We start from the raw sequence: 57,399 nt of genomic DNA, 5'->3' as shown, positions 1-57,399 counted from the left end.
AGGTCCTGCTTCAGGTGCTGCACGAACGCTCCGAGCGTCTGCCCGAGGTCGACCTCCACGAGAAGCGGCAGCAGGTTGCCGAACAAGCCCATCACGCCCTCGATCTCGGGAAGCTGCCGACCGCGGACCGGCGTCGCGACGACGAGCGTACGTGCATCTGCCACGCTGCTCAGCAGAAGCGCGTATGCACCGAGTGCGAGCATGTTCAGCGTCACCTGATGGCTGCGTGCGATCAGCCGAAGCCGCTCGGTGAGCGCGCCGTCGACGGCCATCCAGTGTGTGTTTCCCTGACCGGTCAACCCCGCTCTGCGCGGCATGTCGGTGGGCAGCGCCCGCGATGGTGCTGCGCCTGCGAAGCGTTGCTTCCAGAAGCGCAACTGTTCGTCGCACTGGGAAGAGTTCAGCCAGTTCAGGTACCACTCGGCATAGTCGCCGTGCGTGACCGTCACCGGAGCCAAGCCATGCGGCACGCCATCGAGCTGCGCCTGGTAAGCGGCGGACAATTCGCCGACGAGAAGATCCACGCAGCCTCCGTCCCAGATCAGGCGGTGCGCCACGAAGACGAACACGTGGTCGTCTTCAGCGACGCGGATCAGCGCCGCGTTGAAAAGGGGGGCGCGATGAACATCGATCAACTGGTCCGCCACGCGCTGCAGGGTTTCGGCGAGTTCCGCTTCCCGCTGGTCGGAAGGCAATTCGCGAAGGTCGATCAGCGGCATCTCGACCTCGACCTCGTCGGCAACCGATGCGACGAGTTCGCCGTGCTGCGACGTTCTGTCGAACCATGTGCGCAAAGCTGGCTGGCGGCGCACGATCTCGCGCAGCGCATCGTGAAGCGCCGACTGGTCGAGGAAGCCCGTGAGCCGGAAGGCCGAGGGCGTGTTGTAGACCGATCGCCCAGGATGAAGCTCTTCCAGGAACAGGATGCGTTCCTGCATCGGCGTCAGCGGTGCGGCGCGGCGCCCATCACGATGCGGGATTCGCTCCACCGCAGCGACACCCTCTGCCTGCAGCTGGGCCACCGCCGATGCCAGGCGCTCCGCGGTCGGCGCCGCGAAAAGCGTGCGCAGCGGAACGATCACGTCGAATTCCCGGCTCAGCAAGGCCGCGAGCCGCGAAGCCAGCAACGAGTGACCACCCAGGGCGAAAAAATCGTCTCGAATGCCCAGCGCCGGCAGGCTCAGCACCTTCTCCATTGCGCGCAGCACGAAGCGCTCGCGCGGATTTCGCGGCGCGTCGTCGTGTGGCGCCGCCGGTGTCCGCTCGCCTTCGAAGTCGGCCGGTGCGGGCAACGCTTTCCGGTCGGCCTTGCCATTGGGAAGCCGCGGAATGGCGTCGAGAACGACCAGATGCTGCGGCAGCATGTACTCGGGAAGGCGTTCGCGCAGCACCTGCTTCACGGCTGCGACGTCGATCTGCTGACCAGCTGCAGGAACGAGGTACGCGACCAGGCGCACGTCGCCGAGGCTGTCCTCCCGAGCAACGACGAGGCTGGACGCCACCCCGGGACCCGCGTTGCAGGACGCTTCGATTTCCCCCGGCTCGATTCGATAGCCACGCACCTTGACCTGGAAGTCGAGGCGGCCCAGATGCTCCAGGAGGCCGTTGTTGCACCAGCGGCCACGATCCCCGCTTCGGTAGATCTTGCCGCCCGCGTCGATTGCCGGATCGGAAACGAAGGATTTGCGCGTGAGTTCAGGGCGGTTGAAGTACCCGATCGCGACACCTGCGCCGCCGATGCAGATCTCGCCCGGCACGCCGACGGGGCATCGCTTTCCGTGCGCGTCGAGGATCCACACGCTCGTGTTGGCGATGGGGCGGCCGATGAACACGCCGTTGCGACCGACCTGCGAAGAATCCACGCGCCAGAAGGTCGAATAGACCGTCGTTTCGGTGGGACCGTACAGGTTCCAGACCTCGCCACAACGTGCCTCCAAGGCGGCTGCCAGATCGGGCGGCAGGGTTTCTCCGCCGGACAGCGCCTTCAACCCGGCCTTGCCCTTCCACTGCGCATCCAGCAGCAGTTGCCAGGCGCTCGGTGTGCCTTGCAGCACCGTGATGTCCTCGCGCTCGATGAGTCGGCACATCGCCTGTCCGTCTTTCGCCGTCTCGCGATCCACCAGCACGATCTCCGCCCCCACCTCGAGTGGGAGGATCAGTTCCATGACCGCGATGTCGAAGCTCAGGGTGCTGGCTGCCGCCACCCTGTCTTCCGGGCTCATGCGCAGCACATGGCGCATGCTCCCGAGCAAGTTGGCCACTGCACCGTGGGAGATCGCCACGCCTTTCGGCTTGCCAGTCGATCCCGAGGTGTAGATGAGAAACGCCATGTCGTCGGGTCTTGCACTCTGCGGGCCCGGCGTCATCGGGCCTGACGGCGCCTTCAGCCATTGCGCGTCGATGTCCAGCCACAGGAGCTGCCTGTCGAGGTCCTCGCACCAGGCGGTGGGCGCATTGGCAACGCCGGACGACAGAATCAACAGGCCGATGCGTGCGTCTTCTGCCTGAAACTCCAGCCGCGCCATCGGAAAGTCCGGGTCCAGCGGCACGTAGGCGGCGCCGCATTTGAGCACTGCGAGCAGCGCGACCACCATGTCCGCGTCCCGCCGGAGGCACAAGCCGACGCGGTCGCCGCGCCCGATGCCACGCGTCCGCAACGCATGTGCCAGGCGATTGGACCGCTCGTCCAGTTCGCGATAGGTCCAGCGCTTCCCACCGTGCCGAAGCGCCACGCGGTCGGGCTGTGCCGCCGCGCTCATCTCGAAGCCGGCGTGCATGAGGCCGCTGCTTTCGAGTGGCGTCGGTGGTGGCTGGAGGGCAACAAGACGGGCTTCTTCGGTAGCCGTGAGTAGGTCGACCCCCCCCAGGGCGGCGTGCGGGTCGCGCACGGCGGCTTCGAGCAGAAGCTCGTACATGCCCAACCAGCGACGAATCGACGCCTCGTCGAACAGGTCGGCGTTGTACTGCACTTCGCACTGCATGCCGCCGGCGACCGGCGTGAGGTTCATGAACAGTTCGAAGTTCTCGTACGCCCGCGGGATGCTGCGCAGCTTCGTCCTCAAGCCCGGAAACCCGCCGACAGCCGCGTCCGCGTCGGCATCGACGTTGAACAGGACGCTGACCAGCGGCAGGCGACGTGGATCCCGCGGCACCAGCAGCTTCGTGAGAAGCGTCCCGTAGGTGATGTTCTGATGCTCGAAGGCGTCGAGCAACAGGCCGCGGCTCTGCGTCATCAGATCGCGCATCGCGGTCGATCCGTCGACCGACACCCGCAGCGGCAGGAGATTCACGCAATGCCCGACGAGCCGAGGCATCTCGCTTGCGAGCTGCCCTGCGGCCGCGATGCCGATGACCAGATCCTCCTGCTCCGTCAGCCGATGAAGGAGCCCGGCGAATGCGCCGAACAGCGCGGCGTAGAGGCTCGCCGACGATCCGGCAGCGAGCTTGCGGGCCGCATCGATTAGGCCGGCGTCGAGCGTCGCATCGACGCGGTTCGACGTGAACGTTCGCGTCGGCGGGCGTGGCCGATCGATCGGCAACTCGAGCATCGGCAAGCTGCTGCCGCTGAAACGCTCCAGCCAGTAGTCGACATGGGCCCGCATCGCCGGGCTGTCCATGGCGTCGGCTTCCCAACGCGCGTAGTCGGCAAAGCGAGGCGCGGGTTCGAGCGACGGCCTGACGGCCAATTCATGCGCGTAGAGCTCGCCGAGCTCCGTCCATATCACGTTCCACGACCAGCCATCGCAGACCGCGTGGTGGGCGCTGAGCACCAGGGTGTGGTCCTGTGGCCCGCAGCGATAGAGCCTCGCCCGAAAGAGGGGACCTTGTTCCAGGAGGAAACGGTCGCGGACTGCGGTTTGGACGGCGGCCTGCAGCCAGTGGTCCGGTTCAAGCAGCTCGTCCTCGGGCATGTCGATGCGATGCAGCGTGAAAGGCTGGGTCGCGGCGATGACGAGTTGCGTGCCGTCCGCCGAGAACGTCGCGCGAAGACTCTCGTGGCGCGCCAGCAGCTGCCCCAGGGCGCGCTCCAAGGCGACTTCGTCGAGCACGCCCTGGAGCTGAAGTATGCCGGCTTCGTTGTAGGCCAGGCTGGCGTCAGTGCCGAGTTGGTCTGCTAGCCACACTTCGCGTTGCGCCTCGGTCGTTTCGATGACCGCTGCGATGTCGCCGAAAGCAAAAGGATCGAGATTATCGGAGTTCGACCTGTCAGCCATGGGAGCCACGTCTCTCACGAATCAGTCCTCGTCGAAGTGCTGGCCGCGTCCGGTGAGGAAGCGGCCAAATTTGAGTTGTGAAAATTTCACATCGAATTCGCCGTTGTCCTATATTTGCGGGCCCGGTCCTGTCGGACGCTGGCGCTTGTTGCTGTCAACTCGGCCGCGCCAAGTGGTCGTTTTAAGAGCCGGGCGCGCAGACGTCGTTACGCTCTCGAGCTTCCGTTTGTCGCTTTCGAATGACGACGCCGCCGGCGCCAGACCGCTGGCCGCTTCGACGACTCTGGAGAAATACATGCGAACACTCGACCTCCCCACCGGCGGCAAGATCCCCGTGCTCGGCCTGGGCACCTGGTGCATCGGCGAAGACCCGGCGCTTCGCGGCGCCGAGGTGGCCGCCGTGCGCAGTGCCATCGCCATGGGCTACCGCTTGATCGACACCGCCGAGATGTACGGCGAAGGCGGCGCGGAAGAAGTCATCGGCCAGGCCATCGCCGAGGCGCTGCGCGCCGGCGACGTGAAGCGCGAAGAGCTGTTCGTCGTGAGCAAGGTCTATCCGCACAACGCCAGCCGGCGCGGCACGCCCGCGGCTTGCGCGCGCAGCCTGGCGCGGCTCGGGCTCGACCGCATCGACCTGTACCTGCTTCACTGGCGCGGGCAGTACCCGCTGTCCGAGACGGCCGAGGCGATGCGCTCGCTGGTGGACAAGGGCCTCATCGCACGCTGGGGCGTCAGCAACTTCGACACCGACGACATGCAGCAGCTGGCCGCGCCGGACTGCGCGGCCAACCAGGTCTACTACGCGCTCAGCGAGCGCGGCCCGGAGTTCAGCCTGTTGCCGTGGCAGCGCGAGCGCAGCATGCCGTTCATGGCCTACAGCCCCATCGACCGCGGTTCGTTGGCGGACGATGCGGGCCTGCAGCAGATCGCGCAGCGCCTGGGCGTGACGGCCGCCCAGGTGGCCCTGGCCTGGGTGATGGCGCAGCCCGGCGTGGTGGCGATTCCGAAGGCGGTGCGCGACGCCCACCAGCGCGACAACCTGGCCGCCGCCGCGCTGAGCTTGAGCGCGGAAGACCTGGCCGAGATCGACCGCTTGCATCCGCCGCCGAAACGCAAGAAGCCGTTGGCGATGATCTGACGCGCAGCGGCAACGCCGGCGCTCAGCGCTTGCGCACCGGCGCTCGCTGCGGCTGCATCACCGGCGGCTTGGCCGCGGGCTTGCGTGGATAGAGCTGGGCGATGAAGGCCTTGTCCGAATCCGACAGCGTGCTACCCGCGTTGATCGGCTCGCCCGACGCGATCATTTCGCCGGGGAAGTCGTAGGTCATCACCGAATGGCGATCGAACTTGCGGTACGGCGGAATGGTCGGCGGATTGCGATCGAGGATGTTCTGCTCGACCTGTTCGCGCGACCAGTAATTGGGCGGGCCGGTGAAGTTCTTGAACACGGCTTCCCGGTTCCACTCGATGCCCTCGTTCGGGTTCTTGTGCTCCTGCCACAGGCCGAGGGCATGGCCGAATTCCTTGAGTACGACGCGCCGAAGCTCCCAGTCCGGCGTCAGTTCGAGGAGCCAACCGAAGTTCATGGTCGGCTCGTCGGGTGGCACGTTGCGCGCATCGGTGCCCTGGTAGGACCAGCTGCCGTCGTTGCTCTTGAAGCCGATGCGGATGTCGGCGGGCGTCTTACTACGGTCGCCGAGCACCTGGTAGTGCAGGTTCGCATGCTTCAGCCACAGCGAAGCGGCCGCCATCACGCGCTTGCGGAGCGTCGGGCTGCCACCGATGAAGCGGATGCGCAACGTGCTGCCGTTGGGCCAGAGCCTGAGCTTCACGGGTTCGGTGCCGGCCGCTGGCGCCGGGGCTGGGGGCGGCGCATGGCCGGCCTCCGGATGTCCTGGCTTCTGGGTCATCGCCTCCACGTGTTCCCAGAGCGGCTCGTCGTCGGGTCGGCTCACCAGCGCCAACGCGATGATCTCGCGCAGCCGTCCGTTCGAGGCGATGCTGCGAAGCGCACCGATCAGTTCTCGATGGTCATCGGTGTGCGACGAGATGCGCATGTCGAGCAGCTCGACCAAGGCCTGGCCCGGGAACGCAGCAGAGAGCACCTCGGCCAGATGCTCGATGCCCCATCCGTCCACGCCCAGGTCCGTCGGCAACCCTTCCCGGACCCGCGCCGTGGTCGCCCCGATCAGCAATCGAACCATCGCGTCCACGTCATCCGCCTCCAGCAGCGACTGCTGCAACGCGACCTGTGCGTCGATCAGTTCGGACAAGCGGTAGCAGTCGGAAGAGGTAGATGCGACCGCGGCCAGTTCGGCCAGTCGGCCCCCTCCGCCGCCGGTGCGGGCGAGCGCTCGCAGTGCGCGGACGAGCTCGGCGCGCGACGGTGGCTCAGACAGGTGCCGCGCCTCGATCGGCTGGATGCGCGCGAGCATGGTCGTGTCTTCGCCCGCTATCTGCGTCGGCGTACCAACCGCACGGCTGAAGCCCGTGAGCGTCACGTCGACGCCGTCGCCGCGGCTTGCGTGATCCGTCACGTGCGCCATCGTTCCGATCCGCCGCAGCCGGCGTGGATCGAATCCGTCTCCCTGGCTTTCGTCGAGCACGACGAACACGGTCGCGTCTCCGCCGTTCTGCACCTTGAAGAGACCACGCATCGATTCGGGCCGCGTCAGTAGCAGCTGGCGCTCGCGTCCGGGGAACAGGACCACGTCGCGCACGGGAAGCAAGGGCAGGTAGGTCTGCGAGTCGGCTCGACGCTCCGACAACACGTCGCGGATGCTGCGCAGCACGTCGGCGCGATCGGTGTGCGCGTCGGTGGGCGACATGTCGAATTGCGCGCGGTTCGCCGCCGTCTCCACTTCGCGCAAGGCCTCGGATGGCAATTGCCGCGCGGCCGACAGCAACGCGAGAAGGGCGTGATAGGCGACGAAAGGCTTCTCCTGGCGAATGCGCGTGCCGAGCCATGCACACCATTCGGCCTGCGGTTGCAGCTGCAGCGCGACGGCCATGGCCAGGCGAAGCCCTGGGCTGTCGCCGCTCGCCCAGGCTTGAAGAGGCCAGTCCGCACGCTGCTTCAAGACTTCGCGCATGCGGATCGTGATCTCCGTCATGACGCGGGTCCTGGGGCCGCCGGAGGGCATGCTCGCGCGCTCCCGCTCGTACTCGCGGGCCAAGGGGGCGATCGCATCGCTTTCGGGCGGCGGCATCAGCGCGTAGGGCGCTTCTGCGGCGGCCAGCACCGCCGGCCAGGTCACTCCGCAGCGCATGCACAAATGCTCAAGCATGCGCTCGGGTACACCATCCGTCGCTTGCATGATGTACGTCGCCAATGCGTCGGTGTCTCGCATCTGCTCCAGCGAAAGGCCGTCGAGCCGCAATTCGCCGCCGTGGCGGTCGATCCATTCGCGCAGAGCTTCGTCGGTGATGCGTGAGAGCGATGGAAGCAGGGTCACCCGCAGCGCGGACAGCAACCCGCTGGGCAGGCTTTGGTCCGCCGTGGCGGTCGGCTGCCCGCGGTCCAGCAGGTACACCGCCACCGGAAAGTCGAGTGTTGCGAGTTCGCGGAGCTCGGCTTGCTGCGAAGCAGTCAGACGCTCGACGCCATCAATGGCGATGGCCAGGGTACGGCCCGTGGCGAGGCGGGTCAGGTACTCGCGGAGCAAGGCCCGCGTCGGCTCCAGTCCCGCTGCGCGGGCCAGCAGCGCCCGCAGCGAAGACGATCGATCCGTCGGCACGACCCACAGCAAGGCTGGGGCCTTGTCGTACTGAGACAGCAGGCGCAGCAGCACCCAGCGGTGTGCGTGATCGCTGCGACCGCGGAGGATGAAGACCCGCGCTCGCGACCCCACGAGCTTCGCACGATGTACCGCGCGTTGCTCAGAAAAATCCAGGCTTTGCAGCGCGCGAACGACCGCTTTCGGATCGCCGCTCTGCGGCGCGGCCGGCGTCGCTGGCAATGCCGGCATCGCGTCCCGCATCGCGACGAACCATTCCTTCGAAAGGTTCCCCGTGCCCCCGCCCGTCTCTGCCGCGTTCAGCCACGCCAGCGCGCGCTCTGGCGCGAGGAAGTTCAGCGCGGTGAGCTGCTGTGCATGGCGCAGCTCGGTGCGGTCGAACCAGCTGCTGCGGCGCTCGGCGTGCTGCCACAGCAGGGCGGCGACGGCGCGCAGGCGCTCCTGCCCGTGCCGGGCCATGAGCCGCGCCAGCAGCAACTCGCGCACGGCGGCATCCATCACGCACAGGCCTTGCGCTTCGGCCTCGCTGCACAGCGGCGACAGCAGGAGCAGAGACTCGACCCAGTGGGGCAGGCGTTCGCCGTCGAAGAAGAAGTTGATGCGGATCAGGTGCAGCAGGCCGGGGTCGAGCGCCACGGCCAGCGCCGCGTGGGCGGCGAGGTCGAGCGCCGTGGTGGCCAGTGCCTCGGGGGCCGGCTCGCCCATGGTGGCGGCGGCCGCCTGCAGGGAGCGCTCGAACTGCGTGAGACGCCGCCGTGCCAGCTGGCGCCGCGCCTCGTCGCTCACAGCGGGCGCTCCAGGTTGACCGGATGTCCGCGCAAGGCATTGACCGCGAGCTGGATGCCGGTGCGGTCGAGCGCGAACATGGGCACGTGGCGTGCCAGTTGCGCGGCCGAGGTGTGCGCCCAAAGGGGCCGCGGCACGGGGTTGAGCCAGACCACCGAGGGCGCGCGGCGGCGCAAGGCCTTGACGAAGGCCAGCGAGTCCTGCACGCGGCCCGCCTCGGCACGGCCGCGTGCGGCGCCGGCATCGCTCACCACCAGCGCGGTGGTGCCCGGCGCCATGGTGGCGAGCAGGTCGCGCAGCGGCTGGCCTTGCTCGAGTTGCGGGTCGGCGTACACGCGGCCTGCGTCGAGCGGCTCGATGCGCGACAGCACCGGGTCGAGGGCCGGAAAGAAGTCGCCGCCTTCGAGCTCCGACAGCAGCGAGCGGTCGGTGCCCTCGGTCGGTACGTCGTGGAAGTAGTGCAACGAGGTCTGCTGCAGCATTCCGGCCTCGCGCACCGCCGTGCAGAAGGCGTCGACGAAAGGCCCATGGGGCGCCATCGATCCTTCCGAGTCGACGAAGAGGGCGAGCCGCGTGGCGTTGCGCCGGCGCGGCACCAGCACCGGCGGCACCGCGACGCCGCTGCGCAGGCGGCCGAGCAGCGTCTGGTCGAGGTCCAGGTCGGTGGCCGGCCCGAAGCGCATGGGCCGGCGCAGGCGGCGAAAGGCCTGCGCGATCTCGCGGTGCGTGAGCGGGTATTGCTCGACCAGCATCAGCCGCGCGTCGGCGATCTGCACACCGGCAAGCGTGAGTTCGGGCATGCCGACGGTCTGGCGGGCGACGCTGAGCTGGATGTCTTCGTCGCGTACCGGCTTTGGGGGCGCAACCTCGGGCCCGGGCGTTGCGGCGCCGCGGGTGCCGCGCGGCCGCGCGCGGACGGTCGTCGCGGGCGACGCATCGGCGTCCGGCTCGGGCGACCAGTCGGCCGGCCAGGCGAGGCGGGCGAAGAGGGCGCGCACGATCGCGGCCTCGCGCGGCGACTTGGCCCACAGGGCGACGATCAGCTCGCGCAACGCGTCCTGTGATGACCAGCCGAAGCCGGCCGTCAGGGCCGCGCGCAGCGCATCGAGGTCGGGCGGCCCGATGGGCAGGCGCCGCCGGCGGAGCTGCTCGAACAGCTCGCGCACCAGTGCGAAGGCATCGGTGTCAGCCACGGCGCGCCGGTGGCGTGGCCGACGCGAAGGCCTCCTGTGCCGGCTTGAGGTCCGCGACGTTCTTGATCAGGGCCTGCACGGCCGGCAGGCGGTCGAGCGCCGCCGGTGGGGTCTTGTTGGCCTGCAGGTAGCCCACCCAGTCGAGCAGCTCGGACAGCCCGGGCTTCTTGAGCAGGTCGCGCTGCCGCAGCCTGGTCACCACCTCGATCGCCTTGCTGCGCAGGGCGGCATCGGTGATGCTGTGCTGCGCGAGGATGGCGTCGAGCTCGTCCTTCGGAAACTCGACGTAGTGGAAGATGCAGCGGCGCAGGAAGGCCGTGGGCAGCGCCTTCTCCTCGTTGTGCGTGACGATGATGATGGGCCGCAGCGCCGGTTGGTCCGGCGGCACCTTGAAGGCGATGTCGGGCGACTCGGCCACCTCGAACTCCAGCCGGTCGAGCTCGCGCAGCAGGTCGTTGGGAAAGTCGAGGTCGGCCTTGTCCACCTCGTCGATCAGCACCACCGAGCGCCGCCCGTGGCTCGCGCGGACGATGGCGCGGCCGAGCGGGCCGAAGCGGATGTAGTCGGCCACCGTGTTGGCGCGCGGCGTCCCGCCCTTGCCGGTCGGCAACTGCACGTCGTGCAGGCGGCGCACCGCGTCGTAGGTGTAGAGCAGGTCCTGTGCCTTGCTGGTGCTCTTGATGTAGCTCTCTTCGATCGGCAGGCCGAGCGCATACGCCACCGCGTGGGCGAGCCGCGTCTTGCCGCAGCCCGGGTCGCCCTGCAGCAGCAACGGCCGCCCGAGCGCTATGGCGAGGTTGACCACTTCTTCCAGCGCGGGGCTGGCCAGGTAGGCTTCGCGCTGAACCTCGGCCTTGGGCGGCCGCGAGGCGGGCACGGAGTCGCTGCCGGTGGCCTCGATCCTGCGCGTGGCGGGCAGCCGGGCCCGGCGGTTGAAGCGTTGCGACAGGTCGATCTGGTGGCGGGAACTCATGGTCGTCCTCCTTCGGTTCTTCGGTGCATCAGGGCGGCTGTCTGAAGCGCTCGCGCAAGGCCGCCTGCGGCAGGTTCTGGCTCAGCAGCCTGATCGCGTTCTCGAGCGCGAAATAGGCGACGTCGGTCGGCGGGAACACCGCCTCGTCGACGGCCTTGTGCAGCCAGAGCTTGAAGTCGTCGCGCAAGTCCGGGGGCCAGCCCTTGTCGCGGGTCACGTCCTCGACCCATTCGTAGAGGTCCGTGTCCTGGAAGCGCGGCGCCGGCAGCAGGATGCAGCGCTCGGGCGCGGTGCAGTCGGCGCGCGTGTTGAGCAGCAGCACCAGGTGGTGCGCCAGTGCGTCTGCATAGGCCGCGAAGAGCCCGGGCAGCAGGCGTGCAACGGCATCGTCGGGCGCGCTGTCGGCATCGACCATGCACACCACGTGCTCCTGGGCCAGCCGGGGCTTGAGCCGGACGATGAGGTCCAGGGTCTTATCGACGGGGGTGAAGCGCTCGTCGAGGCGAAGGCGCGAGTTGCTGGTGGATGCCGGCACGCCCAGGTGGAGGCGCAGGCGCTCGATCACGTTGCCGATCACCGTCTGCTCGGCGCCGCACAGCATCAGCACCACCAGGCGCTTGCGCGGGATGGCGAGCGCCTTGCGCCAGACCTCTTCCAGCGGCCGCAGGTCCAGCGCGCGGATGTGGAGCAGGTCGGCGGCGCTGGCCGGCCGGTCGGCACCCAGCTTGCGGGCCAGCGCGAGCAGGCTGTCGTTGCCGGGGCGCCGCACGAGCGCGGTGTCCATCACGGTGGCGAGTCCGGCCTCGCCGTTCCGGGCCTTCACCACTTCGAGGAAATCGTAGGCCATGTCTTCGAGCGGGCCGTCGCCCACGCTCGCTGCGAGGCTCTTGACCTGCCCGGTGGCCTTGGCGAACTGGGCCAGCGCCTGGCGCGAGCTGAAGGCGTCGACGATGGCGTCGCGGAAGGCTTCGATGTGATCGCCGTACCGCAACGGGGCTTCTCCGGCTTGCCTCAGTCGCGAGCCGGCAGGAGCCCGAGCTTGCCCTCGGCCTCCATGCGCTCGACGATCGCGCGGGTCGCGATGGCCCGGTTGCTGGCCTGGGTCTTCGGGTCGACCCGGTGGTGGATGCCCAGCAGGGTCCAGCCCGACGCGAAGCAGGGCGAGCCCGAGGAGCCTGGTTCGGTCTCGGCCGTGTGCTCGTACACGGCCTGCTCGCGGTCGGGCAGCCAGCCGGTGACGGCGCCCGCCGCGACTTCGAGGGTCCGGCCCGCGGGATGCTGCAGCACGATGCAGCTTTCCTTCGGCAGCTCGAATGCGCGCGTGCCGAGCGCCAGCCAGCCTCGCTTCTGCCCATCGGCCAGCGCTTCGTCGCCGATGGCGCGTGCGAGAGGGAGCAGCACGTAGTCGAGCTCGCCCTTGTGGCTGGCGTCGAGGTACGTCGACGCCGGGTCGAAGCCAACATCGACGCCGGGATCGGCAGGGGCCTGGCCCTCGGCCGCGCGGAAATCGAAGCAGGCGCTGTAGTCCTTCGGCTCGCCCAACTGACCCGAGCCGGGCGCAGACTCGAACACATGCCAGTTGCTCATCACCAGCCGCGGGCCGACCAGGAAGCCTGTGCCGATCGCCTGCCCGCCGCAGCGGATCTGGCAGACGCGGCGTTCGCAGCGCACCATTTCCTGCCGCCAGCGCCCGGTGGATTCGAGGCCGGAGGCCTGGATGATCCGCGCCTGGAAGCCATCGTCGAGCCCTTGCGATGCACGCCCGGTGAAGGGCGCCGGCGCGAGGCCGTGGGCGCGGGCGACGTCGCGCAGCATCTCGTTGCCGGGGCTGCGCGCCACTGCATCGCGAAGCAGCACCTCGGTCCAGCCCTTGGACTCGGTGAGTTCGAGCAGGTCGAAGGCCACGTCGTCCAACGGCCCCTTGCCGACCTTGGCCTCGAGGTTGATTTCCAGCGCGAAGGCGGCCAGCTGCTTTAGCGATGCCCAGTTGCGATAGCCGTCCACCAGCGCATCGCGCGCGGCCTCGAGCTGGTCCGGGGTGAGCCGTGTCATGTGGCGTTGGTTCTCACTCAAAAACCAGCATATCAGGCAAAGGAAAGGCGTCCAACCGGAAGATCACCTTCCAGGTGGACGCCTGTTCGATGCTTCGCCCCTTCGGGCGACGCGAAGTCAGTGTGCTTCTGCTTGCTTGGCTGCGGCGATGATCGCCGCGTCGTCCTGCTTGGCACCGTTGAGGAACAGGTTCAAGCCCACCGCCGCGATCGACGCCAGCAGGATGCCCGACTCGACCAGCGAGTGGATGCCGTGCGGCATCCATTGCTTGAAGTTGGGCGCGATCAGCGGAATCATGCCGACGCCGATCGACACCGCGACGATCATCGCGTTGTGGCGGTTGCCCTTGAAGTCCACCCCGCCGAGGATGCGGATGCCGGTGGCCGCGACCATGCCGAACATCACGAGGCCGGCGCCGCCGAGCACCACGGTGGGCAGCGACTCCACCAGCGCCGCCATCTTGGGCAGCAGGCCCAGCACGATGAGGATGACGCCGCCGGCCACGCAGACGTAGCGGCTTTTGATGCCGGTGACGGCGACCAGGCCCACGTTCTGCGAGAAGCTGGTGTACGGGAAGGTGTTGAAGATGCCGCCGATCAGCGTGCCCAGGCCGTCGGTGCGCAGGCCGCGCGCCAGGTCTTTCTGGGTGATGTTGCGGTCGGTCATTTCGCCGAGCGCGAGGAACATGCCGGTGGATTCGATCATCACCACGATCATGATCAGCGTCATGGTGAGGATGAGGATCGGGTCGAAGATCGGCATGCCGAAGTGGAAGGGCAGCACCACGTCGACCCACGGCGCCTTGCCGACCTTCTCGAAGGTCATGAAGCCGAAGACGGTGGCGACGACGGCGCCGATGACGATGCCCAGCAGCACCGAGATGTTGGCGATGAAGCCCTTGGCGTACTTCACGATCAGCAGGATCGACACCAGCACCAGCGCCGCGATGCCCAGGCCGCCCAGGTCGGCGTACTTCGGATTCGGCACCGAGGGCACGATGGCCAGGCCCTTTGGTACGGGCGGCACCGAGCTTCCGGGCGAGGTGACTTCGGCCAGCCACTTCGCGTACACCGGGTCGACGATGGCGGGCGCCGTCGGGCCCACCGGGTTGCCGAAGATCCAGTTGATGCCCACGCGCATCAGGCTGATGCCGATGACCGCGATGATCGTGCCGGTGACCACCGGCGGGAAGAAGCGCAGCATTCGAGACACGAGCGGCGCGATCAGTATCGATACGACGCCCGCGCCGATGATGGCGCCGAAGAGCAGCTGCGCGCCGTTCTGCCCGGGGTTGGCGTTGGCGATGGCGACCATGGGCGCGACGGAGGCGAAGGTCACGCCCATCATCACCGGCAGCTTGATGCCGAACCATTGCGTGGCGCCCAGCGCCTGGATCAGCGTGGCGATGCCGCAGCAGAAGAGGTCGGCCGAGATCAGCAGAGCGACCTCGTCGGGGCTGAGTTTGAGCGCGCGGCCGACGATGAGCGGCACGGCGACGGCGCCGGCGTACATCACCAGCACGTGCTGCAGGCCAAGGGCCGTGAGCTTGCCGGCGGGGAGGCGTTCGTCGACGGGATGGACGGCGCCCGAGGAAGCGATCGAAGCGGTGGTTGAAGAGGCGGTTGCAGTCATGCAGGGGGCTCCTGGATGCGAGTGTCTGGGGCTGCCGCGCGCGGTTCCGCAAGCGGCTCACAAGTCTGTACGCCGAACTGTATACACTTTAGGCCGGGCGACGTATGGCGGAAAACCCGCATTCGCGCACGCACTTCGGACTCAGGCCGACAACGAGCCCAGCCGGTCCACCACCAAGTCATGCAAGGCCTGTGCCGCGGCCGACAGGCTGCCTTCGCGCCGCTGCACCAGGTAGACGCGCCGCGTGAGATTCGGCAGCGGCAGAGGCCGGATCGCCAGCGCCTCGCGCCGGAACTGGTACAGCGTGAGCGTCGGCACCACGCTGATGCCCAGGCCGGCCTCGACCATGCCCATGACGGTGGCGAGCTGTTCCACCTCGAGCAGCGTGTTCATGGCCAGCGGGTGCAGCGCGGCCTCGAGGGCCTGGCGCACGCTGCTGTTGCGCGCCATGTGGATGAAGGGCCAGGGCGCGAGCTTGCGCAGCGTGAGCCGCGGCTCGGTGGCCAGCGGGTGGTCGGCACGGCACACAAGGTGAAATCGGTCGGTGCACAGCACGCGCATGCGCAACTCAGCCGCGTCGGCGGCGCGCGTGCCGCCCGAGGCCAGCGCGAAGTCGGCCTGGCCGCCACGCACGAGGTCGATGCAGGCATCGGACAGCAGGTCGCTCAGCGTGAGTTCGATGCCGGGCCAGCGCGCGAGGAAATCGGAAAACAGCGCCGGCAGCCAGCCGGCGGCCAGCGAGGGCAGGGCGGCGACGTGCACGCGGCCCTTGCGGCGCTCGACGTGGTCGCTCAGGTCGCTCACCGCGCGCTGCATGTCGGCAAGCAGCCGCCGCGCGGAAGGCTCGAAGAGCAGGCCTTCGGGCGTGAGCTGGACGCTGCGCGTGGTGCGGTCGAACAGGCGGGTGCCGAGCTCTTCCTCGAGCGTGCGGATCAGCGTGCTGAAGGCGGGCTGCGACAGGTGGCAGGCCTGCGCCGCCCGCGTGAAGTTGGGCAGGTCGACCAGCGCAAGGAAGGCGCGGAGTTGCCGGGCAGAGAGTTCTGGAAATGCCATTCGATCCGATCCAGGTTCGATTGATCCGAATTTCGGATAAGCCCATCCGAACTTTCGATTTTACGAATCACTGCCGCCAGCCTACATTGGCAACAACGAGACGAGCGAAGTCGAGACGAGACGAGACATGAACCCATCCCCCGCAACCCATGCGCCGTCGCTGCTGATCGGCTGCGCCGCCGGCTTCTCCGGCGACCGCACCGACGCCGCCGGGCCGGTGGTCGACACCTTGATCACCCGCCTGGCGCAGGGCCCCGACGGGCAGCGCGCCTTCCTGATCTTCGAAACCCTGGCCGAGCGCACGCTGGCGCTGGCGCAGCTGCGCCGCCGCGCCGACCCGGAGTCCGGCTACGAACCGCTGCTGGACGCGATGCTGCGGCCGGTGCTGGCGCGCTGCCTGGCGCACAGGATCCGCATCGTCAGCAACTTCGGCGCGGCCAACCCGAGGGCGGCGGCGCGGCGCATCGCGGCCCTGGCACGCGAACTGGGCGCACCATCGCCGCGCATCGCGGTCGTGGAGGGCGACGACCTTTCGGGGCCGGCACACCGCGCGCTGCTGCGCGAGCAGCTCGGCCCGGCCCTCGACGGCGCGCGGGTGGTCAGCGCCAACGCGTACATCGGCGCCGAGCCGATCGCGGCGGCGCTCGATGCCGGCGCCGACATCGTGGTGTGCGGGCGCGTGGCCGATCCATCGCTCGCGGTCGGGCCGGCCATGTCGCACTTCGGCTGGGCGGCCGACGACTGGACACGGCTGGGCCGCGCCACCATGGCCGGCCATTTGCTCGAATGCGGCGCCCAGGTCTGCGGCGGCTACTTCGCCGACCCGGGCTTCAAGGAAGTGCCGGGCATGGCATCGATCGGCTTCCCCATCGCCGAGATCGACGCCGATGGCCATTGCACCATCGGCAAGGCCGACGCGACCGGCGGCTGCGTGACCGAGGCCACCGTCAAGGAGCAATTGCTCTACGAAGTGCACGACCCGGCTGCCTACCTCACGCCCGACGTGGTGGCGGACATCACCGAAGCCGAGGTGCACGGGCTGGCCGCCGACCGCGTGGCGCTCTCGGGCGTGCGCGGCCATGCACGGCCGGCGCAGTACAAGCTCAACATCTGCCACGAAGGCGGCTGGCTGGCCGAGGGCGAGATCTCGTATGCGGGACCGCGCGCCGAAAGCCGGGCGCGGCTCGCGGCCGAGGTGCTGCGGCAGCGCCTGCCGGGCCTCGACCTGCGCGTGGACCTGATCGGTGCGCTCAGCATCCTGGCCGACGACGACGGCCGCGCCCTGGCCGCAACCGCCGACACGGGGGCGCGCGACGTGCGCTTGCGCGTGGCCGCCACGCACGACGTGCGCGATGAAGCCGAGCGCCTGGGCCGCGAGGTGATGGCGCTCTATACCTGCGGCCCGGCCGGCGGCGGTGGCGTGCGCACGGCGCTCACGCCGCGGCTGGCGACGTTGTCGTGCCTGCTGCCGCGCGACCTGGTGCCGGTGCGATTCGAGATCCTGGAGGACCAGCCATGATTTCCCAGCTTCGCGTGTCCCTGTATCGCGCGGCCCACGGCCGCACCGGCGACAAGGGCGACCGCTCCAACATCAGCGTGATCGCCTGGCATCCGGCGCTCTACCCGCTGCTGGTCGAGCAGGTCACGCCCGAGGCGGTGGCGGCGCAGTTCCGGCATCGCGCGCCCGCCGACGTGCAGCGCTACCTGCTGCCGCGCCTGGCTGCCATGAACATCGTGCTCGATGGCGTGCTCGACGGCGGCGTGAACGACGCGCTGAACCTCGACACGCACGGCAAGTCGCTGTCCTTCCTGCTGCTCGACATGGCCATCGAGGTGCCGGCTTCACTGGCGCATCTGCTGGCCGGGCCGGCGGAATCCTGAAGCATTTTTTTATCGACATCGAAAACCTGGAGACAACCCGAATGATCAAGCTCACCTCTCTCGCCATCGGCCTGGCCACGCTGCTGGCCACCGGCGCCGCCGCGGCCCAGGGCTACCCCGAGAAGCCCATCACCTTCGTCGTGCCCTTCGCCGCCGGCAGCGCCACCGACCAGATCGCCCGTGCGCTCGGCACCGGCATCACGGCCGAGACGAAGCAGCCAGTGGTCATCGACAACAAGGCCGGCGCGAGCGGCTTCATCGCGTCGCAACAGGTGGCCAAGGCTCCGGCGGACGGCTACACGGTGCTGATCACCACCAACACCACGCACGCCGCCAACGAGCACCTGTACAAGAAGCTGCCCTACGACCCTGTGAAGGACTTCGCACCCGTGGCCGCACTGGGCAAGGGCGGGCAGATCATGGTGGTCAACCCCAACTCGCCAGTAAAGACGGTGGCCGAGTTCGTGGCGTTGGCGAAGAAGGAGCCGGGCAAGCTGAGCTTCGGCAGCGGCAGCTCGTCGAGCCGGATGGCGGGCGAACTTCTGCAGCAGATGGCCGGCATCAAGCTGCTGCACGTGCCCTACAAGAGCAACCCGCTGGCGGTGACCGACCTGCTGGGTGGCCAGATCGACATGATGATCACCGACACCGCCACCGGGCTGCCGCAGGTTAAGGCCGGCAAGCTGCGCGCGCTGGGCGTGTCGGGCGCCAAGCGCTCGCCGCTGGCGCCGGACCTGCCGACCATCGCCGAGGCCGGCGTCAAGGGCTACGAGATGGGCTACTGGTTCGCGGCCTACGCGCCGGCGAAGACGCCGCCGGCGGTGGTCAAGCGGCTCAACGACCTGCTGGTGAAGGCGGCGAAGAGCGAAGCGGCGAAGACCGCCTTCTACGACCCGAGCGGCACCGAAGTCTTCACCAGCACGCCGGATGAACTCGCCAAGTTCCAGGCCGGCGAATCGCAGAAGTGGGGCCGCATCGTCAAGGCGGCGGGCATCGAGGCCGAGTGAACTTCGCGAGATTTCGTCGCGCGGGGGCTCGAGTACTGACTTGGTTTGATCCTCGGTTCAAGGGTCGAGCGCTCGATTGGTGCACTGCAGCAGGGGATGCACGTTTGGGAGGCACCCTGTCGGAAGCCCCGCCCCGTCACGCATCGGCGAGTTGCTAACGCTCTTTTCCACAACGTTATTCACCGGCCCGGGGGATAAATTGCCCTCGTAAACCGGGTTGCGCAGGGGCTCGGGCAGCGGGGACTTAACCACAAGCCGCGCTAGCAAATTTTTCACGCTTCGGCTAGGCGTTCGGCCGGATTGGACAGCCGCTTCATGGTGCATGCGGCCAGCCAGGAGGGCCTGCCTGAATCTGGCTAATTCTCGCCAAATCACCAAGAAGCGAAAGATTCTCAATAGGATGCCGCCCTTTGGGCCACGTTGGCCGCTCAAGGCGCCTTGCCGGATAGACCGGCGAGCAGACATCACACAACGAGAGGGAGTCGCGCGTGTCATCCATTCAGCAAACCGCCAGGTGCGCCTGCGGGCAGGCCAGCATCACCGTCGAGGGAGAGCCGAAGATGCAGGGCGTCTGTCACTGCACCGATTGCAAGCGGCGCACGGGCAGCGCCTTCGGCCTGTCGTCGTACTTTCCGAGGACGCGCGTCGTCGCCACCGACGGCCAGACGGGCGTGTACGCCTTCCGCCACGCGCGCTGCGCCCATGACCAGGCGCGGCATTTCTGCGTCCGCTGCGGCACGACGCTGTACTGGACCATCTCCGCCCTGCCGGCGCTGATCGGCATCGCCGGCGGATGCTTCGCCGATGAAGGCTTGCCGGAGCCGGGCTATTCGGCCAACCACGACCAGAAAGAGCGGTGGCTGGCCTTGCCCGAGAGCTGGGCGAAGGACACCGAAGCGGCGGAGCGGCCGTTCCGTGTCGCACCGCAGGCATGCGGCTAACTCGGCTGGCTCGCCTCGAGCGGCTGTAGCGGCTGTAGCGGCCGCAGCGATCCCAGCACCGTCGGCAGCAGTTCCGACACCGTCGGGTGGATGAAGACGGCGCGCTGCACCGTGTCGACAGGCTGCCGTGCGTACATCAGCGTGAGCAGCGCGTGCACGGCCTCGTCGGCTTCCACGCCGAGCAGGGTGGCGCCGACCAAGTGTCGCGTCTGCGTGTCGACCAGCACGCGCAGGAAGCCTTGCTCCTCGCCCTTTTGCACCGCCCGGCCCACGCGTGACATCGGCAGCTCGCCGATCAGGGTGGGGCGCCCGCTGCGCAACGCCTCGTCCACCGTGAGACCGATGCGAGCGAGTGGCGGATCGGTGTAGAGCGCGTAGGCCGACATGCGGTCGCTCACGCGCCGCGCGTCGCTGTCGAGCAGGTTGGCCGCGACGATCTCGAAGTCGTTGTACGCCGTGTGGGTGAACGCGCCGCGGCCGTTGCAATCGCCCATCGCCCAGATGCCCTTCGCCGAACTGCGCAGCTGGTCGTCGACCTCGATGTAGCCGCGTGGGTCGCGCTTCACGCCGGTGTTCTCCAGGCCCAGGTCGTCGGTGTTCGGCCGCCGCCCGGTCGCGTTGAGCACGTGCGTGCACAGGAACTCGTCGTGGTCGTCGCCGCAGCGCCAGCGCACCGCGATGCGCTCGCCTTCCTGGCGCAGCGCGAAGCACTCGGTGCCGGTGCGGATCTCGACGCCATCGTGTTCGAGGATGGCCTGCACGGCGGCCGCGACGTCGGCGTCTTCGCGCGGTACGATCTGCGCGCCGCGCTGCAGCACCGTCACGCGGGCGCCGAAGCGCCTGAACATCTGGGCGAACTCCAGGCCGACGTAGCTGCCGCCGATGACGGCCAGGTGCTCCGGCAGGCTGTCGAGTGCCAGCAGCGAGGAGTTGTTCAGGGTACGGACGCCGTTGGCGATTTCCGGGGCGAGGTCGTTCGCTCGTCCGCCCACGTTCAGGAAGATGCGTTCGCTCTCGAGCAGCCGGTCGCCCACGCGGATCTGGCCCGGCGCCTCGAAGCGTGCGTGGCCCTGGACGACCGTGACGCCGGGCATGCCGCGCAGCCATTTTTCGACGCTTTCGCGGGAACGCCCGGCGATGCGGCTCTTGCGCGCCATCACGGCCGGAAAGTCGACCTGCGCGCCACTGGGAACCGAGATGCCGTACTCCGCGCCGCGTCGCAGCAGCGAGGCCACGTGCGCGCTCGCCACCAACGCCTTGGTCGGGATGCAGCCGGTGTTGACGCAGGTGCCACCGAAGCGGTGGCGCTCGATGACGGCGGTGCGCCAGCCGGCTTTCGAAAAGCGCTCGGCCAGCGCCGGGCCGGCCTGGCCGCTGCCGATCACGATGGCGTCGAAGGTGTCGTCCATGCAAAGCTCCTCTGAGCCGGGCAGTGTGTCAGCGCGGCGCCATTCTTGCCAGTGAGACCATGGCTTTCGGATGCACACTCCGGCCCATGAAGTTCATTCGCTGTACCCACGACGCCCATGCCGGCGCGATCCTGGACATCTTCAACGACGCGATCGTCCACTCGACCGCGCTCTACGACTACCAGCCGCGCACGGCCGAGAACATGGTCGGCTGGTTCAAGGCGAAAGAGGCGGGCGGCTTCCCCGTCATCGGTGCCGTCGACGATCGAGGCGCATTGCTCGGCTTCGCGAGCTACGGCACCTTTCGCGCCTGGCCGGCCTACAAGTACTCGGTCGAGCATTCCGTCTACGTGCACATGGACCATCGTGGCAAGGGCCTGGGGCCGCTGCTCATGCGGGAGCTGATCGCCGCCGCCCGCGCTCAGCAGCTGCACGTGATGGTGGGCGCCATCGACCTGGCCAACAAGGGCAGCATCGCGCTGCACCAGCGGCTGGGCTTCGAGCACGCCGGCACCATCCGCCAGGCCGGCTTCAAGTTCGGGCGTTGGCTCGACGTCGACTTCTGGCAGCTGGTGCTGGAGACGCCGGCGAATCCGGTCGACGGCTGAAGGGCGCGAGGCTCAGGCCAGCAGCGCCTTGACCAGGTCGAGCTGCCGGTCCGGCGCGTCGCTGCCGAGCTGCAGATTGGCCTCGATGCGCGAGAGGTGGTCGGTCATGCAATGCACGGCGGCCTCGACGTCGCCGCTGCGGCACACGCGCAGGAAGTCGGAATGCTCGTCGGACGAGCAATGCGGGTCGTTCGACGAGTGATACAGCATCGCGATCAGCGAGCTGCGCGCCACCAGCTCGCGCACCAGCTCGGCCAGCGTGTGGTTGCCGGCCGCGTCGGCCAGCGCCACGTGGAAGTCGCCGAGCAGCTTTTCGCGCACGGTGCCGGTGGTCGTGGTCGCGCTCAGCGTGGTGCGCTCGAAGTGGATGTGCTGTTCCAATTCGCGGTAGTCCGCTGGGCGGGCCTTGGCCACGAACAGCCGCACCACTTCGCTTTCGAGGATGCGCCGCACGCCGAAGACCTCGCGCGCTTCTTCCACGCTGGGCTTGCTGACGAAGGCGCCCTTGTCGGGAATCATCTCGATCAGCTTGTCCTTCGACAGCGTGAGCAGCGCCGCACGGATCTTCGTGCGGCTCACCGCATAGACGCGGCCCAGCGCCTCTTCGCGCAGCCAGGTGCCGGGTGGCAGGCGCTTCTCGACGATGGCGGTGGCGATGTCCTGGGCGATGCTCTCGATGGTCGCAGCCTTGTCGGGCGGGGCAAGAGGGGAGGGCACGGCCTCGGTGGCGTTTGCGGCAGCTCTGGTAACGCGGGGCATGGGTGCGATTGTGGACCGGCAACGCTTGCGCGTGTGAGACCGGGTGCCGGTTCTCAGACCGCGGACATGTCGCCCAGTTGCTTGTGGTGCTTGATGGCCAGCAATTGCACCATTGTCCGCACGCTCCCGACATCGTCGGCGACGACGTAAAGCACGACATAGTCGTCCATCACGTACTCACGAACCTCGGCATGAACGCCGATACGCGAGACCCGTCCCTGGATTCGTGCGATGGCTGCTTGTGCCTCTGCAGATCGCGCCTCCCTGCGCGCAAAGGGTCTGCCGATCCGAGGGTGTCGCTGGAGTATCGGCAATACCGAATCTTCGAGGCCGTCGAGCAGCCGATCGAAACCCGGCGCGAAGCCGCTCTCGATCCAGAACGATTCGATGCTCTTGAGGTTGGACTCGAAATTGCGCGTGTACCGTATCAGCGCGAGAGCCGGGCTCTCCTTGGCCCCGCTCATTCAACCGCGGGCCTTGCGACTGCTGGACTTGCGCGCGCGCTTCATCGCGGCCAAGCCTTCGGCAGCGTCGACGGTGTGACCCGCCTCCACGTCTGCCAGGCCCTTCTCGACTTCGTCGAGCATCAGCAGATGGATTCGTGCTTGCTCCAGTGCGTGGTAGTGGTCCAGGCGTTTGGCATCGATCACAGCCACGGCAGGTTCGCCGTTCTTGGTGATGATCTTCTCGGCGCCGTTCTGCACTTCGACGATGAGCTCCGAGAGCCGGGTGCGGGCAACCGAGAAGGGAATGATGTCGCGGGCCAGGATGAACACAAGAGCTTCCGATGAGCAGTAGTTTGCTCGGAATTCGGCGCATCTTACAGCCCATGTGAGAGGCGTGGTCCGGTCAAGCGGCGCGTTTGAGCGGCGGCGCTTCCAGCGCGAAGCCCTGCAGCAATCCGGTCATCGGCTTCGCAAGCGGCGACGCCAGCTCGCCGCGTTTGCTGGTGGCCAGGCGCAGATTCACCAGCGACTCGATCAGCTGCGTGCCCGCTGCCACGCCGTCGACCACCGGCACGCCCAGCACCTGGCCGATGTGGGCGCACAGGTCGGCCATCCCGGCGCAGCCGAGCACGATGGTGTCGGAGTCGTCTTCTTCCAGCGCACGGCGGCACTCGTCGACGATGCGCTCGCGCGCCTTGCTGCCCGGCGCCTCCAGCTCGAGCACCGGGATCTCGCAAGCCCGCACGTTGGCGCAGAAGCGGTCCATGCCGTAGGCCTCCGCCAGGTGGCGGGCCTGGCCGATGGTGCGCGACAGCGTGGTCACCACGCTGAAGCGCGTGCCGACCAGGCTGGCCACGTGCATGGCGGCCTGCGCAATGCCCACCACCGGGCCGCGCGCTAGTTCGCGTGCAGCCATCAGGCCGGGGTCGCCGAAGCAGGCGATGACATAGCCGTCGATGCCGTCGCGCTCGCCGGCCGCGATCTCTTGCAGCAACCCCGGCACCGCCAGCGCCTCGTCGTAGTGGCTTTCGATCGAAGCCGGGCCCATCGCCGGGCTGACCGCCACGATCTCGGTGCCGGGCCGCGCGACGGAGCGCGCGCAGTCACCGATCTTCTCGGTCATGCTCCAGGTGGTGTTGGGGTTGATGATCTTGATGCGCATGGCAGGCTCGCTCGTGGCTTTCAGGTCGATTCGGGGAAGGCGGTTCAGGACTTGCGGTTGAGCAGCGCGTAGATCACGAAGCCCAGGCCCATGCCGATGAACCAGGCATAGTTGGCGGCGCCGCGCCAGGCGGGGATCAGCACGCACAGGATCGGGATCAGCGCCGAGGGGATCATGGTCCACACGGCCTTCATGTTGTAGCCGTTGGTGTACCAGTAGCGGCCCTTGGTGCTCAGCGTGTAGAGCTCGTCGACCACCACGTGCTGCTTCTGCACCAGGTAGAAGTCGGCAATCAGGATGCCGAACAGCGGGCCGATGAAGGAGCCCAGCACGTCCAGCGTGTAGTGGATCACCTCGGGGTTGTTGTAGAGGTTCCAGGGCGTCAGGAAGATCGAGCCCACCGCGGCGATCATGCCGCCGGTGCGCCAGCTGATGTGCTGCGGTGCGACGTTCGAGAAGTCGAAGGCCGGCGACACGAAGTTGGCGACGATGTTGATGCCGATGGTGGCGATCATGAAGGTCAGCGCGCCCAGCACGACGGCGGTGGTGCTGTCGATCTTGCCCACGGTGTGCACCGGGTCGGTGATCAGCTCGCCGAACACCGGCAGCGTGGCGGCGGTGGTGACGACGGTCAGCAGCGAGAAGAACACGAAGTTGATCGGCAGGCCCCAGAAGTTGCCCTTCTTCACCGCGTCGAAGCTCTTGCCGTAGCGCGAGAAGTCGCCGAAGTTGAGCATCGGGCCGCTGAAGTAGCTCACCACCAGCGCGATGGCCGACAGCATGACGGGCAGCGCGTCCCAGCCTTCGAACTTGACGCCGCCGAGGTTCAGGTCGATGTTGCTCCAGCCGGCCTTCCACACCAGCCAGCCGCACAGGATGGCCATGACCACGTACACGCCCGGGCCGGCCCAGTCGATGAACTTGCGGATGGCTTCCATGCCGTGCCAGAACACGAAGGCTTGCAGCACCCACATGACCATGAAGGCGACCCAGCCCAGCGTCGACAGGCCGGCGAGGCCATGGAGCTTCACGTCGGCATACGGCGCGAGGTTGGGAAAGAGGTGCAGGGCCAGCACCATGAAGGCGGCCGACGCCAAGTAGGTTTGGATGCCGTACCAGGCCACCGCGATCAGCCCGCGGATGATGGCCGGAATGTTGGCGCCGCGCACGCCGAACGAAGAGCGGCAGATGACGGGGTAGGGCGTGCCCGTCACCTGGCTCGGCTTGGCGACCAGGTTGCAGAAGAACTGCACGATGCAGATGCCCACCAGCAGCGCGACCAGCACCTGCCAGCTCGACAGGCCCAGCGCGAACAGGCTGCCCGCGGTGATGTACCCGCCGACGCTGTGCACGTCGGACATCCAGAAGGCAAAGATGTTGTATTGGCCCCAGGTCTGCTTCTTCAGCGGCGCCAGGTCCTCGTTGGTGAGCGCCGGGTCGTAGCTGGGTTTGATGAGGGCGTTCGACGCATGCGGCGACTCGCCAGTGTTCGGCATCTCGGTGTTGGCTTGGCTGACGGCAGTGTTCACGGGCTTGTCTCCTCGTGGCGGGTGGCGGAAATCCGGACGGCGGTCCGGTTCGGTGATTGCACCCTATATTTGTATACAAAAAATGCGTGCAATCAAGCCGATTCTTGGGGCGTTTGCCTGGGGTTTACCCGGTGCGGGCACCAGCATGGAGCGCCGTCGATTGCGAGCGGCAGTTGCCTTGTCGTCGCGCCGAGGCATTCGCCCGCACCCATCTCACGTGCCTCTTTCAGAGGGCGCCGCGACGCTCAATTCAAGAAGCGCAGTACCCCGTCGTCCAGCGCACCGAAGCGCAGGCTCATGACATCGGCCAAGTAGTTCTGGTGGAGCTTCCACGGCTTTTCGGTGCCTTGCCGCGGCAGCATGTCGCGGGCGCGCTGGAAGTAGCCGGACGAGAAGTCGGTCCAGGGCGCGAGCGGCATCGCCGGGTCGGCGGCCTGCGGCATGCATTGCCGCGCATCGGTACGCCGCATGTGCCGCAGCAGCCGGCAGACGAACACAGCGGCCAGGTCGGCCTTCAAGGTCCACGAGGCATTGGTGTAGCCGAAGACGGACACCAGGTTCGGCACGCCCGCGAACATGAGCCCCTTGTAGCTCAGCAGCTGGCCCGACACGAGCCGGCGGCCGTCGACGCTGACCTCGAGTGCATCGAGCGACTTGAGCTTCAGTCCCGTGGCGGTGACCACCAGGTCCGCGGGCAGCTCGGTGCCGCTCGCCAGCTTCACGCCCGTCTCGGTGAAGCGCTCGACGTGGTCGGTCACGATGCTCGCGCGGCCCGCGCGGATGGCCTTGAACAGGTCGCCGTCGGGCACGAGGCACAGGCGCTGTTCCCACGGGTCGTAGCGCGGCGTGAAGTGCGTCGCGACGTCGTAGTCGGGGCCGAGCTGGCGGCGCACGAGCTTGATCATCATCGCGCGCGCAGCCTGCGGCCGGCCGCGGCATACGCGAAAGAGGACCATCGCCAGCACTGCGTTCTTCCAGCGCGAGATGGCGTGGCCCGCGCGCTCGCCCGCGATGCGCTGCAGCCAGCGCGCCAGCGGGTCGGCGGAAGGGCGCGAGAGCACGTAGCTCGGCGAGCGCTGCAGCATGGTCACGTGTGCGGCGCGCTGTGCCAGCGCCGGCACCAGGGTGACGGCCGTGGCGCCGCTGCCGATGACCACGACGCGGTGGCCCTCGTAGGCGATGTCGTCGCTCCAGTGCTGCGGATGCACGATGCGGCCTTTGAAGTCCGAGCGGCCGGCGAATTCCGGCGTGTAGCCTTCGGCATCGTCGTAGTAGCCGGTGCACATCAGCAGGAAGCCGCAGCGCATGCGCATTGGTTCTTGCCCCGCGCGCTCGATCTCGACCGTCCACGCGGCGTCGTCGGACGACCAAGCCGCGCTGCGCAGTCGGTGGCCGTAGCGAATGCGTTGCTCGATGCCGTGTTCTCGTGCCGTGTCGCGCAGGTATTGCAGGATGGCCGCGCCGTCGGCGATGGATTTGGCGCCGGTCCACGGCCGGAAGGAATAGCCCAGCGTGTACATGTCGGAGTCGGAGCGCACGCCGGGGTAGCGGAACAGATCCCAGGTGCCGCCCAGCGATTCGCGCGCTTCGACGATCGCCACACTGCGGTCCGGGCACAGCCGCTGCAAGTGGCAGGCGGCGCCGATGCCGGAGAGGCCGGCGCCCACGATCAGCACATCGACGGACGCATCGGACATGCTGCGACTCCGGTGGCGCGGCAGCTCAGGCGTAGCGTTCGCGCGCCAGCCGTGCGCCTTCGGCCAGCGCCTGCAGCTTCTTGAGCGCGACCTCGCGCGCCATCGGCGCCAGGCCACAGTTGGTGCACGGGATCAGGCGGTTCTTGGGTACGAAGCGCAAGGCCTCGCCGATGGTGTCGGCCACCTGTTCGGCAGTCTCGACCACGTCGCTGGCGACGTCGATCACGCCGACCATCACGTCCTTGCCCTCCAGCAGCGCCATCAGCTGCGCCGGCACGTGCGAGTGGAAGCACTCGAGGCTCACCTGGTCGATGCGGCTCTTCGCGAGCGCCGGAAACACCTGCTCGTACTGCCGCCATTCCTCGCCCAGCGTGGCTTTCCAGTCGATGTTGGCCTGGATGCCGTAGCCATAGCAGATGTGGACCGCGGTGGTGCAGCGCAGGCCCTGCGCGGCGCGTTCCAGCGCGGCGACGCCCCAATCGGCGGCGTCCTTCATGTAGACGTTGAAGGCCGGCTCATCGAACTGGATCACGTCGATGCCGTCGGCTTCGAGCGCCAGCGCCTCCTGGTTCAACAGTTCGGCGAAGGCCATGGCGAGCGCGACGCGATCGCCGTAGTGCCGGTCGGCCACGGTGTCGACGATGGTCATCGGCCCAGGCAGCGTGAACTTGGTGCGGCGCTGCGTGTGGGCGCGCAAGAGGCGTGCCTCGGCCTCGTGCACGCGGCCCTTGAGCCGCAGCGGCGCCACCACCTGCGGCACCATCGCGTCGTAGCGGTTGTTGCGGATGCCCATCTTCACGCGGTGCTCGAAGTCGATGCCTTCGACCTGCTCGAGAAAGCCGTGCACGAAATGCTGCCGCGACTGCTCGCCGTCGCCGATGACGTCGAGGCCGGCGTCCTCCTGGGCCTTGATCCACAGCAGCGTGGCGTCGGCCTTGGCCTGCGCGAGTTCGGCGCCTTCGGCCTTCCAGGCCGGCCAGAGCTTTTGGGTTTCGGCCAGCCAGGCGGGCTTGGGCAGGCTGCCGGCAATGGTGGAACTGAAAAGGGGGCGCGACATCGGGGTTCCTCGTGAACGGGCAGATGCCAGAGGTTAACCCCGCGTGCGCTCGATGTGCACCCCCGCGGTGCGGGTGCCTGTTGAACGGGCAACGCGGCGGAAAGCCTTGCAGGACAAGGCTCGCGCGAGTTGTTCCGGATGTTTTCCAAGCTTGTCCCCGCCGGCCGGGGACAGTTTGCGGAAGAAAAAACTCAGGCAAGCAGGTCGTGCAGCGTGCGGGCCACCACCTTGGTGGCGCGGCGCAGGTCTTCGAGCACCACGCGCTCGTCGCTGCGCTTGGCATGCGACTCGAGCACGGTGCGCGGGCCGGCGCCGTAGATCACACCGGGAATGCCCGCTTCGACGTACAGGCGAACGTCGGTGTAGAGCGGCGTGCCCATGGCCTTGATCGGCTCGCCGAAGACCTGGTGGCCGTGCTTCTGGATCGCATCGACCAGCGGCTTGTTGCCCGGCAGCGGCTTCATCGAATTGGCCAGCAGGATGCGGCGGATGTCGACCGAGATGCCGGGGCACTGCTCGGCTGCATCGGCGATCACCTTGCGGATGGTGGCTTCGACCTCGACCGGGTTCTCTTCAGGGATCATGCGGCGGTCGAGCTTGAAGCTCACCTTGCCGGGCACGACGTTGGTGTTGGTGCCGCCTTCGATGCGGCCGACGTTGAGGTAAGGGTGCGTGATGCCCTCGACCTTGGACGTGACCTGCTGGTACAGCGTGTTCTGCGCATACAGCGCATTGAGGATGTGCACCGCGCCCTGCAGCGCGTCGATGCCGGTGGTGGGCACGGCGGCATGCGCCATCTTGCCGTGCACCGTCACGTCCATCTGCAGGCAGCCGTTGTGGGCCGTCACCACTTCATAGCTGAAGCCGGCGGCGATCATCAGGTCGGGCTTGGTCAAGCCGTTCTTCAGCAGCCAGCCCGGGCCCAGGATGCCGCCGAATTCCTCGTCGTAGGTGAAGTGAAGCTCGACACCGCCCTTGGCCGGCTTGGCCACTTCCTCCAGCGCCCGCAGGGCGAACGTGAAGGTCGCGAAGTCGCTCTTGCTGACCGCCGCGGCGCGTGCGTAGAGGCGTCCGTCTTCGATCTCGCCGCCGTAGGGGTCGTGGGTCCAGCCTTCGCCGGGGGGCACCACGTCGCCATGCGCGTTGAGCGCCACGGTGCGGCCGCCGTCGCCGTACTTGCGGCGCACGATCAGGTTGGTGATCGACTCCAGGCCGTAGTCCTTGACTTCGTCGGCAGGCACCGCGTGCTTCTCGGACGCGAAGCCGAAGCCTTCGAGCAGCTCGGCCGTGCGCTCGGCATGCGGCGCGTTGTTGCCGGGCGGCGTGTCGGTGGGCACGCGCACCAGTTGCTGGAGAAAGCGCACTTCCTCGTCGAAGTGGGCGTCGACCCAGGCGTCGAGCTTGTCGTAGTCGGTACTCGTGGTCATGTCAGTTCGCCTTCTCTTGGGCCAGGTTGTCGAGCAGCAATTGGAAGGCTTCCACCGCCAGTTGCATGTCGTTGTTGGTGCTCGATTCGAGCGGGTTGTGGCTGATGCCGGAATTGATGCCGCGCACGAAGAGCATGGCCTGCGGCATGACCTCGTGCAGCTTCATCGCGTCGTGGCCGGCGCCGCTGGGCATGCGGAACAGGGGCACGCCGAGCGTGTCGACTGCCTTCTCCCAACGTTGCTGCCAGTCGGCGGCGCTGGGCGCGGCGGAGGCGCGCATGCTTTCTTCGAGCGTGTAGCGCACACCGCGCCGTTCGCAGATGGCCTTGAGTTCGGCGATCACGTCGGCCGCCAGGGCATCGCGCTGCGGGTTGTTCGGCGCGCGCATGTCGAGGCTGAACTTGCAGTTGCCGGGCACGACGTTGATGGAGCCGCTGGGCACTTCAAGCATGCCCACCGTGCCCACCGAGTCGCCGTCCTTCGCCGCGCGCTGCTCGACATAGAGGATCAGCTCGGCCACGGACGCGGCGGCATCGCGGCGACGGTCCATCGGCGTGGTGCCGGCATGGCTGGCCATGCCGATGACCTCGCCCACGTAGCGCACGCCGCCGTTGATGGAGGTGACGATGCCCAGCGGCAGGTCGATCTCGTTGAGCACCGGGCCCTGCTCGATGTGGACTTCGACGAAGCCCAGGTATTTCGACGGGTCGCGCTCGAGCCGGGGAATGTCTTCTTCCTTCAAGCCGGCGGTCAGCCGCGCTTCGCGCATGGTGATGCCATCGGCGTCCTTCTGGTCGAGCCACTTCGGGTCGAAGTGGCCCGTCAGCGCGCCGGAGCCCAGGAAGGTCGCCTTGTAGCGCTGGCCTTCTTCCTCGGCGAAACCCACCACCTCGAAGGCATAGGGCAGGCGGCGGTTCTGCCGCTTGAGTTCGCGCACGCAGGCGATCGGCACGAAGATGCCCAGGCGACCGTCATACTTGCCGCCGTTGCGCACGGTGTCGTAGTGGGAGCCGGTCAGCAGCGTCTTCGCATCCGGCGTGGCGCCTTCATAGCGCCCGACCACGTTGCCGACGGCGTCGATCCCGACGCTGTCGAAGCCGGCTTCGCGCATCCAGTTCGAGATCATCTGCGCGCAGGCGCGGTGCGCCTCGGTCAGGTAGGTGACGGTGAGCTGGCCCTTCTCGGCATAGCCGGGGTCGGTGTGCGTGGCCAGTTGCTCCTGCCAGTCCCACACGTCGTTGCCGAGCGTGGGCGTCACGCCGAACTTGTCGTCGAGCCGGATCTCGGCGATGCGGTGGATGTTGCGCAGCGCCTCGGCGCGTTCGAAGCCCGGATGGTGGTGCGCGCGGCGCTCGAAGGTGTCGATGATCTCGCGCTTGCTCAGCCCCGTGCCGCGCGGACCGCGCACCGCCAGGATGAAGGGGAAGCCGAACTTCGCGTTGTAGTCGGCGTTGAGCTTCTGGATCTTCGCGAACTCGTCCGGCGTGCAGTCGGTCAGGCCCGCCTTGCCCTGTTCGTGCGTCGATTCGGCGGTCAGCGTCTTGCTGACCATCGCCTTGCCTGCGAGCTCAGGGTGGGCGCGGATCAGGCCCAACTGCTCGTCGGTCGAGGCCTTGGCGACCGCCTGCACCAGCGCATGCTTCAGATGCGCGAGCGAACGGAAGGGCCGCGCCGCGGCGGCGCGCTGCGCGATCCATGGCGAATGCTCGTAGGTGCCGTCGAGCAGGGCCGCGACCTCGTCGGGCGATGCAGTGTTCAGTTGTTCGATGCTGAGCGTCATGTCATGTCCCCTTTGTCTCGGTTGTCTCGGTTGCCTTGGTCTTGGCGCCTGTCTCGGTGCAGGGATGCGTGGATTTCCAGTGGCGCGCGATGTCCACGCGGCGGCACACCCACACGCGGTCGTGCTTCGCGATGTGATCCAGAAAGCGCTGCAGCGCCGTGATGCGCCCGGGGCGTCCGAGCAGCCGGCAGTGCATGCCGATGCTCATCATCTTGGGCGCCTCGTCACCCTCGGCATAGAGCGCGTCGAAGCTGTCCTTCATGTACTGGAAGAACGGGTCGGCATGCGAATAGCCCTGCGGCAGCGCGAAGCGCATGTCGTTGACGTCGAGCGTGTAGGGCACGATCAGCTGCGGCACCGTGCTGCCGTCGGTCTTCTGCACCTTCATCCAGAAGGGCAGGTCGTCGCCGTAGTAGTCGCTGTCGTATTCGAAGCCGCCGTAGTCGGCCACCAGGCGGCGCGTGCGCGGGCTGTCGCGGCCGGTGTACCAGCCGAGCGCGCGCTCGCCGGTGAGTTTTTCGATGGCTTCCATGCCCAGGCGCATGTGCTCGCGCTCGGTGGCCTCGTCCATGTTCTGGTAGTGAATCCAGCGCCAGCCGTGGCAGGCGATCTCGTGGCCCAGTTCCTTGAAGGCGGCGGTCAGCTCGGGGTAGCGCTCCAGCGCCATGCCGACGCCGAACACGGTGAGCGGCAGGCCGCGCTTCTCGAACTCGCCCAGGATGCGCCAGACGCCGGCGCGCGAGCCGTATTCGTAGATGCCTTCCATGCTGATGTGGCGATCCGGATAGCTGGCCGGATTGAACATCTCGGACAGGAACTGCTCGGAGCCGGCGTCGCCGTGCAGCACGCAGTTCTCGCCGCCTTCTTCGTAATTGAGGACGAACTGCACCGCGATGCGCGCGCGGCCGGGCCACTGGGCATGGGGCGGATTGCGGCCGTAGCCGACCAGGTCGCGCGGGTAGGGCAGGGTGGTGTCGTACAGGGTGCTCATGAGAGGAATGGCGTCAGGCCGCGGCCAGGGCGACCGAGATGTCGTGGGTGGGAACCTTGCGATCGAAAACGAGGTTGGCTTCGACGTTCAGCAGATGCTCCGTCATCAACTGCACGGCGCGTTCGACGTCCTTGGCGGCCAGGGCCTTTACGATGTCGGCGTGCTCGTCGTTCGAATGCTCGGCGGCGGTGGCGCTCTGGTACATCAGCGTGATCAGCGCGCAGCGGGAGATCAGTTCACCGAGGATCTGCGCCAGCACCTTGTTGCCCATCAACTCGGCCATGCGCACATGGAAGTCACCCAGCAGCTCGGTGCGGTCGGAGATGTCTTCGCCGGAGACGGCAGCCTTTTCGAGTGCCACGTGCTCTTTCAGCGCCTTGATCTTGGCGGGCGTGACGGTGCGCACGAACTCGCGCGTCATCTCCGCTTCGAGCATGCGGCGCACCGCGAAGACCTGCTTGGCCTCGTCCACCGCCGGCGCCGCCACGAAGGCGCCGCGCGCGGGCTCCAGGCGGATCAGCTTGTTCTGCGACAGCTGGAACAAGGCCTGTCGCACCAGCGTGCGCGACACGCCGAAGTGGTCGGCCAGCTTCTGCTCGGCCAGCTTGCTGCCCGGCTGAAGCCTGTGCTCGACGATGGCTTTGGTGAGTGCATCCACGATGGCGCGGGTGGTGGTCGAATCCATGGTTTCCATGATAGACCCAAAGCCAAGAAGTGTATACACTTTTGTCCACCGGAATTTCCCCAATGCCTTGATCGAAGGAGCATCACCATGGGCTTGAGCACCCACGTCCTGGACACCATGCACGGCGGCCCCGCGGCCGGCATGGAAGTCGCGCTTTACACCACCGACGGCACGGGCGAAGACGCCCGCGCCACGCTGGTCAAGCGTTTCAACCTCAATTCGGATGGCCGCAGCGGCGGTCCGCTGTACGCCGACGGCGAGCTGAAGACCGGCACCTACCGGCTGGTCTTCGACGTGGCGGGCTATTTCAAGTCACGCGGCGTGAAGCTGCCCGAGCCCAACTTCCTGAACCGCGTCGCGCTGGACTTCGGCGTGGCCAACGCAGCGCAGCACTACCACGTGCCGCTGCTGGTCAGCCCGTGGAGCTATTCGACCTATCGCGGGTCTTGAAGCTGCGAGAGCTGCCCCTCGGTCAAGGTGTCGAGCTGGAAGTGCCCGCCTTTGTCCCACAGCCAGGTGTCCGTCCAGGTCAGCTTGCCGATGCGGCTCGCGGCCGGATAGGGCGAGGCGCTGAGCACGGTGCGCTCGATCTCGGCGATGACTTCGGGCGCATGCTGCGGCGCGCGCATCCAGTGCATCGAGAGCACACGGCCGTTGGCGTCGAGGTTGACCTGCAGCGTGCCGATGGCATAGAGCAGCGGCGGCAGCTTGCCGGCGTAGATGCGCTGTGCGTTGCGTGCGTAGATGTGGCGCGCGGCGTCCTGGCGGTATTCGCGCGGCGTGCCGGCGTTCGACGCCCGCGGCACGGCGCCCGACGCCTGCTCGGGCACGGCGCTGCTGAGCTGGCCGGGCACCGTCGATCTGAACGGCGCCGTGGGGCTGGGTGTGCCGCAGCCGGCGAGGGCCGCTGCAACGAAAGAGAAGAAAGCAAGGAGACGACGAGATGACATGGCTGGCAGCGGAAAACGCATCGATGGAGTTATACCGTGGGCATGCGAGCCCCACGCTACCAAAAGTACTGTCCATGAACGGTTTGGTCGACGAACTGCTGGCGCGCCTGGTGCACGGCGAACGCGGCGTGCTGGTGCGCGTCGAGAAGACGCAGGGTTCCGCCCCACGCGAGGCCGGCACCTGGATGGCCGTGTGGCCCGACGGTTTGACGGCCACCATCGGTGGCGGGCAGCTCGAGTTTCAGGCCATCGGCGAAGCGCGCGACTTCCTGGCGGGCCGCAGCGACATCGACGGCGTGCAGCGCTATCCGCTCGGGCCCAGCCTGGGGCAGTGCTGCGGCGGCGTGGTCTACCTGTCGTACCGCCGCATCGGGCGAGCCGACGTGAAGGCACTGCAGGCCGAGCTGCTGGCGCATCTGGAGCCCGTTGCGCTGTTCGGTGGCGGCCACGTGGGCGCGGCGCTCGCGCGGCTGTGCTCGACGCTGCCTTTCAAGGTGCGCTGGATCGACAGCCGCGACGGCGTGTTCCCCGATGCGCTGCCCGCGCAGATCGAGACCGAGCATTCCGACCCCGTGCAGGACGCCGTCGCGCAGCTGGCGCCGGGCTCGCGCGTGCTGATCATGAGTTTCAGCCACGCCGAAGACCTGGACATCGTCATCGCCTGCCTCAAGCGCATTCGCGCTCGAAACGATTTGCCCTACGTGGGCCTGATCGGCAGCAAGACCAAGTGGGCCACCTTCCGCCACCGGCTCGAAGCGCGTGGCTTCACCGAGGACGAACTGGCGCGCATCACCTGCCCGATCGGCGTGCCCGGCATCACCGGCAAGGAGCCCGAAGTGATCGCGGTGGCCGTGGCGGCACAGCTGTTGCAAGGCTTGTACGCGGGCTGAGAAGGTCAGGGTTTTCCTGCAGGCTGCGCAACGAAATAAATCCCGAAGGCGAGCCAAAAGTGTATACACTTCAGTCCACACGCCGCAGCGGAGCGAGGCACCCACGACAGCCTGCGTTCGCGGCGATTCTTCTGCTTACAGCGCCCGCAGTGGTGAGCAGGCCAAACCAGGGTTGAGCACATGGAAAGCTACTACCTCGACTGGGCCAATCTGCTCTTGCGCTGGGTCCACGTCATCACCGCCATCGCGTGGATCGGCGCTTCCTTTTACTTCGTGATGCTGGACAACAGCCTCGAGAAGCCCGAGGACAAGGAGTCCCAGGACAAGGGCGTCGGCGGCGAGCAGTGGGCCGTGCACGGCGGCGGCTTCTACAACATGCAGAAGTACGCGCTGGCGCCGAAGAAGATCCCCGACCACCTGCACTGGTCGTTCTGGGAAAGCTACTCGACGTGGATCAGCGGCTTCGCGCTGTTCACGATGTCCTATCTGTGGAACGCGAGCACCTACCTGATCGACAAGTCCAAGATGGACTGGCAGCCCGGCGCCGCGATCGGCGTGGCACTGGCCTTCTTCGTCGTCTTCTGGATGGTCTACGACGGCATCTGCCAGATCTTCGGCCGCCGCAAGAACGGCGACACCATCGTCGGCCTGCTGATCGCCGTCTTCATCTGCTTCGCGACCTGGCTGGCCTGCCAGTGGTTCGCCGGCCGCGCCGCCTTCCTGCTGGTGGGCGCGATGATGGCCACGACGATGAGCGCGAACGTGTTCTTCTGGATCATCCCCGGCCAACGTAAAAGCGTGAAGGCGCTGCGCGAGGGCAAGCCGGTCGACCCCATTCACGGCCAGCGCGGCAAGCAGCGCAGCGTGCACAACACCTACTTCACGCTGCCGGTGCTGTTCGCGATGCTGAGCAACCACTACAGCTTCACCTACACGCACAAGTACAACTGGATCGTGCTGCTGCTCATCATGCTCGGCGGCGCGGCGATCCGGCAGTTCTTCGTGGTGCGGCATCGCTTCAAGCTCGGCAATGCCGGCAACCCGCTGCCCTATGCGATGGTCGGTGTGGTGGTGCTGGGACTGTCGATCATCTGGATGCGCCCCGAGCCCGCGGCCGCGCCCATGGCCGGTGCCGCCGCCGCGCAGAAGGTGGCCTTCGGCGATGTCAAGAAGGTGCTGGAGCAGCGCTGCTACATGTGCCACGGCGCCACCGTGCAGATGAAGAACGTGCGGCTCGACACACCCGAACAGGTGACGGCCCACGCCCAGGCCGTCTACCAGCAGGCCGTGGTCACGAAGATCATGCCGATGAACAACTCGACCGGCATGACCGATGCCGAGCGCGCCTTGCTCTCGAAGTGGTTCCAAGAGGGCGCCAAGACGAACTAGCCCGACGCCGCGGCACGCGTGGACAATCGGGCCCCCGGAGACTCCATCACATGAACGCATCCAAGGTCACGCCCGATCCGCGCACCGCACCGCGCGATTTCCTCCAGCATCTCTACGGCGTCGCGGTCGAACGCGCGCTGCCCCTGGCCAGCATGGGGCCGCATCTGCCGAAGCCACCCAAGGGCCGGACGCTGGTCATCGGCGCCGGCAAGGCCGGCGGCTCGATGGCCCAGGCGCTCGAAGCGCTGTGGCCCGCCGATGCGCCGCTGTCGGGCCTCGTGGTCACGCGCTACGACCACATCCCGCCGCGGCCCGAAGGCCTGGCGTCGCGCATCGAGATCGTCGAAGCCGCGCATCCCGTGCCCGACGAGGCCGGGCTCAAGGCAGCCGAGCGCATCCTCGCGCTCACGCAGGGTCTGACGGCAGACGACCTGGTGCTGTGCCTGATCTCGGGCGGCGGTTCGGCGCTGCTCACGCTGCCGGCCGAAGGCCTGACGCTGGCCGACAAGCAGCGCATCAACAAGCAACTGCTCGAATCGGGCGCGCACATCGGCGAGATGAACTGCGTGCGCAAGCACCTGTCGCGCATCAAGGGTGGCCGGCTCGCCGCGGCTTGCGGGCCCGCGAAGGTGGTGACGCTCACCATCAGCGACGTGCCGGGCGACGACCCGGCCGTCATCGCCAGCGGCCCGACGGTGCCCGACGCCACCACCTGCGCCGATGCCCTCGCCATCCTCGACCGCTATGGCATCGAGGTGCCGAAGCCGGTGCGCGCGGGGCTGGAAAGCGGCGCGCTCGAAACGCCCAAGCCCGACGACGCAGTGTTCAGGGGCCACGAAGTCCACATGATCGCCACCCCGCAGCAGTCGCTCGAAGCCGCGGCCGCGGCGGCGCGCGAGGCGGGCATCGAAGCCCACATCCTCAGCGACGAGATGGAAGGCGAATCGCGCGAGGTCGGCAAGGTGCACGGTGCGCTGGCGCGTGCGGTCGCGCTGCGCGGTGCGCCCTTCGCCAAGCCCTGCGTCATCCTGTCGGGCGGTGAAACCACGGTCACCATCCGCCCGCGCCAACCCGGCCAGGCCAAGGGCCGCGGCGGCCGCGCCGGCGAGTTCTGCCTGGGGCTGGCGGGCGCGCTCGCGGGCCAACCCGACGTGTGGGCACTGGCGGCCGACACCGACGGCATCGACGGCGTCGAAGACAACGCCGGCGCCTTCGTCACGCCCGACACCTTGGCGCGCGCGACGGCGGCCGGGCGCAAGCTGGCCGATCACCTCGACCGCAACGACGCCTACGGGTACTTCGACGCCATCGGCGACCTATGCGTGACGGGGCCGACGCACACCAACGTCAACGACTTCCGGGCGTTATTGATCGGTGCTTAAGACGGAAGGTCTTGGGGCTGCGGCGGGCGCCTACGACGCCGCTCAACGAGCGCTCGGCCGTCGCGCATCAGACGCGCGGCGCAAAGACCTGGCATGCCATCGACTTCGCTGCAAGCCGTACGCAGTAGATTAGCGACGAATGCCGGGAACGGCTTTGATAACGCGTGTCACCAAGCTGTCTTTGGATGAATTCAATGTTTTCGATACAGCCTTCAAACCCTTCGCGCGTCACGCTTCAAACAGCAAAGCCGATATCTGGTGCACGCAATGCGAATGATATAAAGAAATGCGAAGATGAGTTCAAACTGGTCAGATTGGGAGTGCCCCCGCGCTTGCGCGATGAGTTTGACAAGTTGCAGAACGCCTTGTTCGCGTGGCATGACAACGACAAGTGGCACTTGAATTTGGCGCAATACGGCGAAGTTCTAGAGCATGTTCCCCCTCCGGCTCTAAAGGCTGTCATGTTGCTCAGGGCAGAAGAACTGACGGGTTTGTCACTGCCCCCTGGAGCACGACCCGAATGGCTCAACGCGTTGACTTCATTAGAGGTATTGATATTCCATGGATGCCGTGAACAGCATCTGGATGTCAGGAATTTTCATTCGCTTCGCGAGCTCGAATATTCGGTCGGTGAAGGGATGAAGTCAATCGGCTGCTTGTCTGCGTGCTCGGTCACGGTGATCGGTGATGTCACGGTCGAAGTATTAATTCTCGATCCAGCTAAACCTCAAAGCCTGGCAGACAGATACCATCAAGAGATTCTGTTCAATCGAACTTGGGCAGAGCGTGAGTCGTCCGGGAAGGATCTCTTCGGAATGAATGCCCTGATCGACGACTTCTTCAAAGGCGACGACTCGACGGCGCCTAGAAGGGCAATCGAGTCGTTGGATCTTTCGAAGTACGGCAATGGATTTCGATATATCCCTGCAAGCATGATGTTCGATTTCATTCGAACAAATGCCGGCACGTTGCGGGACTTGACGATTTCCGCTGGCGACGCGCCGCCATGGCTTAGCGAACTTAAGGCACTCAAGAAATTTACATTTCATGACTGCAAGGAGTTCGACCTCAATGTGCAAGATTTGCCAGCTCTAGAGGTGCTCAATTATTCGGCTGCTGGCGCCATGAAGACGATTACTTGTCATCCTTCCTGCAAGGTTCAAGCGCTCGGCAGGCCCGTGAAAGTGGTTAATTTGCAAACCGATTTGCAAACAATCTTGGCAGGAGGCGGCTCCTTTGGAGAAAACATCCTGCGGTCGGTGTCTGAAGAACGTTACGACGCAATCTACAAAGAAATCGAGCGGACGATCAACAACGGTAGAGATCTTGGACCCGATCAGCTTAGAGTCCAAAGCGGTCGTCTGGCGGATATGACACTTGCTGAAAAAGACCACGCGGTTCATGGTTATATTGGATTTATTCGGCAAGCGCGAGATGCGGAGTGGTTGTCTTCACAAGCCATGCAGTCCATCGTGTACGAAGGCTTCGATCTGAAGCCTTACACAGGAATCAGTCGCTACGAATTCTTGTCAGGCCTCGCCCAGCAATTGCACGGCACGGATCTGCCCAAGCATCGCGTGTTTCGCGAGCTGCTGAGAGTTCATCATTTCGACGAATCGCAACCCGACATGGCGGCGCTGCAGGTTGCGCCCGTGTACTCACTCCTGGCCAGCATGGCGCGCGAAGATGTGTACGACCTGGAGGGCGACGCGCGCATGACCGACGACCAACTGCGCGCGCTCATCGACAAACTTTTCGACGTTCACGGCTGACGTAGCGGCACATTGGCGCTGCGAGCCTTGGTCCGATGCGCCTTCGCCAGCGCATCGAGCCCCGCGAACACGTAGCGCATCAAATCCTCGAACACCTCGCTGCCGCCATCGATGGCCGGCAGCACCTTGCGTGGGATCTCCTTGGGCACCACCAGCATCAGGATGCAGGGCAGCACCGAGAACACCAGGGCGCGCTGCACGGCGGGGTGATCGGGCGGCAGCTTCAGGATCTGCGCGATCAGGCCCAGCACCAGTTTCGCCTTCGGCTTGACCGCCTTCTCGACCAGCGCCGGCGCCAGCGGGCCGGGCGCCATCACTTCACGCAGCACCACCCTGAAGCCCCAGGGGTCGCCTTCGCGATTCGACGGGCTCAGCATGTGCTGGAGCAGGGCGCGCATCTTCTCGCGCGGGTCGCCGATGCCGCGTGTCACTTCTTCGAGTTCTTCCACGCTCACGATCTGGCGGTGCGCCTCGATCAGCACCTCCTCGTACAGCTTCTCGCGGCTGCCGAAGTGGTAGTTGACCGAGGCCATCGGCGTGCCGGCGCGTTCGCAGATTTCCTTGCTGGTGGCATCGGCGTAGCCGCGTTCGGCGAACACCTGGCCGGCGGTTTCGAGAAGCAGGGCGCGGGTGGCCGCGCCATCGGGCCGGGCTGAGCGGACAGGCGGCGCGGCGGGGGCTTTCTTTCGAGGTGCAGTGGGCATGGGGCAACGGACAACAAAAAAAGTAGTTTGAATTTGAATTCAAATTCGCTAAGATCCAGTCTACTTCATCGACGACCCCGGCGAACCTTCGCAAGAAGAAACCCAAGAAGAGATCATGAGCAAGAAACCCATCGTCCTCGGCGGCATCCTTCTCGTCGCGGCCGTTGCCGCTGCCGCCTGGTACTTCACGCGCCAGCCCGCCGACACGACCGCGATCGTCCTGTATGGCAACGTCGACCAGCGCCAGGTGTCGCTCGCCTTCAACGGCAGCGAGCGCATCGGCAAGCTCAATGTGCAGGAGGGCGACCGCGTCAAGGCAGGCCAGGTGCTGGGCGAGCTCGACACCCGCACCCTCAAGCTGCGCACGGCCCAGTCGCAGGCCCAGATCGCCGTTCAGGAACAGGCCCTGCAGCGCCTCAAGACCGGCAGCCGCCCCGAAGAGGTCGCGCAGGCCCGCGCCAGCGTGGCGGCCGCGCAGGCCGACGCCGAACTCGCGCGCCAGCAGCTCGACCGCCTGCAAGGTATCCGCCAGACCACGGCCGGCCGTGCCGTGAGCCAGCAGGATCTCGACAGTGCCGCCGCCCGCCGCAAGGTCGCGCTGGCACAGCTCGAAACGGCGCAGAAGGCGCAGCAACTCGTGGTGACCGGTCCGCGCAAGGAAGACATCGCGCAGGCCCAGGCCCAGTTGGAGGTCGCGCGCGCCGAACTCGCCGTGCTCCAGCACCAGATCGACGAAGCCACGCTGCAGGCGCCCATCGACGCCGTGGTGCGCGCGCGCCTCATGGAGCCCGGCGACATGGCGTCGCCGCAGCGCCCCGTCTATACCTTGGCCATCACCGATCCCAAATGGGTGCGGGCCTACGTGGCCGAAGCGGACCTGGGCCGCATCCGGCCCGGCATGGCCGCCACGCTCGCCACCGACAGCCATCCGGGCCAGCCGCTGAACGGCAAGGTGGGCTATATCTCGTCGGTGGCCGAGTTCACGCCCAAGACCGTGCAGACCGAGGAACTGCGCAGCAGCCTGGTCTACGAGATTCGCGTGCTCGCCGACGACAAGGAAGACCGCCTGCGGCTCGGCATGCCGGTGACCGTGCGGCTCGCGCTCGGCGAGGCCACGGCGCAGGCAGCAGGCGGACGGTAATGGACACCGCGATGCCGGCATTGGCGGGCGACAGCCTGTGCAAGGCCTTCATGCCCAAGGGCGCCAAGCACGCCGTGCAGGCGTTGGCCGACGTGTCGCTGCGCATCCCGGCCGGCACGCTCAGCGCGCTGGTCGGGCCCGACGGCTCGGGCAAGACCACGCTGCTGCGTCTCGCCGCCGGCCTGATGCGCGCCGACAGCGGCAGCCTGCAGGTGCTGGGCATCGACGTCGCAGCCGACCCGCAGGCCGTGCAGGACCGCATCAGCTACATGCCGCAGCGCTTCGGCCTCTACGAAGACCTCAGCGTGCAGGAGAACCTCGACCTCTACGCCGACCTGCACGGCGTGGCGAAGGACGTGCGGCGCGAGCGCTACGCCAGGCTGATGGAGATGACCGACCTCGGCCGCTTCACAGCCCGCCCGGCCGGCAAGCTGTCGGGCGGCATGAAGCAGAAGCTCGGCCTGGCCTGCACGCTGGTGCGTTCGCCGCAGCTGCTGCTGCTCGACGAGCCCACCGTCGGCGTCGACCCGCTCTCGCGCCGCGAGCTGTGGCAGATCGTGCAGCAGTTGGTCGACGACGAACACCTGAGCGTCATCGTCAGCACCGCCTACCTCGACGAGGCCGAGCGCTGCGCCCAGGTCTTCGTGATGCACGAAGGCCACCTGATCGCCGAAGGCGCGCCGCAGGCCATTCGCGACAACGCGCGAGGCCTGTGCCACATCGCCCGGCCGCCGCAGGGCATGGCCGCGCGCACCTTGCAGGCGCGGCTGCTCGACGCGCCCGCGTCCATCATCGACGCGGTGCCGCAGGGCGGCGACGTGCGCTTCATCCGCCGGCCCGATACCGACGATGCCGCGCTGGCCGCGCTGTTCGACGGCATGCCCGTGGAGCCGGTGACGGCGCGGCTGGAGGACGGGTTCATGGTGCTGCTGCGCGCGAAGCAGCAGAACGCGAAGAGCCCCACGGCACCGATCGCTCTGGAGGCAGCGGCTGCCAGCGAGCCCGGCAAGCCCGACGAGGTGGTGATCGAGGTCAAGGACCTGGTGCGCAAGTTCGGCGATTTCACCGCCGTCGCCAGCACCAGCTTCAGCGTGCGCCGCGGCGAGATCTTCGGCCTGCTCGGGCCCAACGGCGCCGGCAAGACCACCACCTTTCGCATGCTGTGCGGCCTGCTGCCGGCGAGCAGCGGCTTCCTGCAGGTGGCCGGCGTCAACCTGCGCCATGCGCGTGCGCAAGCGCGTTCGCGCGTCGGCTACGTCTCGCAGAAGTTCGCGCTCTACGGCAACCTCACCGTGCAGGAGAACCTCGAATTCTTCGGCGGCGCGTACGGCCTGCGCGGCGCACGCCTGCGCGAGCGCATGCAGGCCGTGCTGGCGCAGTTCGAGCTGCAGGGCCAGGAGGGCGCGGCCAGCGGGCAGCTCCCGGGCGGCTTCAAGCAGCGCCTGGCCATGGCCACCGGCCTGCTGCACGAGCCCGAGATCCTGTTTCTCGACGAGCCCACCAGCGGCACCGACCCGCTGGCCCGGCGCGAGTTCTGGCGCCGCATCACCGCGCTGGCCGAGGCCGGCGTCACGATCATCATCACCACCCACTTCATGGAAGAGGCCGAGTACTGCGACCGCATCGTCATCCAGGACGCCGGCCGACTGCTGGCCCTGGGCACGCCGCAGCAGGTACGCGTGCAGGCCGGCAGCGCGCCGGACATGGAGCAGGCCTTCATCGGCATCGTGACCCAGGCGCGCGAAGAAAGGGCGAGGGCATGAGCATGAGCATGAGCAGCGGAAGCACGCGCCGTCTCGTCGCCCTCACGCGCAAGGAAACGCGCCAGCTCCTGCGAGACCCCAGCAGCATCGCCATCGGCATCCTGCTGCCCATCATCCTCATCCTGATCTTCGGCTTCGGCCTTTCGCTCGACGTGAAGAACGCGCCGATGGCCGTGGTGATGGAAGACGCCTCGCCCACGGCCCTGGACGCGGTATCAGGCCTGCAGCTCACGCCCTACATCTCACCGCTGATGCTGGGCTCCATGCAGCAAGCCGAGCAGCTGCTGCGCGCGCGCCGCGTCGACGGCATCGTGCGCGTGCCCAACGACTTCTCGCGCCGCCTCGCGTCCGGCGACGCGCGCATCCAGGTCGTCGTGCATGGCGCCGACGCCGGCCGCGCCAGCATCGTGCTGCGCTACGCCACCGCGGCCCTGCAGCAGAACGCGCTGCGCCAGGCCGACCGCGGCCAGGCCGCGCCGGCCATCGGCGCGGTGGCCATCGAGCAGCGCCTGTGGTTCAACAGCGCCAACACCAGCACCTGGTACCTGGTGCCAGGCCTCATCGTGCTGATCATGACCCTGGTCGGCGCCTTCCTCACCGCGCTGGTGATGGCACGCGAATGGGAGCGCGGCACGCTCGAGGCGCTGTTCGTCACGCCCGTGCGGCCGGTCGAGATCCTGCTGGCGAAGATCATTCCCTACTTCGGCATCGGCATGGTCGGCCTGGCACTGTGCCTGCTGGCCGCACGCTTCCTGTTCCAGGTGCCAATGGTCGGCTCGCTCGCGCTGGTGGTGCTGTGCGCCATGCTCTACATGCTGGTGGCGGTGGGCATCGGCCTGTTGATCTCCGCCGCCACGCGCAACCAGTTCCTGGCCAGCCAGGTCGCGCTGCTCGCGAGCTTCCTGCCGTCGCTGATGCTCTCGGGCTTCTTGTTCGACCTGCGCAACGTGCCCACGGTGGTGCGGGTGGTCGGGCAGGTGCTGCCGGCCACCTATTTCATGGAGCTGATCCGCACGCTCTTCCTGGCCGGCGACGTGTGGCCGCTGGTGCTGCGCAACGGCGCCATCCTGATCGCTTATGCCGTGCTGCTGCTGGGCGTGGCCCGCGCCATCACGCGCAAATCGCTGGACTGAGGACACGCCATGAACGATTCGCTTCTCGACGCGCTGCGGCGCATCGTCAACCTCTGCCGCAAGGAGCTGCTCGCGGTGCTCAAGGACCCGGCCACGCGCGCCATCCTGATCGTGCCCGCCCTGATGCAGAGCCTGCTCTTCGGCTATGCCGCCACCTACGACCTGAACCACGCCGACTACGCGCTGCTCGACCAGAGCCGCAGCTCGGCCTCGACCGCGCTCGTGGCCCGGCTCGAGGGCACCGGCGTGTTCCGCCGCGCGGCGACGTTGAACAACGCGTCCGACATCGCCCGCGTGATCGACGCGCAGGATGCGCTCTTCGTGGTCCACATCGGCCCGCGCTTCGAGCAGCAACTGCAGGCCGGCGAGAACGCCGCCATCCAGCTCGTCGTCGATGCGCGCAACTCCAACACCGCGGGCTCGGCGGCCGGCTACGTGAACGCGATCGTGGCCGACTTCAACGCGCAGTGGCGGCGCGATCACGGCGGCGCCGAGGCGCCCGTGCGCATCGACTCCCGCGCCTGGTTCAACCCCAACCTGGAAACGCGCTGGAACCTCATGCCCGGCATGATCGCCGCGCTCAGCATGCTGCAGACGCTGCTGCTCACCGCACTGTCGGTGGCGCGCGAACGGGAGCAGGGCACCTTCGACCAGCTGCTCGTCACGCCGCTGTCGCCCACCGAGATCATGGTCGGCAAGGCGCTGCCGCCGGTGCTGATCGGGCTGATCCAGTCCACCATCGTGCTCTGCGTCACGCTGCTGTGGTTCAAGGTGCCGATGGCCGGCTCGCTGCTCACGCTCTACACCGGCCTGGCCTGCTTCACCATCGCCAGCGTGGGCATCGGGCTGTCGATCTCGGCCGTGTCGGCCAACATGCAGCAGGCCATGCTCTACACCTTCGTGCTGATCATGCCGCTGATGCTGCTGTCGGGCCTGACGACGCCGGTCAGCAACATGCCGCAGGCCCTGCAGGTCGCGACCCTGGCGAATCCGCTGCGCTTCGCCATCGACCTGGTGCAGCGCGTCTACCTCGAAGGCGTGGGGCTCGCAGCCGTCTGGCACAACCTGATCCCATTGCTCGTCATCGCGGTCGTCACGCTGCCGCTGGCGGCGTGGCTGTTCCGCAACCGGCTCGTCTGAGCCTCGACACGAACGGACTCTCGTCATGAAACAACTTTCGATCCTCCTGGCGGCGCTGGTGCTGGCCGGCTGCGCCGTCGGCCCCGACTTCAAGGCGCCCGCGCCCGAGGCGCCTGCCGATTTCTCGACGTGGCACGGTGGCTCCGCCGAACTGGTCGATGCGCAGGCGCGCAGCGCGACCGGCACGCTCGTCGGCTGGTCTGCCTTCACCGACCCCGTGCTCGATGCGCTGCTGGCAAGAGCCCTCGCCGCCAACCACGACCTGCAGTCGGCCGCGCTGCGCTTCGCGCAAAGCCGCGTGCAGCGCAGCGTCGCCGAAGCCCAGCGTGGCCCGCAGCTCAATGCCAGCGCCGGCGTCACGCGCCAGCGGCAAAGCGAGGTCGGCTCCGCCACGCGGCTCGTCGATGCGCTCAACCCCAACAACCGCGAGCAGCTCATCGGCGTGCTGAGCGAGCCGCACAACCTGTACCAGGCCGGCTTCGATGCGACCTGGGAGCTCGACCTCTGGGGCCGCGTGCGGCGCTCCATCGAGTCGGCCGATGCCGACGTCGCCGCCTCGCAGGCCCTGCTGGCGCAGGTGCAGCTTTCGGTGCAGTCGGAGCTGGCCCGCAACTACGTCGAGCTGCGCACCACCCAGCGCCAACTGCAGCTCACCCGCGACGACATCGCCGCGAGCGAGGAGACGCTGTCGCTCGTGCGCGCGCGCGCCGACGGCGGCCTGACCACCGACCTGGACGTGACGCGTCAGGCCGCCCAGGCGGCCGAGCTGCGTGCGCGGCTGCCGCAGCTGCTGGCGCAGGAGGCGAGGGCGATCAACCAGATCACGCTGCTCACGGGCGATCGTCCCGGTGCGTTGCAGGCACAGCTTGCTGCGCCTGCCGATGCGGCCGCCGGCACGTTGCCCGATCTCTCGCCCGGCCTGCCGTCGGAGGCCGCATTGCGCCGGCCCGACATCCGCCGAGCCGAGGCGCAACTGCATGCGGCCACGGCCGGCGTCGGCGTGGCGGTGGCCGACCTGTACCCGCGGATCACGCTGGGCGCGCGCTTCGGGTTCGAATCCGTGGGCAGCCGCGACTTCGGCGAGTGGGGCAGCCGCCAGTGGTCCGTCGGCCCCAGCCTGCAGTTGCCGATCTTCGATGGCGGACGTCGCCGCAGCACCGTCACGCTGCGCGAGCTGCAGCAGCAGGAAGCCGCCGTCGCCTACCAGCAGACCGTGCTCAAGGCCTGGCACGAGATCGACGATGCCTTGAGCGCCTACACCGCCGATCGGCAGCGGCAGCTGCAACTGGCGGAGAAGGAGCGCCACAGCCGCGATGCCTGGACGCTTGCGCGCGTGCGCTACGAGCACGGACTGACCGACTTCCTGGTGCAGCTCGACGCGCAGCGCACGCTGCTGCAGGCGCAACGCGACCAAGTCGAGAACGGCGGCCGCCTCGCGCTGGACCTGGTGGCCTTGACCAAGGCGCTAGGCGGCCCGGGCGCTGCACCGTGACCCTGGTGCCTTACGTCTGCGTGGACGGCGTGGCGTTCATCGTCGCGCGCGCCGCCTTGATCGCTACGCTGGGGCAACCCTCGAAATCCGGGCGCAATGATGTGGGGCTGAACGAGCTGGACTACGGCAACGTCGTCTATCGCTTCCAGGATTGCGGCCGACTGGAAGAGGTGACGACGCAGGCGCCGCTTCTCATCGTCGGGCAGGCCACCGTCGGCTTCGATGCGCTTGCAGCCTTCGTGCGCAGCGAAGACTCGGGCGCATTCGAACGCGCAGGCTTCCTCGTCTCGCCGCGCTTCGGGCTGGCCTTCGACCCCGGCGAGCCGTGCTGGGTAACGGCGCTCGCTGCGCATTGCATCGGCGAGTGGCGCGCACTGTAGGCGGCAGCCGGCGACCCTGGTTCAGCTTTTGAGTCTTTTGCCCAACGACGCGATTACCGTCTTGCGAATGTCCGACCAAAGGGCCCGGGCCGGGGGTGTCAACTCGAGATCGTTGCGGCGCACCATGTAAAGCTGCCGCTGCAGGCCGGGCTGCCTGAGCGGCACGGCGGCGAGCCCCGGCAATTGGCCGGCCACGAGCCGTGGCACGACGCCCAGAAAGCTGCCTGTGCCGAGGTAGCCGATGAGCGAGGAAAGGGTGTCGACCTCGTCGAACCACAGCAGCTCGATGCCGTCGCGGGCGAGCTGTCCATCGAGCATCTGGCGGATCGAGCTCGATGACTTGTAGCCCATCAGGCGCTCGTGTGCGATCTGCGCCCACGTCAGGCCGCGCTTGCGTGCCAAGGGGTGCCGTGGACTGCACACCAGCACGAAGGGATCGTCGGCGATCCGTTCCGACAGCAGTTCGCGATGCCGCTCGGCGACGGTCGTCAATCCGAAGTCGACTTCGTGATTCAGCGCGGCGGCCGCGATGCTGGCGCCGTCCGCTTCCTTCATGTTGATGCGCAGGTCGGGATGCGAAGCGCGAAAGCGCGCCACGACCGGCGCCAGCAGCGCATAGGACACGGACGAGATGCACCCCACGGATATCTGGCCCTCCATGCCGCGGGCTACGCGGGCGAGCTCTTCGATCGAGTCGTCGAGCGTGTCGAGCGAGGGTTGACACCGGCTCACCAGCCGGCGACCGAGCGGCGTGAGTGCCATCGAGCGCGTCGTTCGCTTCACCAGCATGCCGCCGAGTGCGGCCTCGAGCTTGACCACGCGGCGGCTCAGCGCGGAAGGTGTGATGGACAGTGCGTCGGCAGCTTCGCGAAAGCCATTGGTTCGCGATAGCTCGCAGATGGCGCGCACGTCCCGCAAGTCGTAGTGGATTCGTCCCATACGGCAAATGATAGAACTGTTGCGTTCCGCTCATCAATGCGTGAACAACTTGCGCTTCTCTCCAGAGTCGATCGATTGCAGCATTCAGGTATGCAACGACTCGACAACACCATCAACGTGATCGTCCCGACCGGCGCGCTGGGCGTCGGCGTGCGCGAGGAAGACCTGGATGCCGGTCTGGCGGCGGGCGCCCATGCGATCGCCTGCGACGCCGGTTCCACCGACAGTGGTCCCGCGTATCTGGCCACTGCAATCGCGAAGTACTCGCGCGCCGCGGTCAAATCGGATCTCGCCGTCCTGATGCGCGCGCAGGCACGCGGCCGGATACCGCTGCTGATCGGCTCCTGCGGCACCTCCGGCGCGAATGCCGCCGTCGACTGGACGCTTGACATCGCGCTCGAGATCGCCCGAGAACAAGGCTTGCATCCGCGCATCGCCGTGCTCTATTCCGAACAGGTGCCGGGCCATATTGCCGACGCGGCCCGCGCCGGGTGCATCGACGCGCTTGCGCCGCTTCAAACGTCCGAGCCCACGCTGTTCGACCGGTGCGATCGCATCGTGGCGTTGATGGGCCCCGAGCCTTACATTGCGGCGCTCGAACGAGGCGCGGACATCGTGCTCGGCGGCCGAACGACCGACACCGCCGTTCTGGCCGCCGTGCCGCTGATGCGAGGTGCTGGCGCCGGTGCGGCCTGGCATGCGGGCAAGACGGCCGAATGCGGCGGACTTTGTACCGTGCGGCCCCGGGATGGCGGCGTGCTGATCCGGGTCGGCAAGGATGCCTTCGAAGTCGAGCCGCTGGGCGCAGGCAACCGTTGCACGCCGTCGTCGGTGTCGAAGCACATGCTGTACGAGAACAGCGACCCGTTCGTCCTGAAGGAGCCGGGCGGCGTGCTCAATGTCAAGCACGCCCGCTACGACGCCGTCGACGGGCGTGTCGTGCGGGTCGGCGGCTCGCGCTTCGAGCCGGCGCCGTACACGATGAAGCTCGAAGGCGCCGCGCGTGGAGGATTCCAGACGCTGATGCTGGTCGGCATCCAGGACCCGAAGGTGCTGGCGAACCTCGACCGCTTCCTTGTACGCATGCAGGCCGCCCTGATCGATCGTGTCGGCGAGACGCTGGGCGAACAGGCCGGAGACTTCGACATCTCGCTGCGTCCCTACGGCTGGAACGCTGTGAGCGGCCTGCCAGTTGCCGGTGCCGCGTTGCCGCCGCGTGAAGTCGGATTGCTGTTCGTCGCCACGGCGCAGACACAGGCCCTTGCGACGCAGATCGCCAAGACCTGCAACCCCTGGTTCTTCCACCTGCCTCTGGAGGACGAGATGGACTTGCCGACCTATGCGTTTCCGTTCTCGCCAGCGGAGATCGAACGCGGCGAGGTATATGAGTTCCGGCTCAACCACGTGATCCGCACCAATGGACCCATGGAGCGCGTGCAGACGCGCTTTGTCGACGTCGAGGGAGACGGCCGTGCCCAAGCTCGCTGAGGTCTGCACCATCCGCTCCAAGAACGCAGGGCCATTCTGGATCACGGTCGATCTGTTCTTTCCCGACGATGCCTCATACGAGCGTTACGCGGCGTCGCAGTCGTTGGCGGCCGCGGCCATCGCCGCGGTTTTCGGCGTGGATCCTGCGATGGTCCGGCACTTTCGCGTTGACGCGCTGCGTGTGCTCAAGATTTCCTATCCACGCCGGAAGCCGCAGGGTGGTGCGGTCGAGCGCGACATGCACGGTGGGCAGCAATACGTGCAACTGCTCGGCCTTGAACTTTGAATCGACTGACAACAGGAGACAAGTTATGAAAATTCCCCGTCGCTCCGTGCTCGTCGCCGGCGCCGCGCTGTGCCTGCCGTCCTTCGCGCAGGGCTCGCCCTATCCGACCAAGCCCGTGAAGTTCGTCGTACCGTTCGCGCCCGGTGGCGGGTCGGACACAATGGCCCGCCTCGTCGCGCAGAAGCTCAACGAACAGCATGGCTACACGATCGTCGTCGACAACAAGCCGGGGGCGGGCGGCAACCTCGGCGCTGAAGCTGCCTTGCGCGAGCCGGCCGACGGCTACACGCTGTTGGTGATCTCCGGCAGCTACGCTGGCAACGCCGTGCTCAGCAAGCCTGCCTTCGACCCCATCTCGGCCATTCAGCCCATCGTCCAGTTCACGCGCGAGCCCAGCGTCCTGGCGGTCGATCATGAGTCGCCGTTCCGAAGCTTGAAAGACCTCGTGGCCAAAGCCCGAAAGGAGCCCGGTGCCGTGGCCTACGGAACCTCGGGCGTCGGCGGATTGGCACATCTGTCGACCGAATACTTCGCCTCGGTGGCCGGTGTGCAGCTCACCCACGTGCCATACAAGGGGACGAGCGCGGCATTGGTCGACCTGGCCGCGGGTCAGATCCAGCTGATGTTCGGCGGCACCACGTCGGTCGCGCCGCTCGCCAAGGGCGGTAAGGTACGCGTGCTCGCCGTCGCGGCGCCGGGCCGACTGGCATCGATGCCCGGTGTGCCGACTTTTGCGGAAGAAGGCTTGAGTGCCTTCCGTGCCGACCTCTGGCATGGGCTCGTCGCAGCACGCGCCACCCCGCCTGAGATCGTCGCCAAGCTCAATGCGGATGTCAACGCGGTGCTGCGCAGTGCCGACATGGCCAAGCGCCTCGCGTCCGACGACGTACAACCTGGAGGGGGTACGCCACAGCAATTCGCCGACCTGATTCGCGGCGACATGGAGCGCTGGCGCATGATCGTGCAACAGGCCAACATCAGGCTCAACTGAGTTGGTGCCAGGAGAGCACTTGGCGGCACGGCGGCCCGATCAGCGCCGCCGCGAGGTGGTCAGGCGGCCGGTTCTGGTCTGCGAAGCTCGGCTGCGCCATGCATCCGGCGAACGACCGAACTGCGCACCGAACCAGCGCGTGAACGCGCTGTGCGTGCTGTAGCCCAGCATCGCCGCCACTTCAGCCAGGCTGTGGCGGCTGTTGGCCACGTAGCGCGGCGCCAGCTCCTGCCGGACTTCGCTGATCAGCTGCTTGAAGGTCAGCCCGCGCTCGTCGAGGCCGCGCTGCAGCGTGCGAACGCTCATCCCCAGGCCTTGCGCCACCGCCTTGCATGTGGCGCGCCCCGACGGCAGCATGAGGTAGATCGCCTTGCGCGCCTCCTGGTCGATCGAGCGTTCGTGGTCCCCGGGCAGCGCCGCGATCATCCTGCGCGCGTAGTCGGCCAGCAACGGGTCGGCCGACGGGTTGGGCACGTCCAGGTCGGCGGCCTTGCACACCAGCCCATTGAAGCCGCCGTCGAATTCGATGCGGCATTTGAAGAAGCGCCGGTGAAAGTCCAGCCTCGCCGGCGCGCCATGCGTGAAGCTCACGCTCACCGGTTGCCAGCGCTCGCCGAGCAAGGCTTCGCCCATTCGATAGAGCACGCCGATGGCCAGCTCGATGGACTGCGGTGCATCGACCGGCAGCGCCAGCTCTTCGCGCAACAGCACCAGCTTGCCGATGTCTTCCACCTGGATCGCCAGCCGTTCGTTGAGCATGTGCAGATGGTCGATGAGCGTGAGCAGCACCTGCCGCAGCGAGGGCTGGTGCATCAGCAGCAGGCTCACCACTCCGAAATTCGACAGCTGACGCCGTGCCGCGATGCGCAGGCCGAAGGATTCGCAGCCCGTCTTCTGCGCGGCTTCTTCGAGCAGCCGCGCCACGCGCGCCGCCTCGACCAGCTGGTCGGGCTGCCGCAGCAGCGCTGCCCGCAAGCCCGCACGGCGCAGGGCCGCCCCGGCGTCGTAGCCGAGTTCCTGCGCCACATCGGAGAAGTTCGTCAGCGCTGCCGCGCGTACCAGGGCTGTCATCGTGGGAGAGTGTGTCGCCGGCATTCTGGCACCAAATGTCAAGCCGCTGGCACCCATTGCAAAGCGGCCGGATGGCCCGGCTCCTACAGTCAGCTCCACACAAAGAGACAAGCAGGAGACAGCATGAAGATCGAAGCATTGACCTGCGCCATCGGCGCCCAGCTCAGCGGCGTGCGCCTGGCCGACGCTGCCCGCGACGACGGGTTGTTCGCCGAGATCAAGTCGCTTCTGCTGCGGTACAAGGTGCTCTTTCTGCGCGACCAGGCCATGAGCCGCGCAGAGCACGTGGCCTTCGCCCGCCGCTTCGGCGAACTCGAAGACCACCCGGTGGCCGGCAGCGACCCCGAGCATCCGGGCCTGGTCCGCATCTACAAGACGCCCGACGCACCCAACGACCGCTACGAGAACAGCTGGCATTCCGACGCGAGCTGGCGCGAGGTGCCGCCGATGGGCTGCGTGCTGCGCTGCGTCGAATGCCCGCCGGTGGGCGGCGACACCATGTGGGCCAACATGGCGCTGGCCTACGAGAAGCTGCCCGAGCAGGTCAAGGCGCTCATCGCGCCGCTGCGCGCACGGCACAGCATCGAATGCACCTTCGGCGCGGCCATGCCCATCGAGAAGCGTCTGGCGCTCAAGCAGCAGTTTCCGGACGCCGAGCATCCGGTGGTGCGCGTACATGCCGAAACCGGCGAGAAGGTGCTCTACGTCAACGGCTTCACGACGCACTTCACGAACTTCCACACACCCGACAACGTGCGCTACGGGCAGGACTTCACGCAGGGCGCGTCGTCGCTGCTGCAGTACCTCATCAGCCAGGCCGCGATTCCCGAGTACCAGGTGCGCTGGCGCTGGCAGCCCGGCAGCGTGGCCATCTGGGACAACCGCGCCACCCAGCACTACGCCGTCATGGACTACCCGCCCTGCCACCGAAAGATGGAACGCGCGGGCATCGTCGGCACGCCGACGGCCTGAGCCGCCTCTTCATCCGCCCCCCACAACCACACCCCACATTCACGGAGCTCACGATGAACTTCCTCGACGGTCACCTCTTCCCAGAGAACCAGCAGCCGCTGGTCATCACCGCCGCACCCTACGCGCCTTCGTGGCTGCCGTCGGACTTTCCCGGCGAGATCGCCGTGACGATGGAAGAGCAGATCCAGAAGGCCGTGGATTGCTACGAAGCCGGCGCCACGGTGCTGCACCTGCACGTGCGCGAACTCGACGGCAAGGGCAGCAAGCGCCTGTCGAAGTTCAACGAGCTGATCGCCGGCGTGCGAGCCCGCGTGCCCGAGATGATCATCCAGGTCGGTGGCTCGATCAGCTTTGCGCCCGAGACCGACGGCGCCGCCGCCAAGTGGCTCAGCGACGACACGCGCCACATGCTGGCCGAACTCGATCCGCGGCCCGACCAGGTGACGGTGACCGTCAACACCTCGCAGATGAACATCCTCGAGCAGTTCGACCAGCGCGACATCCAGGGCACGTCGATGGAAGACCCGGCCGTCTTCAATGCGTACAAGGAAATGACCGTGCCCGCGCAGCCGGGCTGGGCCGAGGAGCACATCCGCCGGTTGTCAGCCGCGGGCATCCAGAGCGCCTTCCAGTGCTACAACATCAACAGCTTCGAATCGGTGGAGCGGCTGATCCGGCGCGGCATCTACAAGGGCCCGCTGGTGCTCAACTGGGTGGCCATCGGCGGCGGCATGGATGCGCCCAACATCTACAACCTGGCCAACTTCGTGCGCGCCGTGCCCGACGGCGCCATGCTCACGGTCGAAAGCTCCGTGCTCAACGTGCTGCCGGTCAACATGATGGGCATCGCCATGGGCCTGCACGTGCGCTGCGGCACCGAAGACAACCTGTGGAACCAGTCTCGCAGCGCCAAGATCGGCACGGCTGCGCAGATCGAGCAGCTCGTGCGCATTTCCCGCGAGTTCGGCCGGCCCATCGCCACGGCGGCGCAGGCGCGCGAGATCTGCAAGATCGGCACCTTCTACGACACGGTCGAAGAGACGCTGCTGGCCAACGGCTTCGCACCCAACCGCAACGGCGCGCAGCAGGGCTTCCTGCGCAAGGCCGCCTGATCCGCACGCCGACGGAATCATCATGAAGCGCCGCATCGCCATCTCTTCGCTGATCGCCGCCGCCGTGGCCGCACTCGGGCTGTCACCGGCCTTCGCTTTCACCGACAAGCCGGTCAGGATGATCGTCCCCGCACCGGCGGGCGGCACCATCGACGTGATGGCGCGCATCGTGGGCGACCAGCTCTCGCGCGACATCGGGCAGCCGGTGGTGGTCGAGAACAAGCCCGGTGCGGGCGGATCCATCGCCGTCAAGTACATGCTCTCGCAGCCGGCCGACGGGCAGACGCTGATGGTGACCGCCAGCAATGTGCTGACCGAGGTGCCGCACGTGCTCAAGGGCGGCTTCGATCCGTTGAAGGACGTCAAGCCGCTCTCGCTGATGGCGCGCTCCTCGATGCTCTTCATCGCCTCGCCGCAGTTCCCGGCGCGCGATGCGAAGGAGGCCATCGCCTATGTGAAGGCGCATCCGGGTGAGGTGTCCTTCGCTTCGTACAGCGCGGGAACGGCGTCGCAGTATGCAGGCGCCATCCTCAACAAGGCCGCGGGCCTGGACATGCAGCACGTGCCTTACCCCGGCTCCGCGCCGGCCTTGGCGCAGGTGATGGGCGGGCAGATCCCGCTGATGTTCGACGGCGCCGTCACCTCGAAGGCGCCGATCGCCGCGGGCAAGGTGCGCCTGCTCGCCGTCGCAACCAAGTCGCGCCTGCCCGACTTTCCCGGCGTGCCCACGCTCGCCGAACTCGGCTATGCCGAGCTGAATTTCAGCAACTGGGTCGGCGTGATCGCTTCGTCGCAGATGCCGGCGCCGCTCGCCGAGAAGATTCACGCGGCGCTGCAGAAAGTCGCCGCCAACGCCGCGGTGCGCGAGCGGCTGGTCGGCGTCGGCTTCGAGCCGATGCAGGAGCGCTCGCTGTCGCAGGCGCAGGGCGAGCTGCGCGAGGAATACGACCGCAACGCCGAGATCGTGAAGGCTTTCAACATCAAGCTCAACTGAGCTGCCCAGCCGCCGTGCGTGCGCAGCGTGCCGCGCACCGTGCATCGATTCGAAGATCAACAGAGACTGGAGACAAGACCATGGTCAAGGCCATCCGATTCCATGAAACAGGCGGCGCCGAAGTCCTGCGCCTCGAAGACGTCGAGGTGGGCGACCCCGGCCCCGGCGAAGCGCGCGTGCGGCACAGCTGCATCGCCGTCAATTTCATCGACATCTACTTCCGCACCGGCCGCTATCCGCTCGCGCTGCCCAACGGGCTCGGGTCCGATGCGGTCGGTGTGGTGGAGGCCGTGGGGCCCGGCGTCACCGACATCCGCGTGGGCGACCGGGTCGGCTATCTGATCGGCCCGCAGGGCGCCTACTCGCAAGCCCGGGTCATGCCGGCCGACGTGTTGATCCCGCTGCCCGATGGCATCTCCGACCGCACCGCCGCCACGCTGATGATGAAGGGCATGACCGCGCAGTACCTGTTCCGCCAGGTGCGCCCGCTGCAGGGCGGCGAAACCATCCTGTACCACGCGGCGGCCGGCGGCGTGGGCCTGATCGCCTGCCAGTGGGCGCGCGCGTTGGGGGTGACGATGATCGGCACTGTCGGCACCGACGAGAAAGCGGCGCTGGCCCGTGCCAACGGCTGCACGCACACCATCGTGACCTCGCGCGAGGACATTGCCGCGCGTGTGCGCGACATCACCGACGGCAAAGGCGTGTCGGTGGTCTACGACTCGGTCGGCAAGGACACGCTGCAGGCTTCGCTCGACAGCCTGCAGCCGCGCGGCACGCTGGTGAGCAACGGCACCTCGTCCGGACCGGTGGTCATCGACACGCGGCAGTTGGCCGCCAAGTCGATCTGGCTCACGCGGCCGGCGATGCTTCACTACATCACGCCGCGCGCGCACATGCTCGAGATGGCGCAGGAGCTGTTCGGCCACGTGCTGGCCGGCCGTATATCGAGCGAGCCGCATCAGGTCTATGCGCTGGCCGATGCAGCCGAGGCGCATCGCGCGCTCGAAGGCCGCAAGACCACCGGCGCCACGGTGCTGATGCCCTGAAACCGCCAGAAGCGTCCCGAAACGCCGCGAGGAGAACCCTTCCATGAAGAACATCGTGCTGGCCATGTCCGCACTGGCCGCAGGCGCAGCCTCGGCCCAATCGTCGCTCACCGTGTTCGGCGTCGTCGACGCCGGCGTGAGCCGCTACACCACCAAGAGCCGGTCCTGGGGCGCCACCCCGCCGCAGCAGGTCACGCAGAGCCAGACCGCGTTGTCGAGCTCGGGCTACAACTCCAGCCGCTTCGGCTTTCGCGGCACCGAAGACCTGGGCGGCGGCCTGGCGGCCAGCTTCTGGCTGGAGTCGCCGGTGTCCAACGACTCCGGTGCCAGCGCCATCGCGAACTTCGGCCGCCGCTCCACCGTCAGCCTCTCGGGCCCCTTCGGCGAGGTTCGCTTGGGCCGCGACTACACGGCGTCGTTCTGGAACGACGCGGTCTTCGACCCCTTCGGCGTCAACGGCGTGGGCACCAACCTGATTGCGGTGGTCAACAGCAACCTCGCAGCCACGCGCGCCCTGGCCACCGGGGGCCTGCTCAACGGTGGGCTCTCGGCAGGCACCGACAGCTACCTGCGGACCAGCAACGCGGTCAGCTACTTCCTGCCGGCCAATTTGGGCGGCTTCTACGGGCAGGCCCAGTACGCGCTGCACGAGAACGTGGACGACAGCGCGGTCGCCGGCGGCGCGTCGCGGCGCGGCCGCTATGCCGGCGCGCGCTTCGGCTGGAGCGACGGCAAGACCGACGTGGCGCTCGGCTACGGCGAGAGCACGCTGTCGAGCACGGTGCCCGGCGCCGAGAAGATCAAGAGCCTCAACATCGGCGGCTCCTACGACATGGGCATCGTCAAGCTCTTCGGCGAATGGTCGCGCGTGCGCGACGTGCGCGAGGGCGCCGCGCCGCTCGGTGCACGACTCACCGATCGCTACGACGGCCTGCAGGCCGGCGTCAACGTGCCGGTGGGCGCGGGCGTGATCCGCGCATCGTATGCGCGCGTGAAGTTCGACAACGGCAACGGCCTGCCCGACAGCGACGCGTCGGTGAACAAGCTGGCGCTCGGCTACGTGCACCACCTGTCGAAGCGCACCGCGCTGTACGCATCGGTCGCGCGCATCGACATCCGCAACGGCCGCAACAACCCGGCCGTGATGGGCGTCACGCCGCTGGTGCTCAGCGTGCGGGCCATCCTGCCGCAGCCGGGCTACGTCACTACAGGTGGCTTGGAGCCGCGGCGGGCGGTGGGGTACGACTTCGGGATTCGGCACGCGTTCTAAGTGGATGCGTGCGACAAAAAACGAGATTCAGTTTTAGCGATGTTGATCGAGAATCCGGCCCCGCAACGGGGA

49 protein-coding genes (1 of these 49 only partly in view) are annotated in these 57,399 nt (G+C 67.5%); 25 read left to right on the top strand and 24 right to left on the bottom strand.

Going from position 1 to position 57,399, the window contains the following annotated elements:
• Positions 1-4,214: the 5' portion of a non-ribosomal peptide synthetase gene (locus tag B0W80_RS17965; RefSeq protein ID WP_077000520.1), read on the bottom strand. 805 nt of this gene lie to the left of the window's left edge; the window shows 4,214 of its 5,019 coding nt (coding positions 1-4,214); the start codon lies at positions 4,212-4,214; its stop codon lies beyond the left edge, outside the window.
• Between the two features lie 295 nt (positions 4,215-4,509).
• Here B0W80_RS17965 and B0W80_RS17960 point away from each other — a divergent pair, with 295 nt between their 5' ends.
• On the top strand, positions 4,510-5,352 hold the full coding sequence (locus B0W80_RS17960; RefSeq protein WP_077000519.1) for an aldo/keto reductase: 843 nt from the start codon (positions 4,510-4,512) through the stop codon (positions 5,350-5,352).
• Between the two features lie 22 nt (positions 5,353-5,374).
• Here B0W80_RS17960 and B0W80_RS17955 read toward each other — a convergent pair whose 3' ends face one another.
• The 7 genes from B0W80_RS17955 to B0W80_RS17925 all read right to left on the bottom strand — a co-directional run bounded on the left by B0W80_RS17955 (position 5,375) and on the right by B0W80_RS17925 (position 15,640).
• Positions 5,375-8,737, bottom strand: coding sequence for an LON peptidase substrate-binding domain-containing protein (locus B0W80_RS17955; protein WP_077000518.1), 3,363 nt, complete (start codon positions 8,735-8,737; stop codon positions 5,375-5,377).
• Positions 8,734-9,930, bottom strand: coding sequence for a VWA domain-containing protein (locus tag B0W80_RS17950; protein ID WP_077000517.1), 1,197 nt, complete (start codon positions 9,928-9,930; stop codon positions 8,734-8,736). Before B0W80_RS17950 ends, B0W80_RS17955 begins: the two co-directional genes overlap by 4 nt.
• Positions 9,923-10,903: a MoxR family ATPase gene (locus B0W80_RS17945; RefSeq protein WP_083745467.1), complete on the bottom strand. Its 981-nt coding sequence runs from the start codon at positions 10,901-10,903 to the stop codon at positions 9,923-9,925. The genes B0W80_RS17950 and B0W80_RS17945 overlap by 8 nt, the downstream gene beginning before the upstream one ends.
• 28 nt (positions 10,904-10,931) lie before the next feature.
• Entirely contained in the window at positions 10,932-11,894 is a 963-nt protein-coding gene (locus tag B0W80_RS17940; RefSeq protein ID WP_077000516.1) for an effector-associated domain EAD1-containing protein, read from the bottom strand.
• A gap of 20 nt (positions 11,895-11,914) precedes the next feature.
• Positions 11,915-12,955 carry a trypsin-like peptidase domain-containing protein gene (locus B0W80_RS17935; RefSeq protein ID WP_077000515.1) on the bottom strand — a complete coding sequence of 347 codons (1,041 nt, stop codon included), beginning with the start codon at positions 12,953-12,955 and terminating at the stop codon, positions 11,915-11,917.
• A 117-nt stretch (positions 12,956-13,072) separates the two neighbouring features.
• Positions 13,073-14,587, bottom strand: coding sequence for a nucleobase:cation symporter-2 family protein (locus B0W80_RS17930; RefSeq protein ID WP_077000514.1), 1,515 nt, complete (start codon positions 14,585-14,587; stop codon positions 13,073-13,075).
• A gap of 141 nt (positions 14,588-14,728) precedes the next feature.
• Positions 14,729-15,640: a LysR family transcriptional regulator gene (locus tag B0W80_RS17925; protein ID WP_077000513.1), complete on the bottom strand. Its 912-nt coding sequence runs from the start codon at positions 15,638-15,640 to the stop codon at positions 14,729-14,731.
• A gap of 127 nt (positions 15,641-15,767) precedes the next feature.
• On the opposite strand from B0W80_RS17925, the gene B0W80_RS17920 reads away from it, so the two are divergent.
• The 4 genes from B0W80_RS17920 to B0W80_RS17905 all read left to right on the top strand — a co-directional run bounded on the left by B0W80_RS17920 (position 15,768) and on the right by B0W80_RS17905 (position 19,469).
• The gene (locus B0W80_RS17920; RefSeq protein ID WP_077000512.1) at positions 15,768-17,159 is read left to right on the top strand and encodes an acyclic terpene utilization AtuA family protein; all 1,392 of its coding nucleotides are present in this window, start codon (positions 15,768-15,770) and stop codon (positions 17,157-17,159) included.
• A complete protein-coding gene (locus B0W80_RS17915) occupies positions 17,156-17,521 on the top strand; it encodes a hypothetical protein (RefSeq protein ID WP_077000511.1) in 366 nt (121 codons plus the stop codon). The genes B0W80_RS17920 and B0W80_RS17915 overlap by 4 nt, the downstream gene beginning before the upstream one ends.
• Before the next feature lie 41 nt (positions 17,522-17,562).
• Positions 17,563-18,528: a tripartite tricarboxylate transporter substrate binding protein gene (locus B0W80_RS17910; protein WP_077000510.1), complete on the top strand. Its 966-nt coding sequence runs from the start codon at positions 17,563-17,565 to the stop codon at positions 18,526-18,528.
• Between the two features lie 488 nt (positions 18,529-19,016).
• On the top strand, positions 19,017-19,469 hold the full coding sequence (locus B0W80_RS17905; RefSeq protein ID WP_143684674.1) for a GFA family protein: 453 nt from the start codon (positions 19,017-19,019) through the stop codon (positions 19,467-19,469).
• On the opposite strand, the gene B0W80_RS17900 is transcribed toward B0W80_RS17905, so the two are convergent.
• Positions 19,466-20,878 carry an FAD-containing oxidoreductase gene (locus B0W80_RS17900; protein WP_077000508.1) on the bottom strand — a complete coding sequence of 471 codons (1,413 nt, stop codon included), beginning with the start codon at positions 20,876-20,878 and terminating at the stop codon, positions 19,466-19,468. The genes B0W80_RS17905 and B0W80_RS17900 overlap by 4 nt on opposite strands.
• Positions 20,879-20,964: 86 nt before the next feature.
• Here B0W80_RS17900 and B0W80_RS17895 point away from each other — a divergent pair, with 86 nt between their 5' ends.
• A complete protein-coding gene (locus B0W80_RS17895; RefSeq protein ID WP_077000507.1) occupies positions 20,965-21,486 on the top strand; it encodes a GNAT family N-acetyltransferase in 522 nt (173 codons plus the stop codon).
• Between the two features lie 12 nt (positions 21,487-21,498).
• On the opposite strand, the gene B0W80_RS17890 is transcribed toward B0W80_RS17895, so the two are convergent.
• The 11 genes from B0W80_RS17890 to B0W80_RS17840 form a co-directional block, all read right to left on the bottom strand.
• Complete coding sequence (locus tag B0W80_RS17890) at positions 21,499-22,245, bottom strand: GntR family transcriptional regulator (protein ID WP_077000506.1); 747 nt, start codon at positions 22,243-22,245, stop codon at positions 21,499-21,501.
• Positions 22,246-22,298: 53 nt separating this feature from the next.
• Positions 22,299-22,709, bottom strand: coding sequence for a type II toxin-antitoxin system RelE/ParE family toxin (locus tag B0W80_RS17885; RefSeq protein WP_077000505.1), 411 nt, complete (start codon positions 22,707-22,709; stop codon positions 22,299-22,301).
• Positions 22,710-23,021: a type II toxin-antitoxin system Phd/YefM family antitoxin gene (locus B0W80_RS17880; protein ID WP_077000504.1), complete on the bottom strand. Its 312-nt coding sequence runs from the start codon at positions 23,019-23,021 to the stop codon at positions 22,710-22,712.
• A gap of 73 nt (positions 23,022-23,094) precedes the next feature.
• Positions 23,095-23,853, bottom strand: coding sequence for an aspartate/glutamate racemase family protein (locus B0W80_RS17875; RefSeq protein ID WP_077000503.1), 759 nt, complete (start codon positions 23,851-23,853; stop codon positions 23,095-23,097).
• Between the two features lie 44 nt (positions 23,854-23,897).
• On the bottom strand, positions 23,898-25,382 hold the full coding sequence (locus tag B0W80_RS17870) for an NCS1 family nucleobase:cation symporter-1 (RefSeq protein WP_077000502.1): 1,485 nt from the start codon (positions 25,380-25,382) through the stop codon (positions 23,898-23,900).
• Positions 25,383-25,627: 245 nt separating this feature from the next.
• On the bottom strand, positions 25,628-27,079 hold the full coding sequence (locus B0W80_RS17865; protein WP_077000501.1) for an NAD(P)/FAD-dependent oxidoreductase: 1,452 nt from the start codon (positions 27,077-27,079) through the stop codon (positions 25,628-25,630).
• 25 nt (positions 27,080-27,104) lie between these two features.
• Complete coding sequence (locus B0W80_RS17860; RefSeq protein ID WP_077000500.1) at positions 27,105-28,136, bottom strand: methionine synthase; 1,032 nt, start codon at positions 28,134-28,136, stop codon at positions 27,105-27,107.
• Between the two features lie 191 nt (positions 28,137-28,327).
• Positions 28,328-29,563, bottom strand: coding sequence for an ArgE/DapE family deacylase (locus B0W80_RS17855; RefSeq protein WP_077000499.1), 1,236 nt, complete (start codon positions 29,561-29,563; stop codon positions 28,328-28,330).
• Between the two features lies 1 nt (position 29,564).
• Positions 29,565-31,343, bottom strand: a complete 1,779-nt coding sequence (gene uraD, locus B0W80_RS17850) for a 2-oxo-4-hydroxy-4-carboxy-5-ureidoimidazoline decarboxylase (RefSeq protein ID WP_077000498.1) — start codon at positions 31,341-31,343, stop codon at positions 29,565-29,567.
• Between the two features lies 1 nt (position 31,344).
• Positions 31,345-32,334, bottom strand: a complete 990-nt coding sequence (gene puuE / locus B0W80_RS17845; protein ID WP_077000497.1) for an allantoinase PuuE — start codon at positions 32,332-32,334, stop codon at positions 31,345-31,347.
• A 13-nt stretch (positions 32,335-32,347) separates the two neighbouring features.
• Positions 32,348-33,028, bottom strand: coding sequence for a GntR family transcriptional regulator (locus B0W80_RS17840; protein ID WP_083745466.1), 681 nt, complete (start codon positions 33,026-33,028; stop codon positions 32,348-32,350).
• A gap of 78 nt (positions 33,029-33,106) precedes the next feature.
• Here B0W80_RS17840 and uraH point away from each other — a divergent pair, with 78 nt between their 5' ends.
• Complete coding sequence (gene uraH, locus B0W80_RS17835; RefSeq protein ID WP_077000495.1) at positions 33,107-33,469, top strand: hydroxyisourate hydrolase; 363 nt, start codon at positions 33,107-33,109, stop codon at positions 33,467-33,469.
• Here the strand turns inward: uraH and B0W80_RS17830 are convergent.
• Entirely contained in the window at positions 33,454-33,969 is a 516-nt protein-coding gene (locus tag B0W80_RS17830) for a hypothetical protein (protein ID WP_143684673.1), read from the bottom strand. The genes uraH and B0W80_RS17830 overlap by 16 nt on opposite strands.
• Before the next feature lie 74 nt (positions 33,970-34,043).
• Between B0W80_RS17830 and xdhC the strand changes: the two genes are divergently transcribed.
• The 4 genes from xdhC (at position 34,044) to B0W80_RS35000 (ending at position 39,402) form a co-directional block, all read left to right on the top strand.
• Entirely contained in the window at positions 34,044-34,859 is an 816-nt protein-coding gene (xdhC, locus tag B0W80_RS17825) for a xanthine dehydrogenase accessory protein XdhC (protein ID WP_077000493.1), read from the top strand.
• A 180-nt stretch (positions 34,860-35,039) separates the two neighbouring features.
• Positions 35,040-36,248: a urate hydroxylase PuuD gene (locus tag B0W80_RS17820; protein WP_077000492.1), complete on the top strand. Its 1,209-nt coding sequence runs from the start codon at positions 35,040-35,042 to the stop codon at positions 36,246-36,248.
• 50 nt (positions 36,249-36,298) lie between these two features.
• A complete protein-coding gene (locus B0W80_RS17815) occupies positions 36,299-37,630 on the top strand; it encodes a glycerate kinase (RefSeq protein ID WP_077000491.1) in 1,332 nt (443 codons plus the stop codon).
• 185 nt (positions 37,631-37,815) lie between these two features.
• Positions 37,816-39,402, top strand: a complete 1,587-nt coding sequence (locus tag B0W80_RS35000; protein WP_143684672.1) for a hypothetical protein — start codon at positions 37,816-37,818, stop codon at positions 39,400-39,402.
• Here the strand turns inward: B0W80_RS35000 and B0W80_RS17805 are convergent.
• Positions 39,393-40,106, bottom strand: a complete 714-nt coding sequence (locus tag B0W80_RS17805) for a TetR/AcrR family transcriptional regulator (protein WP_077000489.1) — start codon at positions 40,104-40,106, stop codon at positions 39,393-39,395. The two genes, B0W80_RS35000 and B0W80_RS17805, sit on opposite strands and share 10 nt — an antisense overlap.
• A 115-nt stretch (positions 40,107-40,221) precedes the next feature.
• On the opposite strand from B0W80_RS17805, the gene B0W80_RS17800 reads away from it, so the two are divergent.
• The 6 genes from B0W80_RS17800 to B0W80_RS17775 are packed head-to-tail and all read left to right on the top strand — an operon-like array spanning position 40,222 to position 47,155.
• Entirely contained in the window at positions 40,222-41,247 is a 1,026-nt protein-coding gene (locus B0W80_RS17800; protein ID WP_077000488.1) for an HlyD family efflux transporter periplasmic adaptor subunit, read from the top strand.
• Positions 41,247-43,010 (top strand): ATP-binding cassette domain-containing protein, encoded by a 1,764-nt coding sequence (locus B0W80_RS17795; RefSeq protein ID WP_077000487.1) that lies wholly within the window; start codon positions 41,247-41,249, stop codon positions 43,008-43,010. The genes B0W80_RS17800 and B0W80_RS17795 overlap by 1 nt, the downstream gene beginning before the upstream one ends.
• An 8-nt stretch (positions 43,011-43,018) precedes the next feature.
• Positions 43,019-44,143: an ABC transporter permease gene (locus B0W80_RS17790; protein ID WP_077000526.1), complete on the top strand. Its 1,125-nt coding sequence runs from the start codon at positions 43,019-43,021 to the stop codon at positions 44,141-44,143.
• Between the two features lie 9 nt (positions 44,144-44,152).
• Positions 44,153-45,283 carry an ABC transporter permease gene (locus B0W80_RS17785; RefSeq protein ID WP_077000486.1) on the top strand — a complete coding sequence of 377 codons (1,131 nt, stop codon included), beginning with the start codon at positions 44,153-44,155 and terminating at the stop codon, positions 45,281-45,283.
• Positions 45,284-45,308: 25 nt separating this feature from the next.
• On the top strand, positions 45,309-46,775 hold the full coding sequence (locus B0W80_RS17780) for an efflux transporter outer membrane subunit (protein ID WP_077000485.1): 1,467 nt from the start codon (positions 45,309-45,311) through the stop codon (positions 46,773-46,775).
• Complete coding sequence (locus tag B0W80_RS17775; protein ID WP_077000484.1) at positions 46,772-47,155, top strand: hypothetical protein; 384 nt, start codon at positions 46,772-46,774, stop codon at positions 47,153-47,155. The genes B0W80_RS17780 and B0W80_RS17775 overlap by 4 nt, the downstream gene beginning before the upstream one ends.
• 21 nt (positions 47,156-47,176) lie before the next feature.
• Here B0W80_RS17775 and B0W80_RS17770 read toward each other — a convergent pair whose 3' ends face one another.
• Positions 47,177-48,094 (bottom strand): LysR family transcriptional regulator, encoded by a 918-nt coding sequence (locus B0W80_RS17770; protein ID WP_077000483.1) that lies wholly within the window; start codon positions 48,092-48,094, stop codon positions 47,177-47,179.
• A gap of 36 nt (positions 48,095-48,130) precedes the next feature.
• Here B0W80_RS17770 and B0W80_RS17765 point away from each other — a divergent pair, with 36 nt between their 5' ends.
• From B0W80_RS17765 to B0W80_RS17755, 3 genes are read left to right on the top strand one after another with little or no spacing between them, the layout of a single operon-like run.
• Positions 48,131-49,582: an acyclic terpene utilization AtuA family protein gene (locus tag B0W80_RS17765; protein ID WP_256856611.1), complete on the top strand. Its 1,452-nt coding sequence runs from the start codon at positions 48,131-48,133 to the stop codon at positions 49,580-49,582.
• Positions 49,566-49,868, top strand: a complete 303-nt coding sequence (locus tag B0W80_RS17760) for a DUF4387 domain-containing protein (protein WP_077000481.1) — start codon at positions 49,566-49,568, stop codon at positions 49,866-49,868. Before B0W80_RS17765 ends, B0W80_RS17760 begins: the two co-directional genes overlap by 17 nt.
• A gap of 25 nt (positions 49,869-49,893) precedes the next feature.
• Complete coding sequence (locus B0W80_RS17755; protein ID WP_077000480.1) at positions 49,894-50,859, top strand: tripartite tricarboxylate transporter substrate binding protein; 966 nt, start codon at positions 49,894-49,896, stop codon at positions 50,857-50,859.
• 39 nt (positions 50,860-50,898) lie between these two features.
• On the opposite strand, the gene B0W80_RS17750 is transcribed toward B0W80_RS17755, so the two are convergent.
• Entirely contained in the window at positions 50,899-51,930 is a 1,032-nt protein-coding gene (locus B0W80_RS17750) for an AraC family transcriptional regulator (protein WP_077000479.1), read from the bottom strand.
• Between the two features lie 123 nt (positions 51,931-52,053).
• Here B0W80_RS17750 and B0W80_RS17745 point away from each other — a divergent pair, with 123 nt between their 5' ends.
• The 5 genes from B0W80_RS17745 to B0W80_RS17725 all read left to right on the top strand — a co-directional run bounded on the left by B0W80_RS17745 (position 52,054) and on the right by B0W80_RS17725 (position 57,327).
• A complete protein-coding gene (locus B0W80_RS17745; RefSeq protein ID WP_077000478.1) occupies positions 52,054-52,902 on the top strand; it encodes a TauD/TfdA family dioxygenase in 849 nt (282 codons plus the stop codon).
• Between the two features lie 53 nt (positions 52,903-52,955).
• On the top strand, positions 52,956-54,014 hold the full coding sequence (locus B0W80_RS17740) for a 3-keto-5-aminohexanoate cleavage protein (protein ID WP_077000477.1): 1,059 nt from the start codon (positions 52,956-52,958) through the stop codon (positions 54,012-54,014).
• Positions 54,015-54,036: 22 nt separating this feature from the next.
• On the top strand, positions 54,037-55,008 hold the full coding sequence (locus B0W80_RS17735; protein WP_077000476.1) for a tripartite tricarboxylate transporter substrate binding protein: 972 nt from the start codon (positions 54,037-54,039) through the stop codon (positions 55,006-55,008).
• Positions 55,009-55,088: 80 nt separating this feature from the next.
• Complete coding sequence (locus B0W80_RS17730; protein WP_077000475.1) at positions 55,089-56,057, top strand: quinone oxidoreductase; 969 nt, start codon at positions 55,089-55,091, stop codon at positions 56,055-56,057.
• A 43-nt stretch (positions 56,058-56,100) separates the two neighbouring features.
• Positions 56,101-57,327, top strand: coding sequence for a porin (locus tag B0W80_RS17725; RefSeq protein ID WP_077000474.1), 1,227 nt, complete (start codon positions 56,101-56,103; stop codon positions 57,325-57,327).
• The last annotated feature ends 72 nt before the right edge of the window (positions 57,328-57,399 follow it).

It is taken from the genome of Variovorax sp. KK3 (assembly GCF_001984055.1).
Classification (GTDB): Bacteria; Pseudomonadota; Gammaproteobacteria; order Burkholderiales; family Burkholderiaceae_C; genus Variovorax.
This window is presented reverse-complemented; position numbering and strand designations above follow the sequence as displayed.

Bases quoted from the DNA above. Each gene is read 5' to 3' on its own strand.
- B0W80_RS35000 (WP_143684672.1), top strand. From the start codon at position 37,816: ATGAATTCAATGTTTTCGATACAGCCTTCAAACCCTTCGCGCGTCACG.
- B0W80_RS17815 (WP_077000491.1), top strand. From the start codon at position 36,299: ATGAACGCATCCAAGGTCACGCCCGATCCGCGCACCGCACCGCGCGAT.
- B0W80_RS17885 (WP_077000505.1), bottom strand. From the start codon at position 22,709: ATGAGCGGGGCCAAGGAGAGCCCGGCTCTCGCGCTGATACGGTACACG.
- B0W80_RS17910 (WP_077000510.1), top strand. From the start codon at position 17,563: ATGATCAAGCTCACCTCTCTCGCCATCGGCCTGGCCACGCTGCTGGCC.
- uraH (WP_077000495.1), top strand. From the start codon at position 33,107: ATGGGCTTGAGCACCCACGTCCTGGACACCATGCACGGCGGCCCCGCG.
- B0W80_RS17780 (WP_077000485.1), top strand. From the start codon at position 45,309: ATGAAACAACTTTCGATCCTCCTGGCGGCGCTGGTGCTGGCCGGCTGC.
- B0W80_RS17935 (WP_077000515.1), bottom strand. From the start codon at position 12,955: ATGACACGGCTCACCCCGGACCAGCTCGAGGCCGCGCGCGATGCGCTG.
- B0W80_RS17730 (WP_077000475.1), top strand. From the start codon at position 55,089: ATGGTCAAGGCCATCCGATTCCATGAAACAGGCGGCGCCGAAGTCCTG.
- B0W80_RS17960 (WP_077000519.1), top strand. From the start codon at position 4,510: ATGCGAACACTCGACCTCCCCACCGGCGGCAAGATCCCCGTGCTCGGC.
- B0W80_RS17925 (WP_077000513.1), bottom strand. From the start codon at position 15,640: ATGGCATTTCCAGAACTCTCTGCCCGGCAACTCCGCGCCTTCCTTGCG.
- B0W80_RS17800 (WP_077000488.1), top strand. From the start codon at position 40,222: ATGAGCAAGAAACCCATCGTCCTCGGCGGCATCCTTCTCGTCGCGGCC.
- xdhC (WP_077000493.1), top strand. From the start codon at position 34,044: ATGAACGGTTTGGTCGACGAACTGCTGGCGCGCCTGGTGCACGGCGAA.
- B0W80_RS17915 (WP_077000511.1), top strand. From the start codon at position 17,156: ATGATTTCCCAGCTTCGCGTGTCCCTGTATCGCGCGGCCCACGGCCGC.
- B0W80_RS17840 (WP_083745466.1), bottom strand. From the start codon at position 33,028: ATGGAAACCATGGATTCGACCACCACCCGCGCCATCGTGGATGCACTC.
- B0W80_RS17785 (WP_077000486.1), top strand. From the start codon at position 44,153: ATGAACGATTCGCTTCTCGACGCGCTGCGGCGCATCGTCAACCTCTGC.
- B0W80_RS17830 (WP_143684673.1), bottom strand. From the start codon at position 33,969: ATGTCATCTCGTCGTCTCCTTGCTTTCTTCTCTTTCGTTGCAGCGGCC.
- B0W80_RS17795 (WP_077000487.1), top strand. From the start codon at position 41,247: ATGGACACCGCGATGCCGGCATTGGCGGGCGACAGCCTGTGCAAGGCC.
- B0W80_RS17725 (WP_077000474.1), top strand. From the start codon at position 56,101: ATGAAGAACATCGTGCTGGCCATGTCCGCACTGGCCGCAGGCGCAGCC.
- B0W80_RS17820 (WP_077000492.1), top strand. From the start codon at position 35,040: ATGGAAAGCTACTACCTCGACTGGGCCAATCTGCTCTTGCGCTGGGTC.
- B0W80_RS17745 (WP_077000478.1), top strand. From the start codon at position 52,054: ATGAAGATCGAAGCATTGACCTGCGCCATCGGCGCCCAGCTCAGCGGC.
- B0W80_RS17945 (WP_083745467.1), bottom strand. From the start codon at position 10,903: ATGAGTTCCCGCCACCAGATCGACCTGTCGCAACGCTTCAACCGCCGG.
- B0W80_RS17860 (WP_077000500.1), bottom strand. From the start codon at position 28,136: ATGTCGCGCCCCCTTTTCAGTTCCACCATTGCCGGCAGCCTGCCCAAG.
- B0W80_RS17890 (WP_077000506.1), bottom strand. From the start codon at position 22,245: ATGCCCCGCGTTACCAGAGCTGCCGCAAACGCCACCGAGGCCGTGCCC.
- B0W80_RS17930 (WP_077000514.1), bottom strand. From the start codon at position 14,587: ATGACTGCAACCGCCTCTTCAACCACCGCTTCGATCGCTTCCTCGGGC.
- B0W80_RS17855 (WP_077000499.1), bottom strand. From the start codon at position 29,563: ATGACCACGAGTACCGACTACGACAAGCTCGACGCCTGGGTCGACGCC.
- B0W80_RS17770 (WP_077000483.1), bottom strand. From the start codon at position 48,094: ATGGGACGAATCCACTACGACTTGCGGGACGTGCGCGCCATCTGCGAG.
- B0W80_RS17750 (WP_077000479.1), bottom strand. From the start codon at position 51,930: ATGACAGCCCTGGTACGCGCGGCAGCGCTGACGAACTTCTCCGATGTG.
- B0W80_RS17865 (WP_077000501.1), bottom strand. From the start codon at position 27,079: ATGTCCGATGCGTCCGTCGATGTGCTGATCGTGGGCGCCGGCCTCTCC.
- B0W80_RS17735 (WP_077000476.1), top strand. From the start codon at position 54,037: ATGAAGCGCCGCATCGCCATCTCTTCGCTGATCGCCGCCGCCGTGGCC.
- B0W80_RS17755 (WP_077000480.1), top strand. From the start codon at position 49,894: ATGAAAATTCCCCGTCGCTCCGTGCTCGTCGCCGGCGCCGCGCTGTGC.
- B0W80_RS17790 (WP_077000526.1), top strand. From the start codon at position 43,019: ATGAGCAGCGGAAGCACGCGCCGTCTCGTCGCCCTCACGCGCAAGGAA.
- B0W80_RS17920 (WP_077000512.1), top strand. From the start codon at position 15,768: ATGAACCCATCCCCCGCAACCCATGCGCCGTCGCTGCTGATCGGCTGC.
- B0W80_RS17805 (WP_077000489.1), bottom strand. From the start codon at position 40,106: ATGCCCACTGCACCTCGAAAGAAAGCCCCCGCCGCGCCGCCTGTCCGC.
- B0W80_RS17740 (WP_077000477.1), top strand. From the start codon at position 52,956: ATGAACTTCCTCGACGGTCACCTCTTCCCAGAGAACCAGCAGCCGCTG.
- B0W80_RS17765 (WP_256856611.1), top strand. From the start codon at position 48,131: ATGCGTGAACAACTTGCGCTTCTCTCCAGAGTCGATCGATTGCAGCAT.
- B0W80_RS17875 (WP_077000503.1), bottom strand. From the start codon at position 23,853: ATGCGCATCAAGATCATCAACCCCAACACCACCTGGAGCATGACCGAG.
- B0W80_RS17895 (WP_077000507.1), top strand. From the start codon at position 20,965: ATGAAGTTCATTCGCTGTACCCACGACGCCCATGCCGGCGCGATCCTG.
- B0W80_RS17900 (WP_077000508.1), bottom strand. From the start codon at position 20,878: ATGGACGACACCTTCGACGCCATCGTGATCGGCAGCGGCCAGGCCGGC.
- puuE (WP_077000497.1), bottom strand. From the start codon at position 32,334: ATGAGCACCCTGTACGACACCACCCTGCCCTACCCGCGCGACCTGGTC.
- uraD (WP_077000498.1), bottom strand. From the start codon at position 31,343: ATGACGCTCAGCATCGAACAACTGAACACTGCATCGCCCGACGAGGTC.